61 protein-coding genes and 1 tRNA gene (2 of these 62 cut by a window edge) are annotated in these 55,648 nt (G+C 65.1%); 50 read left to right on the forward strand and 12 right to left on the reverse strand.

Going from position 1 to position 55,648, the window contains the following annotated elements; genetic code table 11:
- From AB4Y80_RS03405 to AB4Y80_RS03420, 4 genes are all read right to left on the reverse strand, one after another.
- On the reverse strand, positions 1 to 463 hold the 5' portion of the coding sequence (locus AB4Y80_RS03405) for an NUDIX hydrolase (RefSeq protein ID WP_442211928.1). 506 nt of this gene lie to the left of the window's left edge; only the first 463 of its 969 coding nucleotides appear in the window; its start codon is at positions 461 to 463; its stop codon lies off the left edge, out of view.
- Positions 463 to 2,706 carry an RNA degradosome polyphosphate kinase gene (locus tag AB4Y80_RS03410; protein WP_442211929.1) on the reverse strand — a complete coding sequence of 748 codons (2,244 nt, stop codon included), beginning with the start codon at positions 2,704 to 2,706 and terminating at the stop codon, positions 463 to 465. The genes AB4Y80_RS03405 and AB4Y80_RS03410 overlap by 1 nt, the downstream gene beginning before the upstream one ends.
- 93 nt (positions 2,707 to 2,799) lie before the next feature.
- Complete coding sequence (gene mshD / locus AB4Y80_RS03415; RefSeq protein WP_442211930.1) at positions 2,800 to 3,771, reverse strand: mycothiol synthase; 972 nt, start codon at positions 3,769 to 3,771, stop codon at positions 2,800 to 2,802.
- 308 nt (positions 3,772 to 4,079) lie between these two features.
- Positions 4,080 to 4,769 (reverse strand): winged helix-turn-helix transcriptional regulator, encoded by a 690-nt coding sequence (locus tag AB4Y80_RS03420; RefSeq protein ID WP_442211931.1) that lies wholly within the window; start codon positions 4,767 to 4,769, stop codon positions 4,080 to 4,082.
- 101 nt (positions 4,770 to 4,870) lie between these two features.
- On the opposite strand from AB4Y80_RS03420, the gene AB4Y80_RS03425 reads away from it, so the two are divergent.
- From AB4Y80_RS03425 to AB4Y80_RS03440, 4 genes are all read left to right on the forward strand, one after another.
- Positions 4,871 to 5,605, forward strand: coding sequence for a permease (locus tag AB4Y80_RS03425; RefSeq protein ID WP_442211932.1), 735 nt, complete (start codon positions 4,871 to 4,873; stop codon positions 5,603 to 5,605).
- Between the two features lie 150 nt (positions 5,606 to 5,755).
- A complete protein-coding gene (locus AB4Y80_RS03430; protein WP_442211934.1) occupies positions 5,756 to 6,358 on the forward strand; it encodes an FABP family protein in 603 nt (200 codons plus the stop codon).
- A 52-nt stretch (positions 6,359 to 6,410) separates the two neighbouring features.
- A complete protein-coding gene (gene ygfZ, locus AB4Y80_RS03435) occupies positions 6,411 to 7,508 on the forward strand; it encodes a CAF17-like 4Fe-4S cluster assembly/insertion protein YgfZ (RefSeq protein ID WP_442211935.1) in 1,098 nt (365 codons plus the stop codon).
- A gap of 29 nt (positions 7,509 to 7,537) precedes the next feature.
- Entirely contained in the window at positions 7,538 to 9,034 is a 1,497-nt protein-coding gene (locus AB4Y80_RS03440; protein WP_442211937.1) for a DHA2 family efflux MFS transporter permease subunit, read from the forward strand.
- Here the strand turns inward: AB4Y80_RS03440 and AB4Y80_RS03445 are convergent.
- The 4 genes from AB4Y80_RS03445 to AB4Y80_RS03460 form a co-directional block, all read right to left on the reverse strand.
- The gene (locus AB4Y80_RS03445) at positions 8,982 to 9,728 is read right to left on the reverse strand and encodes a GNAT family N-acetyltransferase (RefSeq protein WP_442211938.1); all 747 of its coding nucleotides are present in this window, start codon (positions 9,726 to 9,728) and stop codon (positions 8,982 to 8,984) included. The two genes, AB4Y80_RS03440 and AB4Y80_RS03445, sit on opposite strands and share 53 nt — an antisense overlap.
- Before the next feature lie 31 nt (positions 9,729 to 9,759).
- On the reverse strand, positions 9,760 to 10,785 hold the full coding sequence (locus AB4Y80_RS03450; RefSeq protein ID WP_442211939.1) for a 6-phosphofructokinase: 1,026 nt from the start codon (positions 10,783 to 10,785) through the stop codon (positions 9,760 to 9,762).
- Between the two features lie 134 nt (positions 10,786 to 10,919).
- Entirely contained in the window at positions 10,920 to 11,183 is a 264-nt protein-coding gene (locus tag AB4Y80_RS03455; RefSeq protein ID WP_442211940.1) for a hypothetical protein, read from the reverse strand.
- A 49-nt stretch (positions 11,184 to 11,232) separates the two neighbouring features.
- On the reverse strand, positions 11,233 to 12,615 hold the full coding sequence (locus AB4Y80_RS03460) for a PspC domain-containing protein (RefSeq protein WP_442211941.1): 1,383 nt from the start codon (positions 12,613 to 12,615) through the stop codon (positions 11,233 to 11,235).
- A gap of 113 nt (positions 12,616 to 12,728) precedes the next feature.
- On the opposite strand from AB4Y80_RS03460, the gene AB4Y80_RS03465 reads away from it, so the two are divergent.
- Together AB4Y80_RS03465 and AB4Y80_RS03470 are read left to right on the forward strand one after the other, a co-directional pair.
- Entirely contained in the window at positions 12,729 to 14,039 is a 1,311-nt protein-coding gene (locus AB4Y80_RS03465) for an ATP-binding protein (RefSeq protein ID WP_442211942.1), read from the forward strand.
- Positions 14,036 to 14,722 (forward strand): LuxR C-terminal-related transcriptional regulator, encoded by a 687-nt coding sequence (locus AB4Y80_RS03470; RefSeq protein WP_442211943.1) that lies wholly within the window; start codon positions 14,036 to 14,038, stop codon positions 14,720 to 14,722. The genes AB4Y80_RS03465 and AB4Y80_RS03470 overlap by 4 nt, the downstream gene beginning before the upstream one ends.
- 254 nt (positions 14,723 to 14,976) lie before the next feature.
- On the opposite strand, the gene AB4Y80_RS03475 is transcribed toward AB4Y80_RS03470, so the two are convergent.
- Positions 14,977 to 16,197, reverse strand: a complete 1,221-nt coding sequence (locus AB4Y80_RS03475) for a pyridoxal phosphate-dependent aminotransferase (RefSeq protein WP_442212112.1) — start codon at positions 16,195 to 16,197, stop codon at positions 14,977 to 14,979.
- A 235-nt stretch (positions 16,198 to 16,432) separates the two neighbouring features.
- On the opposite strand from AB4Y80_RS03475, the gene AB4Y80_RS03480 reads away from it, so the two are divergent.
- The 8 genes from AB4Y80_RS03480 (at position 16,433) to rplL (ending at position 21,901) form a co-directional block, all read left to right on the forward strand.
- Positions 16,433 to 16,505, forward strand: a tRNA-Trp gene (locus AB4Y80_RS03480).
- Between the two features lie 136 nt (positions 16,506 to 16,641).
- Positions 16,642 to 16,935: a preprotein translocase subunit SecE gene (gene secE / locus AB4Y80_RS03485; RefSeq protein ID WP_442211944.1), complete on the forward strand. Its 294-nt coding sequence runs from the start codon at positions 16,642 to 16,644 to the stop codon at positions 16,933 to 16,935.
- 88 nt (positions 16,936 to 17,023) lie between these two features.
- Positions 17,024 to 17,821, forward strand: coding sequence for a transcription termination/antitermination protein NusG (gene nusG / locus AB4Y80_RS03490; protein ID WP_442211945.1), 798 nt, complete (start codon positions 17,024 to 17,026; stop codon positions 17,819 to 17,821).
- A 130-nt stretch (positions 17,822 to 17,951) separates the two neighbouring features.
- Entirely contained in the window at positions 17,952 to 18,383 is a 432-nt protein-coding gene (rplK, locus tag AB4Y80_RS03495) for a 50S ribosomal protein L11 (RefSeq protein ID WP_442211947.1), read from the forward strand.
- 194 nt (positions 18,384 to 18,577) lie between these two features.
- The gene (gene rplA, locus AB4Y80_RS03500) at positions 18,578 to 19,285 is read left to right on the forward strand and encodes a 50S ribosomal protein L1 (RefSeq protein ID WP_442211948.1); all 708 of its coding nucleotides are present in this window, start codon (positions 18,578 to 18,580) and stop codon (positions 19,283 to 19,285) included.
- A gap of 150 nt (positions 19,286 to 19,435) precedes the next feature.
- Positions 19,436 to 20,509, forward strand: coding sequence for a GNAT family N-acetyltransferase (locus AB4Y80_RS03505; protein ID WP_442211949.1), 1,074 nt, complete (start codon positions 19,436 to 19,438; stop codon positions 20,507 to 20,509).
- Positions 20,510 to 20,841: 332 nt separating this feature from the next.
- Entirely contained in the window at positions 20,842 to 21,426 is a 585-nt protein-coding gene (gene rplJ / locus AB4Y80_RS03510) for a 50S ribosomal protein L10 (RefSeq protein WP_442211951.1), read from the forward strand.
- A 97-nt stretch (positions 21,427 to 21,523) separates the two neighbouring features.
- Positions 21,524 to 21,901 carry a 50S ribosomal protein L7/L12 gene (gene rplL, locus AB4Y80_RS03515; protein ID WP_442211952.1) on the forward strand — a complete coding sequence of 126 codons (378 nt, stop codon included), beginning with the start codon at positions 21,524 to 21,526 and terminating at the stop codon, positions 21,899 to 21,901.
- Positions 21,902 to 22,216: 315 nt separating this feature from the next.
- Here the strand turns inward: rplL and AB4Y80_RS03520 are convergent, their stop codons facing one another.
- The gene (locus AB4Y80_RS03520; protein WP_442211953.1) at positions 22,217 to 22,699 is read right to left on the reverse strand and encodes an aminoacyl-tRNA deacylase; all 483 of its coding nucleotides are present in this window, start codon (positions 22,697 to 22,699) and stop codon (positions 22,217 to 22,219) included.
- Positions 22,696 to 23,895: an acetyl-CoA C-acetyltransferase gene (locus tag AB4Y80_RS03525; RefSeq protein WP_442211954.1), complete on the reverse strand. Its 1,200-nt coding sequence runs from the start codon at positions 23,893 to 23,895 to the stop codon at positions 22,696 to 22,698. The genes AB4Y80_RS03520 and AB4Y80_RS03525 overlap by 4 nt, the downstream gene beginning before the upstream one ends.
- A gap of 409 nt (positions 23,896 to 24,304) precedes the next feature.
- Between AB4Y80_RS03525 and rpoB the strand changes: the two genes are divergently transcribed.
- Both rpoB and AB4Y80_RS03535 read left to right on the forward strand, forming a co-directional pair.
- The gene (gene rpoB / locus AB4Y80_RS03530) at positions 24,305 to 27,838 is read left to right on the forward strand and encodes a DNA-directed RNA polymerase subunit beta (protein ID WP_442211955.1); all 3,534 of its coding nucleotides are present in this window, start codon (positions 24,305 to 24,307) and stop codon (positions 27,836 to 27,838) included.
- Positions 27,839 to 27,941: 103 nt separating this feature from the next.
- Positions 27,942 to 31,844: a DNA-directed RNA polymerase subunit beta' gene (locus tag AB4Y80_RS03535; RefSeq protein ID WP_442211956.1), complete on the forward strand. Its 3,903-nt coding sequence runs from the start codon at positions 27,942 to 27,944 to the stop codon at positions 31,842 to 31,844.
- A gap of 100 nt (positions 31,845 to 31,944) precedes the next feature.
- On the opposite strand, the gene AB4Y80_RS03540 is transcribed toward AB4Y80_RS03535, so the two are convergent.
- The gene (locus AB4Y80_RS03540; RefSeq protein ID WP_442211957.1) at positions 31,945 to 32,937 is read right to left on the reverse strand and encodes a patatin-like phospholipase family protein; all 993 of its coding nucleotides are present in this window, start codon (positions 32,935 to 32,937) and stop codon (positions 31,945 to 31,947) included.
- Between the two features lie 419 nt (positions 32,938 to 33,356).
- Here AB4Y80_RS03540 and rpsL point away from each other — a divergent pair, with 419 nt between their 5' ends.
- From rpsL to rplQ, 34 genes are all read left to right on the forward strand, one after another.
- Positions 33,357 to 33,731: a 30S ribosomal protein S12 gene (gene rpsL, locus AB4Y80_RS03545; protein ID WP_055239341.1), complete on the forward strand. Its 375-nt coding sequence runs from the start codon at positions 33,357 to 33,359 to the stop codon at positions 33,729 to 33,731.
- Position 33,732: 1 nt separating this feature from the next.
- A complete protein-coding gene (gene rpsG, locus AB4Y80_RS03550; RefSeq protein WP_442211958.1) occupies positions 33,733 to 34,203 on the forward strand; it encodes a 30S ribosomal protein S7 in 471 nt (156 codons plus the stop codon).
- A 72-nt stretch (positions 34,204 to 34,275) separates the two neighbouring features.
- Positions 34,276 to 36,390, forward strand: a complete 2,115-nt coding sequence (gene fusA, locus AB4Y80_RS03555; protein ID WP_442211959.1) for an elongation factor G — start codon at positions 34,276 to 34,278, stop codon at positions 36,388 to 36,390.
- A gap of 162 nt (positions 36,391 to 36,552) precedes the next feature.
- Positions 36,553 to 37,743, forward strand: a complete 1,191-nt coding sequence (tuf, locus tag AB4Y80_RS03560) for an elongation factor Tu (RefSeq protein WP_442211960.1) — start codon at positions 36,553 to 36,555, stop codon at positions 37,741 to 37,743.
- A gap of 449 nt (positions 37,744 to 38,192) precedes the next feature.
- On the forward strand, positions 38,193 to 38,501 hold the full coding sequence (rpsJ, locus tag AB4Y80_RS03565; protein WP_003803825.1) for a 30S ribosomal protein S10: 309 nt from the start codon (positions 38,193 to 38,195) through the stop codon (positions 38,499 to 38,501).
- A gap of 17 nt (positions 38,502 to 38,518) precedes the next feature.
- Positions 38,519 to 39,169: a 50S ribosomal protein L3 gene (gene rplC / locus AB4Y80_RS03570; protein WP_442211961.1), complete on the forward strand. Its 651-nt coding sequence runs from the start codon at positions 38,519 to 38,521 to the stop codon at positions 39,167 to 39,169.
- Positions 39,170 to 39,173: 4 nt separating this feature from the next.
- Complete coding sequence (gene rplD, locus AB4Y80_RS03575) at positions 39,174 to 40,013, forward strand: 50S ribosomal protein L4, sunset domain variant (RefSeq protein ID WP_442211962.1); 840 nt, start codon at positions 39,174 to 39,176, stop codon at positions 40,011 to 40,013.
- Positions 40,010 to 40,315 (forward strand): 50S ribosomal protein L23, encoded by a 306-nt coding sequence (rplW, locus tag AB4Y80_RS03580; protein WP_110501053.1) that lies wholly within the window; start codon positions 40,010 to 40,012, stop codon positions 40,313 to 40,315. The genes rplD and rplW overlap by 4 nt, the downstream gene beginning before the upstream one ends.
- A gap of 30 nt (positions 40,316 to 40,345) precedes the next feature.
- On the forward strand, positions 40,346 to 41,185 hold the full coding sequence (rplB, locus tag AB4Y80_RS03585) for a 50S ribosomal protein L2 (protein ID WP_442211963.1): 840 nt from the start codon (positions 40,346 to 40,348) through the stop codon (positions 41,183 to 41,185).
- 12 nt (positions 41,186 to 41,197) lie between these two features.
- Complete coding sequence (gene rpsS, locus AB4Y80_RS03590; protein ID WP_003803803.1) at positions 41,198 to 41,479, forward strand: 30S ribosomal protein S19; 282 nt, start codon at positions 41,198 to 41,200, stop codon at positions 41,477 to 41,479.
- 37 nt (positions 41,480 to 41,516) lie between these two features.
- Positions 41,517 to 41,882 carry a 50S ribosomal protein L22 gene (gene rplV, locus AB4Y80_RS03595; protein WP_044576432.1) on the forward strand — a complete coding sequence of 122 codons (366 nt, stop codon included), beginning with the start codon at positions 41,517 to 41,519 and terminating at the stop codon, positions 41,880 to 41,882.
- Positions 41,883 to 42,731, forward strand: coding sequence for a 30S ribosomal protein S3 (rpsC, locus tag AB4Y80_RS03600; RefSeq protein ID WP_442211964.1), 849 nt, complete (start codon positions 41,883 to 41,885; stop codon positions 42,729 to 42,731).
- Positions 42,732 to 43,148, forward strand: a complete 417-nt coding sequence (gene rplP, locus AB4Y80_RS03605; RefSeq protein WP_165183260.1) for a 50S ribosomal protein L16 — start codon at positions 42,732 to 42,734, stop codon at positions 43,146 to 43,148.
- Positions 43,149 to 43,150: 2 nt separating this feature from the next.
- Positions 43,151 to 43,474, forward strand: a complete 324-nt coding sequence (rpmC, locus tag AB4Y80_RS03610) for a 50S ribosomal protein L29 (protein WP_442211965.1) — start codon at positions 43,151 to 43,153, stop codon at positions 43,472 to 43,474.
- The gene (gene rpsQ / locus AB4Y80_RS03615) at positions 43,471 to 43,770 is read left to right on the forward strand and encodes a 30S ribosomal protein S17 (RefSeq protein WP_442211966.1); all 300 of its coding nucleotides are present in this window, start codon (positions 43,471 to 43,473) and stop codon (positions 43,768 to 43,770) included. The genes rpmC and rpsQ overlap by 4 nt, the downstream gene beginning before the upstream one ends.
- Positions 43,771 to 44,265: 495 nt before the next feature.
- Positions 44,266 to 44,634, forward strand: a complete 369-nt coding sequence (gene rplN / locus AB4Y80_RS03620) for a 50S ribosomal protein L14 (protein WP_054013196.1) — start codon at positions 44,266 to 44,268, stop codon at positions 44,632 to 44,634.
- 3 nt (positions 44,635 to 44,637) lie between these two features.
- Complete coding sequence (gene rplX / locus AB4Y80_RS03625; protein ID WP_442211967.1) at positions 44,638 to 45,000, forward strand: 50S ribosomal protein L24; 363 nt, start codon at positions 44,638 to 44,640, stop codon at positions 44,998 to 45,000.
- Entirely contained in the window at positions 44,997 to 45,581 is a 585-nt protein-coding gene (gene rplE, locus AB4Y80_RS03630; RefSeq protein WP_442211969.1) for a 50S ribosomal protein L5, read from the forward strand. The genes rplX and rplE overlap by 4 nt, the downstream gene beginning before the upstream one ends.
- Before the next feature lie 103 nt (positions 45,582 to 45,684).
- Complete coding sequence (rpsH, locus tag AB4Y80_RS03635; RefSeq protein WP_442211970.1) at positions 45,685 to 46,083, forward strand: 30S ribosomal protein S8; 399 nt, start codon at positions 45,685 to 45,687, stop codon at positions 46,081 to 46,083.
- A gap of 22 nt (positions 46,084 to 46,105) precedes the next feature.
- A complete protein-coding gene (gene rplF, locus AB4Y80_RS03640) occupies positions 46,106 to 46,642 on the forward strand; it encodes a 50S ribosomal protein L6 (RefSeq protein ID WP_442211971.1) in 537 nt (178 codons plus the stop codon).
- A 2-nt stretch (positions 46,643 to 46,644) separates the two neighbouring features.
- Positions 46,645 to 47,016: a 50S ribosomal protein L18 gene (gene rplR / locus AB4Y80_RS03645; protein ID WP_442211972.1), complete on the forward strand. Its 372-nt coding sequence runs from the start codon at positions 46,645 to 46,647 to the stop codon at positions 47,014 to 47,016.
- On the forward strand, positions 47,013 to 47,735 hold the full coding sequence (gene rpsE, locus AB4Y80_RS03650) for a 30S ribosomal protein S5 (RefSeq protein WP_442211974.1): 723 nt from the start codon (positions 47,013 to 47,015) through the stop codon (positions 47,733 to 47,735). The genes rplR and rpsE overlap by 4 nt, the downstream gene beginning before the upstream one ends.
- Positions 47,735 to 47,947 (forward strand): 50S ribosomal protein L30, encoded by a 213-nt coding sequence (gene rpmD, locus AB4Y80_RS03655; protein ID WP_442211975.1) that lies wholly within the window; start codon positions 47,735 to 47,737, stop codon positions 47,945 to 47,947. Before rpsE ends, rpmD begins: the two co-directional genes overlap by 1 nt.
- Positions 47,948 to 48,430, forward strand: coding sequence for a 50S ribosomal protein L15 (rplO, locus tag AB4Y80_RS03660; protein WP_442211976.1), 483 nt, complete (start codon positions 47,948 to 47,950; stop codon positions 48,428 to 48,430). It begins immediately after the preceding gene.
- Between the two features lie 248 nt (positions 48,431 to 48,678).
- Positions 48,679 to 50,007: a preprotein translocase subunit SecY gene (gene secY, locus AB4Y80_RS03665; RefSeq protein ID WP_442211978.1), complete on the forward strand. Its 1,329-nt coding sequence runs from the start codon at positions 48,679 to 48,681 to the stop codon at positions 50,005 to 50,007.
- Between the two features lie 5 nt (positions 50,008 to 50,012).
- On the forward strand, positions 50,013 to 50,573 hold the full coding sequence (locus tag AB4Y80_RS03670; RefSeq protein WP_442212113.1) for an adenylate kinase: 561 nt from the start codon (positions 50,013 to 50,015) through the stop codon (positions 50,571 to 50,573).
- A gap of 115 nt (positions 50,574 to 50,688) precedes the next feature.
- Positions 50,689 to 51,525: a type I methionyl aminopeptidase gene (gene map / locus AB4Y80_RS03675; protein ID WP_442211979.1), complete on the forward strand. Its 837-nt coding sequence runs from the start codon at positions 50,689 to 50,691 to the stop codon at positions 51,523 to 51,525.
- Positions 51,526 to 51,723: 198 nt separating this feature from the next.
- Positions 51,724 to 52,686, forward strand: a complete 963-nt coding sequence (locus AB4Y80_RS03680; protein ID WP_442211980.1) for a P1 family peptidase — start codon at positions 51,724 to 51,726, stop codon at positions 52,684 to 52,686.
- A 235-nt stretch (positions 52,687 to 52,921) separates the two neighbouring features.
- Complete coding sequence (infA, locus tag AB4Y80_RS03685; protein WP_009358723.1) at positions 52,922 to 53,143, forward strand: translation initiation factor IF-1; 222 nt, start codon at positions 52,922 to 52,924, stop codon at positions 53,141 to 53,143.
- Between the two features lie 29 nt (positions 53,144 to 53,172).
- Positions 53,173 to 53,286, forward strand: coding sequence for a 50S ribosomal protein L36 (gene rpmJ / locus AB4Y80_RS03690; protein ID WP_011775570.1), 114 nt, complete (start codon positions 53,173 to 53,175; stop codon positions 53,284 to 53,286).
- Between the two features lie 209 nt (positions 53,287 to 53,495).
- Entirely contained in the window at positions 53,496 to 53,873 is a 378-nt protein-coding gene (gene rpsM / locus AB4Y80_RS03695; protein WP_103464846.1) for a 30S ribosomal protein S13, read from the forward strand.
- A gap of 44 nt (positions 53,874 to 53,917) precedes the next feature.
- The gene (rpsK, locus tag AB4Y80_RS03700; protein ID WP_104086662.1) at positions 53,918 to 54,319 is read left to right on the forward strand and encodes a 30S ribosomal protein S11; all 402 of its coding nucleotides are present in this window, start codon (positions 53,918 to 53,920) and stop codon (positions 54,317 to 54,319) included.
- A gap of 154 nt (positions 54,320 to 54,473) precedes the next feature.
- Complete coding sequence (locus tag AB4Y80_RS03705; protein ID WP_054012278.1) at positions 54,474 to 55,484, forward strand: DNA-directed RNA polymerase subunit alpha; 1,011 nt, start codon at positions 54,474 to 54,476, stop codon at positions 55,482 to 55,484.
- 87 nt (positions 55,485 to 55,571) lie between these two features.
- A protein-coding gene (rplQ, locus tag AB4Y80_RS03710) for a 50S ribosomal protein L17 (protein ID WP_442211981.1) crosses the window boundary here: on the forward strand, positions 55,572 to 55,648 show its start. The gene runs 481 nt beyond the window's last position; 77 of the gene's 558 nt are visible here — the first part of the coding sequence; it begins with the start codon at positions 55,572 to 55,574; its stop codon lies beyond the right edge, outside the window.

Genomic DNA, 55,648 nt, shown 5'->3' on the forward strand with positions numbered 1-55,648 from the left:
AGGTCGCCAGGGCGTCGGAGGCGAAGGCGGACACGAGGGCCTCCAGGGGCTCCTGGTCGGAGGGGTTGGAGAGCAGACCGCGCGCCTTGTTGGGACTGCACCACAGGGCGGTGTCGACCTCCTTGCCGTCGGGAATCRGGGGCATGTCGTCAACGGCCGCGGCCCAGTACCGGACCTCCTTGATCCCCGGCTTGACGGCGTAGCGGATGGTCGGCAGCGGGATGCCCAGGGTGATGGCCAGGCCCACTTCCTCATGGACCTCCCGGACGGCGCATTCGGGCAGCGTTTCGCCGTTGTCGAGCTTGCCCTTGGGCCAGGACCAGTCGTCGTAGCGCTGGCGGTGGATCAGCAGCACCTCAAGTTTTTTCTTCTTCACCCGCCAGCACAGGGCGCCCGCCGCGAGCACGGACGGGCCGGTGCCGCCGGCGTCGGCCGCTTGCGGCAAATGTTCAGCGCTGCGCATTACCGGCGAAGGGCTGTCCGCTGCCGCGACCTGCCGGCCATCAGCCAGGACTGGATGTCGGTGAGCGGGTCGCCGTTTTCATCCCGGTGGTGGCGCCTCCACGCACCATCGCTGTCCAGGTGCCAGCTGGCCGTCCCGGCATCCAAGTACCGGTCCAGAAGGCTGTTGACGTCCGCGATGTCCTCCTTGTTGCGCAGCTGGACCAGCGCCTCCACGCGGCGGTCCAGGTTGCGGTGCATCATGTCCGCGGAGCCGATGTACACCACCGAGTCCCCGCCGTTGGCGAAGGTGAAGACGCGCGAATGCTCCAGGAAGCGGCCCAAGTGGGACCGGACGGTGATGTTCTCACTGAGCCCGGGAACGCCGGGGCGCAGCGAGCAGATGCCCCGGACGATCACCCCGACGTCGACGCCGGCCTGGGATGCCCGGTACAGGGAGTCGATGATGGATTCATCCACCATCGAATTGACCTTGAAACGCACCTGCGCGGGCAGCCCGGCCCGCTTGTTCGCGATCTCCGTGTCGATGCGCTCGATCAGTCCCGAGCGGACCGAGCGCGGCGCCACCAGGAGTCGATCGAAGGTGGACTTTGGGGCGTAGCCGGACAACTGGTTGAACAGCTTGGAGAGGTCCTCACCCACCTGGTTGTCGGCAGTCAGCAGCCCCAGGTCCTCGTAGTAGCGGGCCGTGCGGGGGTGGTAGTTGCCGGTGCCGATGTGGCAGTAGCGCCGCAGCCCGTCCTGTTCCTGGCGCACCACCAGTGAGAGCTTGCAGTGCGTTTTCAGGCCCACGATCCCGTAGACGACGTGGACGCCGGCCTGCTCCAGCTTCCGGGCCCAGGAGATGTTCGCCTGCTCGTCAAAGCGGGCCTTGATCTCCACCAGGGCCAGGACCTGCTTGCCGGCCTCGGCGGCATCCACCAGGGCATCGACGATCGGGGAGTCCCCGGAGGTCCGGTACAGGGTCTGCTTGATGGCGCGGACCTTGGGGTCGGAGGCCGCCTGCTCCAAGAAGGCCTGGACGGAGGTGGAAAAGGAGTCGTACGGGTGGTGCAGGAGGATGTCGCGGCGGCGCATGGCGGCAAACACGTTGGCCGCCTTGGAGGTCTCGGATTCATTGAGGTCCCGGGACGTGTGGGCCACATGCTTGGGGTAGCGCAGGTCGCTGCGGTCGATGTTGCCGATCACGGAGAGGCCGCGCAGGTCCAGCGGGGCCGGCAGCGCGTACACCTCGGTGGGCTCCACGTCGAGTTCGCGGACCAGCAGCGCCAGGATGTTGGGGTTGATGTCCGTGGTCACCTCAAGGCGGACGGGCGGGCCAAACCGGCGCCGGAGCAGTTCCTTCTCCAGCGCCTGCAGCAGGTTCTCGGCGTCGTCCTCCTCGACCTCCAGGTCCTCGTTGCGGGTGACGCGGAAGGTGTGGTGCTCCAGGACCTCCATGCCCGGGAACAGCTGGTCCAGGTGCTGGGCGATGACCTCTTCGAGCGTGATGAACCGGGCCACCCGCCCGGGCACCGTGCCGGCGCGCGGCCCGTCCACCGAGACCAGGCGCGGAAGCAGGTCCGGCACCTTCAGGCGGGCGAACAGCTCCTTGTCGCTGACTGGGTTGCGCACCACCACGGCCAGGTTCAAGGACAGCCCGGAGATGTACGGGAACGGATGGGCGGGGTCCACGGCCAGCGGCGTCAGGATCGGGAACATCTTCTCCGCGAACATGGTGCTCAGCTGGTCCTTGGCGGCGTTGTCCAGTTCATCCCAATGCACCAGGTGGATGTGTTCGTAGGCGAGTGCGGGACGGATCTGGCCGGCAAAAACGTGCGCGTGCCGGGCCTGCAGTTCATGGGCGGCGGCGCTGATCTGCTCCAGCACCTCGATCGGGCTCAGCCCGGCGGGGGAGGGCACGGCCAGGCCGGTGGCGATCCGCCGCTTCAGCCCGGCCACGCGCACCATGAAGAATTCGTCCAGGTTGGAGGCGAAGATGCTCAGGAAGTTCACCCGCTCCAGCAGGTACAGGTCGGGGTCCTCGGCCAGTTCCAGGACGCGGGCGTTGAACGCCAGCCAGCTCAGCTCCCGGTCCAGGAAGCGGTCCGGGCTGATCTCCCCCTCCGGAATCAGGTTCGGAACAAATTCCGGGATATCGATTCGGTCCTGGGTGGCGCGGGCCGCCGGCACCTCGCCGGAGCCAAACCGTTCCCGCCCAAATGACGCCGCGGTCTGCACGGGGCCCGTATATTCGCGTTTCATCGACAGATCCTCATGGTTGACGCTGCTTTCCCCCAACACTACAAGGCGGGCCGGGGAGCGGGGGGACTCGGGCCGGACCGCTTCGGCACACCCCTAGGTGGACATCGGCCCGTACATGACGTCGGAGTCCCATTTTGTGAACCCCAGCGTCCGGTACAGCGAAACCGCCCGGTCGTTGTCGGCGTCCACGTACAGCATGATCGCGTGCAGCCCGGCGCGCTGGAGGTGCTCAATCCCCTGGACCGTGAGGGTCTTGCCCAGTCCCAGGCCTTGCGCGGCGGGGGTGACGCCCACCACGTACACCTCGCCCATCGCCGCCTGGCCGGTGCGGGCGGGGTGGACCTTGGTCCAGTGGAACCCCAGGATCTCCCCGGAGTCGTTGACGGCCAGGAAGAATCCGGCCGGGTCGAACCAGGGCTCGGCCATGCGGGCCTGAAGGTCGGCCAGGGTCATGGCGCCCTGCTCCGGGTGGTGCGCGAAGGCGGAGGCGTTGGCCGCCAGCCACGCGGCCTCGTCCTGGTGCGGCACAAATGTCCGCAAGCTCACGCCGTCGGGCACGGCCAGGGTGCTGGCCGGCGGGGTCGACGCCGGCTGGCGGACCAGGCGCATCCGCCACAGTTCGCGGATGGCCCGGTAGCCGTAGCTGGCCGCGAGGTCGGCGGCGGCCTCATGGTCGCCGTGCGACCACGCCCGGATGCCGCGGAGCCCGCGCACCTCCACCAGCTTGTCCACCAGCATGGAGCCAACGCCCTCGTTGCGGTAGTTGGGGTGCACCACGAGCTCCAGCACGCCCTCGTTGCCGTTGAGCACGACGACGGCGACCCCCGCCAGGTCCTGCCCCTCCGTTGCGGAGTTCTCCTCCGGCGCGTAGGTGACCAGGGTCAGGACGGTGTGCGGGCCGGCGTCGTGGGACTTCAACTCGACCACCGTCTGCTCGGAGAACGGCGGATTGCCGTCGACGTCCTCCGCCGCCTCGACCACGGTGAGGATGTCGCGCAGGGTGTCCGGTTCCGGGGCGCCGGCGATTACCGTTACGGGCCAGCTCTCAGTCATTGCGGGGCTCATGTCCTCAGCCTAGTGGCCCCATGTCGGGGAGCGCGAGCCTCGCCGGAACAAAACCGGAATAAGCCCGGCCGGGACGGACGCCGGTTTGCATGCGCGCAAGAAGCTGTTCTAAGGTTTGAGGGCAGCCTGGCCCGCAACCGGATTCTTGCCGGAGGCACCGGGCCCTCGCGAGGGGGATGCACCAGTGGGGTGTCCTCGATACGTTCGACCCGTATGTCCTCCACGAGAAAAAGGTCCGTCCCCGTCCCGGGGCGGACCTTTTTTCCTGCCTGCCATGTCTGGCGGGAACGGGCGGGAACGGCGGGGGATCAGGCGTCGGCGAGTTCGTCGTCAGAGCGCCGGGAAACGGCGAGCCGGTAGCCCACATTGCGGACGGTGCCAATCAAGTTCTCGTAGTCGGAGCCGAGTTTGGCGCGCAGGCGGCGGATGTGGACGTCCACGGTGCGGGTGCCGCCGTAGTAGTCATAGCCCCAGACCTCGTTGAGCAGCTGGGCCCGGGTGAAAACGCGCCCCGGATGCTGGGCCAGATATTTCAGCAGCTCGAATTCCTTGTAGGTGAGGTTCAGGGCCCGGCCGTGGACGCGGGCGGTGTAGCTGTCCTCGTCAATGACGACGCCGGCCGCCTGGATCTCGTGGTTCTCACTCCCCCCGGCGCGGGTGACGGCCAGGCGGATCCGGGCCTCGACCTCGGCGGGTCCGGCAGTGTCAAGGATGACGTCGTCGGCGGCCCAGGATGCCGTCACGGCCGCCATGCCGCCTTCGGTGAGGATCAGCAGCAGCGGCACGCTGATGCCGGTGGCCCGCAGCAACTGCGTCAGCGACCGGGAGCCGGCGAGGTCCTTGCGGGCGTCCACCAGGATGAGTTCGGACGGCTTGGCGTCAAGCAGGGCGGTCGGCACGGCCGGCAGTATGTGCACGACGTGGCTGAGAAGTTCCAGCGCAGGCAAAACGTCCACGGAACTGCCGTGGTTGTTGGTCAGCATGAGTATCTGCGACATGGCTTCCTCCAAGGTGCGGGTGCGCATCTTTGAGCGACAATCCACCGGCCGGCCAGTGGGTTGTTCCACAGTGTACCGCCGGAGTAAGGCAGGATTGAGCTGTGAAGTCATCAATTACGGGACTGGTCGGAATCCTCGCGCTCGCGGCCCTAGTCGCCGGCCACTACGCCGGACTCGGCGCGGTGGTGGGTGTGGCGATGGCCCTGGCCGTCGTTTTTGGGCTGGGCTGGCCGCAGTATTTGGGCCTTCCCGCCCGAAAAACGCTGGGCACCGTGATTGCGTTGACGGGTGCGGCGTCGGCCCTCACCGCCGGGGTGACCACGAATTCCGGCTTCCTGACGTGGACGCCCATCTATATTGCCGTGGGATTTGGCGCGGTCCTGGTGGTCCAGCTGGTCCGCGGCACGGGGCAGGCGCACCGGCTCGAGTCCACCCTGGGTGCCGGGGCGGGCGTGCTCATGGCCGCCTTCGGCTGCGGCTGGGTTGCCTCGCTCCGGCTGCTGGAGGCGCCCGGGCTGACCCTGGTGGCGGCGAGCAGCGCGGCCGTGGCGCTCCTGGTGGGGATGCTGCCGTGGCCCGACCGGGTGGTCGCCCCGCTGGCGATCGTTTTGGCGGCGCTGGCCGGGCCGCTGGCCGCCCTGGTGTTCACTGATGCCGAAGTCGTGGCCGCGGCCGTGATCGGCGCGCTCCTTGCCGCCGTCATTGCGGGCCTGCGCCGCCTGCGCACCCTAGGCGGGGAACCGCGCAACGCCCTCGGCGCGGTTTCCGCCGCCCTGGCACCGGTCGTGTCAGTGGGTGCGTTGGTATATTTCGTCTCCAAACTGCTCCTCGCCTAGGACCCGCCAAGTTCACGATAGGATGGGCGCATGAGCGTACTTGCCTTGGAAATCTTCTTTATCTGCCTGCTGGCCATCGCCGGTCTCACCATGGCCTGGTTTGCAGCTCTGGTGGTGTGGCGCCTGTTCAAGGGCCAGCAGTAACCTGCCATGGCGTTTGAAATCCCCACGGGCCTGATTCCCGAGCTGGTTCCGCTGTCCTGGCTGCTGGGCACCTGGACCGGGAGCGGGCGCCTGGGTACCGGGGAGGCGGACGCCGAGTACTTCACCCAGACGGCCACGTTCACCGCCAACGGCCTGCCCTACCTGCAATATACGGCCGAATCCTGGCTCACCGACGAACACGGCACCAGGCTGCGGCCGTTGTCGGTGGAGACGGGTTTTTGGCAGCTGGACCGGGTCCAGAACGACGCCGACGGCGGCCCCGGCCTGATCCCCGCGGACATTGTGCCGGCGCTGCGCACGGCCGACGACGTCGAGGCGTTGCGCAACGCCGACGGCGGCTTTGACATCATGGCCACCATCATGCACCCGGGCGGGATCGCCGAACTGTACTACGGCAGCATCAAGGGCCCGCAGATCCAGTTGTCCACGGACGCCGTCATGCGCGGGGCCGGCGCCAAGGACTACACGGCTGCCACCCGCATCTTCGGACTGGTCAACGGCGACCTCTACTGGCGCTGGGACGTGGCGGCCCAGGGCCGCTCGCTGGAGGCCCACGCCTCCGCAGCCCTGCATAAAGTCCAGCCGTAACCCGCTTCGGGCCGGTCGGAATAGGCCACCTTGGGAAGGCGTTGTCACCGTTATGAGCTATTTGAGTCCTTTGCTTAATCGTCATGGTGCCGTGCAGGCCGGCGGCCTCGATGCCGGCGTGGCCGCACACTATGGGGATCCCAACCGGGAGCAACGGCTGCTGGCCGGCTACAACGGCAAGCCGGGGACCGCCGTCGTGGACCTGTCCCACCGCGGCGTGGTCACGGTGACTGGACCGGACCGGCTGAGCTGGCTGAACACCTTGTCATCGCAAAGCCTCACGGCCCTGGAACCCAATGTCGGCACGGAGCTGCTGCTGCTGAGCATCCAGGGCCGGATTGAATATGACGCACACGTGGTGGATGACGGCGAGGTGACCTGGCTGATCGTCGAGACGGAGGAAGCGGCGCCGCTGGCGGCCTGGCTGAACTCCATGCGGTTCATGTTGCGCGTGGAAATCGCCGATGCTTCCTCCGAGTGGGCCGTCCTGGGCTCGGTGGCGGAGGTCCCCGAGTGGACGTCGCACCTTCGGTGGTCCGACCCCTGGCCGCACATCGGCGCCGGCGGCTACAGCTACGCGGCCGTCCCCGAGGACCGCCACCCCGGGCTGGAACGGCCCTGGCACGAGTACCTGGTGCCGATGGCGGACCTCGAAGCCGCCGTGGGGGTGCGCCCGCTGGCGGGCGTGTGGGCGGCCGAGGCGCTGCGCATCGCCGCCTGGCGGCCCCGCCGCGGCGCCGAAACCGACGACAAAACCATCCCGCACGAACTCGACCTGCTGCGCACCGCGGTGCACCTGGCCAAGGGCTGCTACAAAGGCCAGGAGACCGTGGCCCGCGTGCACAACCTGGGGCACCCGCCGCGGCGGCTCGTCTTCTTGCAGCTGGACGGCTCCCAGCACACCATCCCCGCCCCCGGCAGCGACGTGCTGGCCGGGGACCGCAAGGTGGGTGTGGTGACGTCCGTGGCCCAGCACTACGAAATGGGCCCGATCGCCTTGGCCCTCATCAAGCGCAACGTGGACCCGGACCTGCCCCTGGACGTGGACGACGCCGGCGAAAAGTATGTTGCCGCCCAGGAACTGATCGTGGCCACCGACGCCGGCCAGGTGGTCGGGCGCAAGACCGGCTTCCTCCGGGCGCCGCGCTAAAACCAACCCAAACCCAGAAGGAAGAACCCATGGAAACCGTGGCAAAACCGTGGCCGGCGTTATGGGCGCTCGTGTTGGGCTTCTTCATGATCCTGGTCGACTCCACCATCGTCTCGGTGGCCAACCCGAAGATCATGGAGGGGTTGCGCACGGACATCAATTCCGTCATCTGGGTCACCAGCGCCTACCTGCTCGCCTACGCCGTTCCGCTGCTGGTCACCGGGCGCATGGGCGATAAATACGGCCCCAAGAAGCTGTACCTGATCGGGTTGAGCGTCTTCACGCTGGCGTCGCTGTGGTGCGGGTTCTCCGGCAGCATCGGCATGCTCATCCTGGCCCGCGCCGTCCAGGGGTTCGGGGCAGCGATGATGACCCCGCAAACCATGGCCGTGATCACCCGCATCTTTGCCCCCGACAAGCGCGGCCCCGCCATGGGGTTTTGGGGCGCCACGGCCGGTGTGGCCATGCTCGTGGGCCCGATCCTCGGCGGCGTCCTGGTGGACGGCCTGGGCTGGGAATGGATCTTCTTCGTCAACGTGCCGGTGGGCGTGGTGGCGTTCGTCATGGCGTCGCGCCTGGTTCCCGTGCTAAAAACGCACAACCACAAGTTCGACCTCCTGGGCGTGGCCCTGAGCTCGGTGGGCCTGTTCCTGCTGGTCTTCGGCATCCAGGAAGGTGAAAAGTACAAGTGGGGGACCATCGCCGGGCCAATCTCCGTGTGGGGCATGATTGTCGCCGGCATCGTGATCCTGGGCCTCTTCGTAGGCTGGCAGGCCGTCACCAGGGGCGAGGCGCTGGTGCCGCTGCACCTGTTCAAGGTCCGCAACTTCTCCCTGGCCAACCTGGCCATCACCACCATGGGCTTTAGCATCACCGCCATGAGCCTGCCGCTGTTCTTTTACTACCAGCTGGTCCGCGGCATGTCACCGACCCAGTCGGCCCTCATGATGATCCCCATGGCCCTGTTCTCCGGCGTGCTGGCCCCGTTTGTGGGCAAGCTGGTGGACATCGTCAACCCGCGCTTTGTGGCCTTCACCGGGTTCATCCTCATGGCCGTCTCGCTGCTGTGGACGGCGTCGCTGATGAGCCCGGACACCCCCATCTGGCTGTTCCTGCTGCCCAGCGGGCTGCTGGGCATTGCCAGTTCCGGCATCTGGGCGCCCTTGTCGACGACGGCGACCCGCAACCTGGGCCCCCGGGAGGCCGGTGCCGGGGCGGGGATTTACAACACCACCCGCCAGATCGGCGCCGTGCTGGGCAGCGCCGCCATTGCCGCGCTGATTTCCGCCCGGCTGGCGGCCGAGATGCCCGCCGGGGCATCCCAGGGGGCCAACGGCGTCTCCGGGCAACTGCCGGCCTTCCTGCAGGCCGGCTTCTCCACTGCCATGGGGCAGTCCATCATCCTGCCGGCCGCCGGCGTGGTCCTCGGCGCGGCCGTCGCCATCCTGTTCGCCAAGCCGCGCCCCGTCGAGGCTATTTACGCCGAGTACGCAGATCAACCGTCGTCTGCAGACCGGCGACACTAAAGCCCGCACGACTCGCCAGCGCGCGGGCGGAGGCGTTGTTGACATCCGCCCGCCACTGAAGGATCAGGCCGGCCGCCAGGGCCTCGTGGCCGGCGATGCTGGTGGCCAGCAGTCCCAGCCCGCGCCGCCGGAACCCCGGGGCGACCAGGGCGCCCAGATGGGCCAGCAGTCCCTGGTACTCGGCGTAGGCGCCGCAGGCCACGGGCCCGTCGTCCCCGAGGCGCCCATCCGGGCCCGCCGGCTCCCGGACGTCCATGAGCGTGAACCTGTGCGGCCGGGATGCCAGGGCGGCGTCGTTGACGTCATCGGGCGGGCACAGGGACTCCAGCAGGACCGCCTCCGGATTGCCCCGCGAGACCATGGGGGCGTCGCCGGCCTGGTGCAGGGGCAGGTCGTCGGCAAAATACACGGCCTGGGTGCCCCGCCCCCGTCCGCCAAAGTCGCGGGTGAGACGCAACATGGTGGCATGGTCGCCCAGCTCGGCGTCGTCGTAGGCGGCCACGGCCGCCAGCACATGGTCCGGCCCGGTGAGGATCGTTTGCTCCCACAGCCGGATGAAGGTCAGCGCGTCGGTGTCGACGGCGTGGACAATGCGCTTGCGCCCGGCGCCCATCACGAGGGAGTTTGTAGGCAGGCCCAGGCCGCGCTCCCACGCCAGCCGGACAATGGGGGCCGAACTCGGCTCAAAAGTCATGAGTCAACGCTACGCCCCGCACGGGTGCGGGTCAGCCGAACAAGATGGCGGCCTCGTCGTAGCGATGCTGGGGCACGGTCTTGAGGTTGCCCAGCGCCGCCTCAAACGGGACATGCACAATCTCGGTGCCCTTCAGGGCCACCATGGTGCCCCAGCGCTCCTCCACCACCGAATCGACGGCGGCCATGCCCAGGCGGGTGGCCAGGACCCGGTCAAAGCTGGACGGGACGCCGCCGCGCTGGATGTGGCCCAGGATGGTGGCCCGGGTTTCAATGCCGGTGCGCGCCTCGATCTCGGGGGCCAGCTGCTCGGAAATGCCGCCGAGCCGGGGCCGCCCGAACGAGTCCAGGCCCCGTTCGGAGTGGGCCGAATCCTTGTGGTCGGGCACAAAGCCCTCGGCCACCACCACCAGGGGCGCGCGGCCGCGGTCGTGTGCCTCCCGGACCCACTCGACGATCTGGTCCATGCTGGTCTTTTGCTCCGGCACCAAGATGGCGTGCGCGCCGGTGGCCATGCCGGCGTGCAGGGCAATCCAGCCCACGTGCCGGCCCATGACCTCGGCGATCATGCACCGGTGGTGGGACTCGCCGGTGGTGCGGAGGCGGTCGATCGCCTCGGTGGCGATTTGCACGGCCGTGTCGAAGCCGAAGGTGTAGTCGGTGGCGTCCAGATCGTTGTCCACGGTCTTGGGCACGCCCACAATGTTCAGTCCGGCCTCGGTGAGGCGCCGGGCCGCGGCCAGCGTGCCCTCGCCGCCGATGGCGATCATCGCATCGATGCCCAGGCGGGCCATGTGGGCCCTGATGACGTCGGGGCCGCCGTCGCCGTCGAACGGGTTGGTGCGGGAGGTGCCCAAAATGGTGCCGCCCTGCTTGGAGATGCCGCGGACCATGTGGCGGGGCAAATCCATGATGTCGCCCTGCACCACGCCGCGCCAGCCGTCTCGGAAGCCGGCAAACTCGTGGCCGTAGACCTTGATGCCCTTTAATACCGCGCCGCGGATCACCGCGTTCAATCCGGGGCAGTCGCCGCCGCTGGTGAGAATACCGATCTTCATCTGTCATGGTCCTTCGAGGGGAGGGGGTCAATGGGGTTTGAGCGCACCATTGAGCTCCTCGCTCCCGCCATTCTAGACGGTCGGCCAACCGGGGCAAGCTCCGCCCGGGCGCCGGACACGGCAGCCGGGCGGCCCTATTTCTTGCGGGCGATGGTCACCGCTCCGCCGGCCACCATGGCCAGCCCGGCGCCAAACAACAGCCACATGGCGCTCTGGCCGGCGTCGAGGTTGAGCCCGAGCTGGCGGGTGAGGATGATCAGAATGCCGACCGTCACCGCGACGGCGCCCCAGACGATGCCGCCCACCCGCACCGGGTGGCCGCCCGCCTCGGCATAGGCGGCGGGCGGCGGGGTGGGCTCGCCGCCGGGGGTGGGCAGCGGCTGCGTGGGATTGCTCATGATTTGCTCCAACGTGTCAGTGGTGGGTGGGGGATGGAACGGGCGGGGCTCACTGGCCGGCCGCGGGAGTCACCGTGACGTTGGCCGCCGCGCCGCCCAGGGAAATGATGATCCCGTGGCCGGTGGCGCCGGGATTGACCTGTGTTGTCGACTTGCCGCCACCGACATTGTCCTCGGTCACCTCTTGGCCGTTGACCCGCAGGACGGCGGCGGCCAGGTTGCTTTCGATCGTGACCGGAATGCCGGCCGGGACCTTGATGACCACCCTGGAGGCGGCGACGTCGATCGGGACGTTGACGTCCTGCGCCAGGGCGGCGTCGTCGAGCATGGTCAAATCAAGGGTGGCGCTGCCCAACACGATGGAGCGCCCGCTCTCCGCGGCGCTGATGCTGGAGGGCGCCCAGGTCTGGTTTTGGAGCAGGCTCCATTGTCCATGGTGGGGCACCATGCTCAGCAGGCCGGCGATCACCAGGGCGATGACGGCGAAGGTGCCCACGCCGCCGGCTGACCGGCCGAGAATGCCGGYGACGATGATGGCCGCCCCGGCCGTGATGCCCGCCGCGGCGGCGGCCGTCGCCACCTGGTAGCCGCCCAGGTCCAGCACGCCGATGCTGTCCAGGATCAGGACGGAGGCGCCCACCAGGACGGCCAGGCCCAGGGCGAGCAGGCTCGCGGCCGCGCCCAGCCGTGCCTTGGGCCTGCCGGCCAGCGGCCCATTGGGGCCCAGGGGTCCTTGGGGGCCCAGCGGCCCGTTCGGCCCGAGCGGTCCGTTCGGCCCGAGGGGTCCGGTGGGGCCGAGGTTGCGCTGGGTCCACGTGGCGCTGGCGTCGCCCGGCCGGGCGGCGGGCGCTGCGCCGGCGGGCTGGCCGGTCGGCGGGTACGGTTGGTGCTGCGGGTATGCCGCGGCGAAATGCTGCGCCCTGTTCCTGTCCTGACCGCTCTTGTCCCGGTTGACGGCCCAGATGATGACGCCGACGACGCCGGCCACCCAGAGCAGCGGCCACGGGAACCAGCCGTTGTGGTCGCCAAAGACCACCCCCTGCCCGGGTCCGATGAGGCCCAGGAACGTGAATACGGCCGCGCCGGTCATGCCGGTGGACCAATGGCCGCGGCCGACCTGCTCAACGTGGATACGGCCGTCGGGTTCGGGCAAAAGCGCCCAGGCCACGCCGTAGGCCAGCAGCCCGACGCCAAAGAAGATGGCCAGCACCACGGCCAGACCGCGCACGATTACCGGGTCGATGCCCCATTTATTGGCCAGCCCGCTGCACACGCCGCCAATCCAGCGGTTTTGTCCGCGCCGCACGCCCAGGGAACGGATCCACTGGAAGAATCGCGCAGATTCAGGGGGGACCGGGCCAGGTGGCACAGGCGGAAGCGGTTGATCGGCCTGGCCGGCGCCGGGGTCCGGGATGTCATGGGTATTGTTCATGCCTCAATCCTGTCCTGCGGCCGGCGCCGCCACCATCCGGGGTGACCCTGAAAGAACCCTGAAGCGCCCCCGAAGAAACACTCCGGGGCGATCCGCCGTGCTTGGATTGAGGCATGAGCGCAAAGATGTACCGATCCCCGAACCGCATCATAGCGGGGGTGTGCGGCGGGCTGGCCGATCACCTTGGCGTGAGCGTGGCCCTGGTGCGCGGCGTCATGGTCGGTGCCAGCTTCTTCTTCGGGGCCGGGCTGGTCTTTTATGCCTGGCTGTGGCTGCTTGTTCCCATGGCGGGCGACGGCCAGGGGCCGGGGGCCCGAATGCTCGACGTCGACGGAAACCCCCGCCTCGCGCTGTTTCGCCCGGCCCCCGACGCCGTGCCTCCCGCGGAAGCGCCGCCCGGAACCCGGGCGGCAGGGGCGGCCGGGAGCGCCGCCCCCCGGCAGGGATGGTCGCCGGGACTGAAGGAAATCCTGATCGGCGGCGCGTTGATCATAGCGGCGGTGACCCTGCTGGATCGCCAGCTCGGTCTCAATGTCCCCTGGGAGACCGTCATTCCGCTGGCCGTCATCGCCGCCGGCGCCGTCCTGGCCTGGATGCAACTGGACCAGACCCGCCGGGTGGGGCTGATGAACGTGGCCCGGGCGGACACGCCGTTGTCCCTGCTGCGGTTTGGCGGGGGCATCATCCTGGTCATCGCCGGGGTCCTGATCATCGTGACCGGGACGGCGTCGTGGTCCCTGGTGTGGGCGTCGGTGGTCGCCTCCTCGGCCGTGCTGGCGGGCGTCGGGCTGGTCCTGGCACCCTGGGCGCTGAAATTTTGGCGCGAGTTCCAAGACGAACGGGCCGGGCGCATCCGTGAAGCGGAACGGGCCGAGATCGCCGCCCACCTTCATGACTCCGTCCTGCAGACGCTGGCGCTGATCCAGCGCCGCGCCGCCAGCCCCCAGGACGTCACGCGGCTCGCCCGCGCCCAGGAACGGGAACTGCGCGAATGGATCTACCAGGACGCCGGCCAAAACATGGGCCGGCTGGTGGCACGCATCAAGGCCGTCTGCGCCGAAATTGAAGACCAGTACGGGCAGGGCGTGGACGTGGTGACGGTGGGCGACGCCGAGCTGACGGACCGCAGCCAGGCGCTTGTCCAGGCCGCCCGCGAGGCGGTGCTTAACGGGGTTCGCCACGGCGGCACGGCCGTGTCCGTCTATCTGGAGGCCTCGGACCGGGGCACGGACGTGTTCGTCAAAGATCGGGGCGGCGGATTTGATGCCTCCGCCATCCCAACGGACCGGATGGGCGTGCGGGAGTCGGTCATTGGCCGGATGCAGCGCAACGGCGGTTCCGCTGAGATCATTAGCTCGGCGGACGGCACCGAGGTGCGCCTGCACCTGCCCAACCAAGCCCCCAATTACGAGGATGCGAAATGACGGAGCCAACCACTCCCATGCCCGGGCCATCCGGGCCCAGGGAGCCCATTCGCGTGGTGGTCGTGGACGACCACGCCATCTTCCGGTCCGGACTCAAGGCCGACCTGGACGCCGACATCCGCGTGCTGGCCGAGGCCGCCACGGTGGAGGAGGCGATCGCGCAGGTCACTGCGCACAGGCCCGACGTGGTACTGCTGGACGTGCACCTGCCCGGCGGACGCGGCCAGGGCGGCCGTGAGGTCATCGCCGGGTGCACGGCGCTGCTGGCCGACACCCGCTTCCTGGCGCTCAGCGTCTCGGACGCCGCCGAGGACGTGGTCTCCGTGATCCGGGCCGGGGCGCGCGGCTACGTCACGAAGTCGATCTCCGGGGCGGAAATATCCGACGCCGTCCGCCGGGTGGCCGGCGGGGACGCCGTCTTCTCCCCGCGGCTGGCCGGCTTTGTGCTGGACGCGTTTGGCACCGGCGAGGTGGCGGTGGAGGACGAATTGGACAAGCTCTCCGCCCGGGAACTTGAAGTCATGCGCCTGATCGCCCGCGGCTACTCCTACAAGGAGGTCGCCAAGGCGTTGTTCATCTCCATCAAGACCGTGGAAACGCACGTCTCCGCCGTCCTGCGCAAGCTCCAGCTGTCCTCCCGCCACGAGCTCACCCGCTGGGCCGCCGACCGCCGCCTGCTGTAGCTGGGTCCCGGCGTCTGCTGTTGGCGGGTGCCGGCGCCGGGACCGGYATTTYCTCGGCGACTTTCCGGCCCTCGGCCGCGRGCGGCCTCCGGCCTCCCTGACGTCGCCTACGRAAACACCGCACCCGCCGCCGGGACCGGCATTTTCTCGGCGACTTTCCAGCCCTCGGCCGCGGGCGGCCTCCGGCCTCCCTGACGTCGCCTGCGAAAACACCGCACCCGCCGTCGGCTGTTGGCGGGTGCCGGGCCCGATGACTACTTGGCGGTGCCCAGGAACTCCTGGAGCCTGCCCACGCCGACGGCGAGGTCGTCGTCGCCCAGCGCGTAGGAGAGGCGGATGAAGCCGCTGGGGCCGAACGCCTCCCCGGGAACCACGGCCACCTCGACCTTGTCCAGGATCAAGGCCGCCAGCTCCGCGGACGTGGTGGGCCGGGCGCCGGCCAGTTCACGCCCGAGCAGCCCGTGCACGTCGGCGTAGGCATAAAACGCGCCGTGGGGGGTGGGGCACTCGACTCCGTCGATGGCGTTCAGCCCGGCCACCATCGCCTTGCGGCGGCGGTCAAAGGCAACCTTCATCTCCGCCACGGCCGTGAGCGGGCCGGACACGGCCGCCAGCGCCGCCATCTGGGAGACGTTGGCCACGTTGGAGGTGGCGTGCGACTGCATGTTCGTGGCGGCCTTGATTACGTCCAGGGGGGCGATCATCCAGCCCACGCGCCAGCCGGTCATGGCATAGGTCTTGGCGACTCCGTTGAGCACCACCACCTTCTCGCCGAGTTCCGGCACGGCCGTGGCGATGGAGGTAAACGGCACGCCGTCGTAGGTGAGGTGTTCATAAATCTCGTCCGTGATCACCCACAGGCCCTTGGCTGCGGCCCAGAGACCGATTTCCCGGGTCTGTTCCGGGGTGTAAACGGCGCCGGTGGGGTTGGACGGGGAGACAAACAGCAAGATCTTGGTGCGCGGGGTAAGCGCGGCTTCCAGCTGGTCCACCGTGACCAGGTAGCCCTGCTCGGGGCCGGCAAAAACCTCCACCGGGACGCCGCCGGCCAGCCGGATGGCCTCCGGGTAGGTGGTCCAATACGGGGTGGGAAGGATGACCTCGTCGCCCGGGTCAAGCAGCGTGGCAAAGGACTCATACACGGCCTGCTTGCCGCCGTTGGTGACTAGGACCCGGGCCGCGTCCACTTCGTAGCCGGAATCCCGCAGCGTCTTGGCGGCAATGGCCGCCTTCAACTCGGGCAGGCCGCCGGCGGGGGAGTAGCGGTGGAAACGCGGCTGGCGGGCGGCCTCGATGGCCGCCTGGACGATGTAGTCCGGCGTCGGGAAATCAGGTTCGCCGGCGCCAAATCCGATGACCGGTCGGCCCGCGGCCTTCAGGGCCTTGGCCTTGGCGTCCACGGCCAAGGTGGCGGATTCGGCAATCGCGGCGATTCGGGCGGAAACGCGGCGGCCGGCGGCATTCGCAGCAGTCATTTCGGCGGGCATCAGGAATCTTTCGTCAGGAGTGGGCCTCATGGTGGTTGTCTCCTTCCACAATAGGGGCATCCCGGCGCCGGTTCGACGTAGCGCAAGGTATTGCGTAGAATGGATCACCGGTGCAAAAACGCCCATGGTGAAGCACGCCTTCAGGCCGGTTTGGTGAACGGTTCTTCCTGACGGTAGGTTATTCATGGCAATCCGCATCGCACGGGACTGTCAGCAGTTCCAAAGGGTAGTGGCGCAATTGGTAGCGCAGCGGTCTCCAAAACCGCAGGTTGCAGGTTCGAGTCCTGTCTGCCCTGCGCTTGGGCGTAGCGGGTTTGCTGCACGAAGTCTGTGCGGGCAGCCCCCATCCGTCCGGCGAACGATCAGCACCAGACACGGCTCGATCCCGGGTGCAGTGTTTATGAAGTTTGGCCAAGTTGGACCAACGATTTGATGAGCGAGGCACTGGTGACCGAAACTGCGGCAAGCCGCTCCAAGGGTACCCCTGCCAGGAAATCCTCCAAGCCCGGCGGCCCCGGGTTCTTTGGCCGGATTGCACTTTTCCTCCGCCAAGTCATTGGCGAGATGAAGAAGGTTGTCACACCCACTCGCAAAGAGTTGCTCAACTACACCGCTGTCGTGTTGGTATTCGTCGTCATCGTGATGGGTATTGTTACCGTCTTGGATTTGGGGTTCGGCAAGGCCGTGCTGTGGATCTTCGGCGGATCGGCAAACTTGGAGCAGTAGGCGCTCACCATCGGCCGACCCCGCTGCAGTCATGGCATGGGGTCGGTTTGAGCCATTTAAGAAACGCAAAAAGGAAAGCAGGAAATTCGTGTCTGAGCAGGAGCCCGAGGCAACTTACAGTGAGCAGGACCAGGACACTGTGGTTGCTGACGCTGCCATCAGTGCCGACCTTGATGCAGCCCTCCCCGCGAACGGCGCCGTAGCCGACGCAGCCGACGGCGATGCCGCCCTGGACGGCGAAGAGGCGGACGCAGCGGATGCCGCTGCCGACGTCGAACCCGCCGTTGACCCGGCCGAGGAATTCAAGGCCAAACTGCGCCGCCAGGAGGGTGACTGGTACGTCATCCACTCCTACGCCGGCTACGAGAACCGCGTCAAGGTCAATCTCGAGTCCCGCAGCCTGTCGCTGAACATGGAAGATTACATCTTCGAAATCCAGGTCCCGATGGAAGAAGTCGTCGAGATCAAGAACGCCCAGCGCAAGGTCGTCAACCGCGTCCGCATCCCCGGCTACGTCCTGGTGCGCATGGACCTGACCGACGCCTCCTGGGGCGTTGTGCGCCACACCCCCGGCGTCACCGGCTTTGTCGGCAACGCCCACAATCCGGTGCCGCTGCGCCTGGATGAGGTCTTCTCCATGCTGGCCCCCATTTTCGAGGAGCAGCAGGCCGAGGAAACCGGCATCCCGCTGCGCCACAATCCCGCGGACGCGGACATCGACTTCGAGGTCGGCGAGGCCGTCATCGTCAAGGACGGCCCCTTCGAGACCCTCTCCGCCACGATCTCCGAGATCAAGCCGGAAACCCAGCAGCTGGTGGTGCTGGTTTCCATCTTCGAACGCGAAACCCCCGTCACGCTTGCCTTCAACCAGGTCACCAAGATCTAGTTGACCCACTGATTTCGCTGCACGAGGAATTTGCTTAGTCCCCGCGCAGCGTTCGGCCGGACGCCATTCGGCCACCCACCGTGGACGCGCTCCGTCGTCCAGGGAAAGTTATTGAGAGAAGGACCCTACATTGGCTCCCAAGAAAAAGGTCACCGGCCTTATCAAGCTGCAGATCCAGGCAGGCGCCGCCAACCCGGCCCCGCCCATCGGTCCGGCACTTGGTCAGCACGGCGTGAACATCATGGAATTCTGCAAGGCGTACAACGCCGCCACGGAATCCCAACGTGGAAACGTCATCCCCGTTGAAATCACGGTCTACGAAGACCGTTCCTTCACCTTCATCACCAAGACCCCGCCGGCTGCAGAGCTCATCAAGAAGGCTGCAGGCGTCGCCAAGGGTTCAGCGACCCCGCACACCGTCAAGGTTGCCCAGCTGACCAAGGCGCAGGTCACCGAGATCGCCACCCAGAAGCTGGTGGACCTCAACGCCAACAACGTCGAGGCTGCCGAGAAGATCATCGCCGGCACCGCCCGCTCCATGGGCATCACCGTCGAGGCGTAGTTCCGCTTCCCGTTGGTCGAGCCTGTCGAGACCAACACCCGCCACACCGGCCGCCCTCCGGCGGAATCGCAGTGGCACCAACACAACATTAAGAACGGACGACGCTCAGCTCACCCAAGGTGTCTGGCGGCGTACGTAGTGGCAGGGCCCAGCGCGGTCCTAACGACCACAACTGCACAAGGAGAACAAGCAGCATGGCAAAGCGCAGTAAAGCATACGAGGCAGCACTGGCCAAGATCGATGCGGAGAAGGCATACGCACCGTTCGAGGCCATCCAGCTCGCCAAGGACACCAACCCGTCCAAGTTCGACGCCACCGTTGAGGTTGCCTTCCGCTTGGGTGTAGATCCTCGCAAGGCCGACCAGATGATCCGTGGCACGGTCATCCTGCCCCACGGCACCGGCAAGACCGCCCGCGTCCTCGTTTTCGCAACGGGTGAGCGCGCCGAGGCCGCCATCGCCGCCGGCGCCGACTTCGTTGGCACCGACGACCTGATCGAAAAGATCCAGGGCGGCTGGACCGACTTCGACGCCGCCGTTGCCACCCCGGACCTCATGGGCAAGGTGGGTCGCCTGGGCAAGGTCCTCGGTCCGCGCAACCTGATGCCGAACCCGAAGACCGGCACGGTGACCAACGATGTTGCCAAGGCCGTCAATGACATCAAGGGTGGCAAGATCGACTTCCGCGTCGACAAGCACGCCAACTTGCACTTCATCATCGGCAAGGTGTCCTTCGACGCCGTCAAGCTGGCGGAGAACTACGCGGCAGCGCTGGAAGAGGTGCTTCGCCTGAAGCCGTCCGCTTCCAAGGGCCGCTACCTGCAGAAGGCCACCGTGACCACCACGTTCGGCCCCGGCATCTCCGTGGACCCCGCCGTGACCAAGGTTCTCACCGAGGTCTAGGACCTCCGTCCCCAATGATTGACATGAGAGGGCCGGTGCAGCGAAACGCTGCGCCGGCCCTATTATTTTGTAAGGTTGACGGACAGCCGCACCGCCGCGGGCAACGGAAGTTCCCCGGGGCGGCGGCTCGAGAGTCGGGAACACGGAACAATGACTGACATTCGGATTGAACAACTGCGCGTCCCCGACTCCCTGGGGTCCAGTGCCTCCGCGGACTTCCTCCGGGCGGTGGAAGTCTCCCGCCAGGTGCGGATCCACACGTGGGGCAACGACGATCTCGCCTACACGGCCGAGGAGATGCTGGCCGCGTGCCACGACCCCTACGAGTGGTACGCCATTCTCGTCGCCCGCCTGGACGGAGTGATCGTAGGCCGGGCGGGCATGGCCATGCCGCTGGATGACCACACCGAGCTGGCCCACGTCACCCTGGACATCCTGCCCGAGGCCCAGGGGCACGGGCTGGGCCGGCGACTCTTGGAGGCCGCCGAGACGTTTGTGCGCGGCGAGAACCGAAAAGTGGTGATGGTCGAGACCAACCACGCTGCCGCCACCGTTGACGGTGCCGGCGTCGAACACCTGCCGGCGGCCAACGGAGTAGGCGGGTTGCCGCTGGACAATAGGGAAGCCCGGTTTGCGTACAGCGCCGGCTACCGGCTGGAGCAGGTGGAACAGTTCAGCTCCTGCCCGCTCCCGCTGGACCCGGCCGTGGCGGCCGCCTTGTCCGGCCGGGCCAGGGACGCACACGGCGGGGCCTACGCCGTGCACCAGTGGACGGACCGGTGCCCGGAGAAGTGGGCCGCCGACGTCGTCCGGCTGGAGGAGGGCGACGCAGCGACCGCAGACGGGTCTTGGGATGTGGCGCGCCTGCGCCAGACCGAGAAACTCGCGCAGCAAACCGGGCGGCATACCCTGGTCACGGCGGCCGAGTTCCTAGCCACCGGCACCCTGGTGGGCCTGACCTCGATTTCGGTTCTGGGCCACCGCGACGACGTCGTCTTCCAGGACGACACCCTCGTGGCGCCCGACCACCGCGGCCGCGAGCTGGAACTTCAAATCAAGGCGGCCAACCTGGAGCTGCTGGCCGCACAGTACCCGCAGTCCCGCACCGCCTACACCTGGAATGCGGCGGACAACACCGAGCTGCTCGACGTCAACAAGAGCCTGGGCTTTGTCGCCGCCGGCGTGACCGGGCAGTGGCAAAAGGAGTTCGACGCCGAGTCGTGACGCCGCGATTTGGAATCAACGCCGCCGATCTTGTACCCTAGAAGAACCAAAGACCGTTGGTCGATGGAAATCACCCCCTACGCAATCAGGTTCATCATGTCCTTGATCTCGTGGGGCCCGGGCGGTTTTCATCCGAAAGTCCTTCACGGGGCGGCCGGCGCAGGTGCACAAAGCTTATGAACAGTGTTGAACGTGGGTTGAAAACCCCGTGGGTCCGCTGTGAACTTACGCCCCGTACATCTGTGCGGGGCGTTTTGTTTGTCCTTAGCTTCCGCCCCGGCGGGACGTGGGAGGGACCGGAACGACCGGCATTAATTCCCGGAAGGAGGGTTATGGCAACGCCAACAAAGGTGGCCGCAGTTGCTGAAATCAAGCAAGATTTCGCTGACTCCACTGCAGCAGTCCTAACCGAATACCGTGGGCTCACCGTTGCCCAGCTCAAGGAGCTGCGCGTTTCTCTCGGCCAGGACACCAAGTTCTCGGTCGTCAAGAACACCCTGACTGCCATTGCGGCCAAGGAAGCCGGTGTTGACGCTTTCGAAGGGCAGCTCACCGGTCCCACYGCCATCGCGTTCATCAAGGGTGACGCTGTTGCGGCAGCCAAGAGCCTGACGGATTTTGCAAAAGCCAACAAGCAGCTGGTCATCAAGACCGGTCTGTTCGAAGGCAAGTCCCTGGATGCTTCCGAGGTTGCCGCCCTGGCAGCCCTCGAGTCGCGTGAATTCCAGCTGGCCAAGGTCGCCGGCATCCTCAAGGCTCCGATGGCCGCCGCTGCGCGCACCCTCGATGCCCTGCGTTTGAAGCTGGCCGAAGGCGCCCCTGCCGAAGAGGCTCCGGCCGCCGAGGCAGCCCCCGCTGAAGAGGCTCCGGCCGCCGAGGCAGCCCCCGCTGAAGAGGCTCCGGCCGCCGAGGCCTAGTCCTCATGGGGAAACCCTAGTTTCATCCTGGGTCCACGAGGACTTTAGGTTATTTGACCCGGCCTTTCGGCCAAGAACCAGAGAAGGAGCGCCACTCATGGCTAAGCTCTCCAACGACGAGCTCATTGAAGCTTTCAAGGAATTGACCATCATCGAGCTCTCCGAGTTCGTGAAGAAGTTTGAAGAGGTCTTCGAAGTTACCGCTGCTGCTGTTGCAGTTGCCGGCCCCGCCGGTGGCGGCGCCGCTGAAGCCGAGGAAGAGCAGACCGAATTCGACGTCATCCTCGAAGCTGCCGGCGAGAAGAAGATTGCAGTCATCAAGGAGGTGCGCTCCCTGACCTCCCTCGGACTGAAGGAAGCCAAGGACGTCGTTGACTCCGCCCCCAAGGCCGTCCTCGAAGGCGTCACCAAGGAAGCTGCCGAGAAGGCCAAGGAGGCCCTCGAGGCCGCCGGCGCCACCGTTACCCTCAAGTAACAACTCGCGTTTCACGGATTGCCCCGCACCGATACGGTGCGGGGCTTTCATGTGCCCGGAGCAGGAACGCTGCGGCCCCGCTTGTACGCTGCAGACCAACAGCGCTCAAGCGGCCCAACAGCGCTCAAGCGGCCCAACAGCGCTCAAGCGGCCGGGCAGCGCTCAAACCGCACAAAGGGGGGTACTCCGGTACCGAAATGTCGGCCACGGTGCGGGGCTTTCGTGTGTCCGGACCAGGAACGCTGCGGCCCCGCTTAAACGCTGCGGCCCAACAGCGCTCAAGCGGCCGGGCAGCGTCCAAGCCGGGCAACGCGGCTACTCCGGTACCGAAATGTCGGCCACGGTCCCGTCCAGCGCCGCGATGAGCGCATCCGCGGCCACGAACAGGGAGTAGCCGTGCTCGCCCGCCCCCATGGCGACCCGGCGCCCCACGATCGTGGAGTCCACGAACACGGGCCACGGCGTCGTGCTGCCCAGCGGCGTGATGGTGCCGCGCTCATAGCCGGTGGCGGCCAGGGCCACGTCCGCGGCCGGCAGCTGGAGCTTGTTCACGCCCACCGCGGCGCGCAGTTTGGGCCAGGAGATGGAGCGTCCGCCGGGGATCAGGGCGAACAGAAAGGTGTCGTCGCTGCGCTTGACCACCAGCGACTTGACGATGTCGGAGGGCTCGATGCCCATCAGCGCCGCCGCCTCCGCCAGGGAGTGCGCCGCAGGGCGGGCAAAGACGTCAATGGCGAGGCCGCGGGCGGCGGCGTCAGCCGCCACCCGCGCATGCCCGGTCGGCGCCGGTGCGCTCACTCGGCGTCCCGGAACAGCAGCAGCGCCTCACCCTGTCCGCCGCCGCCGCACAGTGAGACGGCGGCCTTGCCGCTGCCGCGCCGGTCGAGTTCGAACGCCGCGTGCAGGGCCAGCCGGGCCCCGGAGGTGCCGATGGGGTGGCCCAGGGCGATCGCGCCGCCGTGGATGTTGCACTTCTGAAGCGGATAGCCCAAGTCCCGCAGCGACTGGACCGCCACCGAGCCGAAGGCCTCGTTGATCTCGATGAAGTCCAACTCCTCGGTGCTCCACCCGGCCCTCTTCACGGCGCTTTGGATGGCGTGGGACGGCTGGGAGTGCAGGGAGTTGTCGGGTCCGGCGACCTGGCCGGGCGCCCCCACGACGGCCAGCCAGGGAAGGCCGTGCTTGTCCGCGTACGCGCGGCTGGTCAGCACCATGGCGGCGGCGCCGTCGGACAAGGGCGAGGAATTCCCGGCCGTGATGGCGCCGTCGGCCGAAAATGCCGGGCGCAGCGGGGCCAGGGTCTCCAGCGTGGTCTGGCCGCGCACTCCCTCGTCCTGCGTGAGGACCACCGGATCGCCCTTGCGCTGGGGCACCGCGACGGGGACGATTTCGCGGTCAAAGACCCCGGCCTCCATGGCCGCGGCCGCTCGCTGGTGCGACGCCGCGGCCACCTCGTCCTGGGCGGTGCGGCTGATGCTCAGGCGGAGGTTGCCGCGCTCGGTGGACAAGCCCATGGATTCGCCGTCAAAGGCGTCCGTCAAGCCGTCATGGGCGGCAACGTCCAGGGCCTGCACGGCCCCGTAGGTCCAGCCCTGGCGGGAGCCCGGGAGGATGTGGGGGGCGCGGGTCATGGACTCCTGGCCGCCGGCCACCACCACCTCGGCATCGCCGCTGCGGATCATCCGGGCGGCGTCGATGACGGCGGTCAACCCGGACAGGCACACCTTGTTGATGGTCACGGCCGGCACGTTCCAGCTGATCCCGGCGGCCACGGCACTCTGCCGGGCCGGGTTTTGGCCGGCGCCCGCCTGCAGGACGTGCCCCATGATGACGTAGTCGATGTCCGCGGCCGTGACGCCGGAGCGCTCCACGGCGGCGGCGATGGCCTTCCCTCCCAGTTCGACGGCGGTCAGGCTCGCCAACTGCCCGTTGAGCCGCCCCTGCGGGGTGCGCGCCCCTGTGAGGATTACCACATCATTCGCTTGAGTCGTCATGGCCGGGTGCTCCTTGCATCTTGGCACTGTCGGACACCGTTGACCGGCAGCGTTTCTATAAAACCTAACAGTAAAACCGGCCCGAAAAATTCCTGTCCGGGACGGGCCCCGGGCCCCGGGTGTGAGCGGGGCAACATTGGTACTTGCGCATTTGGGCGACGTGGGGTAGACACGCGCCCACTTCTACCTGTAGTGTAGTTCTTTGCGTATCCCTCTTAACCTTCAGCCTTCATATAGCGGTGGGCTTTGTCCGGAACAAGGGTTGGAACAGCGTGGGGAGTGGCGGCTTGGTTGCCGCGGATCCGCGCTTGACAGCAGCTTGACCGGCGTTCTTCCTGGTTTGATGACCAGCGGCGAATCGGGTGGGGGTTCGTAAGAACAAGCCTGCAGGTCTGTGGAAGGATCCCTCTTGGTCGCCTCGAGCACCTCTAATGTAACCAGCGCTAATGCAAACAGTGCTACAACCGCTATCGATTCCAACAGCACGGACGGTGCTAAGAGTCGCCTCTCATTCGCCAAGATTCACGAGCCGCTTGACGTGCCGAATCTGCTTGCCCTCCAAACCGAGAGCTTTGACTGGCTTGTCGGCAACGAGCGCTGGCAGGACCGCATGCAGGCCGCCGTGAGCGTTGGCGATGACAGCGTGGCCGTCACCTCCGGACTTTCCGACATCTTCGAAGAGATCTCCCCGATTGAGGACTTCCAGGGCACCATGTCCCTGTCCTTCACCGAGCCGGAGTTCGCCGACCCCAAGTTCACCGTGGACGAGTGCAAGGACCGCGACGCCACGTACGCCGCGCCGCTGTACGTCAAGGCGGAGTTCATGAACAACCTCACGGGTGAAATCAAGCAGCAGACCGTCTTCATGGGCGACTTCCCGCTGATGACGGACAAGGGCACGTTCGTCATCAACGGCACCGAGCGCGTCGTCGTGTCCCAGCTGGTCCGCTCCCCGGGCGCCTACTTTGAGCGCACCGCGGACAAGACCAGTGACAAGGAAATCTTCACCGCCAAGATCATCCCCTCCCGCGGGGCCTGGTTCGAGCTCGAGATCGACAAGCGCGACCAGGTCGGCGTCCGCCTTGACCGTAAGCGCAAGCAGTCGGTCACCGTCCTGCTCAAGGCCCTGGGCTGGACCGAAGGCCAGATCCTGGAGGAGTTCGGCGAGTTCGACTCCATCCGTGCCACGCTGGAAAAGGATGCCACCACCGGCCGCGAAGATGCCCTGCTGGACATCTACCGCAAGCTGCGCCCGGGCGAGCCGCCCACGGTCGACGCCGCCGACGCCCTGCTGCACAACCTGTACTTCAACTCCAAGCGCTACGACCTGGCCAAGGTTGGCCGGTACAAGATCAACCGCAAGCTCGGCATCGACCTGCCGCTGAGCAGCCCCGAGGCCTCCGTGCTCAGCGTCGATGACATCGTCGCCATGATCAAGTACCTGGTGACCCTGCACGCCGGCGGCAAGACCACCAAGGGCAAGCGCGACGGCGCCGAGGTCGACTTGCGCGTGGACGTGGACGACATCGACCACTTCGGCAACCGCCGCATCCGCGCCGTGGGCGAGCTCATCGAGAACCAGGTCCGCACCGGCCTCTCCCGCATGGAGCGCGTGGTCCGTGAGCGGATGACCACCCAGGACGTCGAGGCCATCACGCCGCAGACGCTGATCAACATCCGCCCCGTCGTGGCCGCGATCAAGGAGTTCTTCGGAACGTCCCAGCTGAGCCAGTTCATGGACCAGAACAACCCGCTGGCCGGCCTGACGCACAAGCGCCGCCTCTCCGCGCTGGGCCCGGGCGGTTTGTCCCGTGACCGCGCCGGCATGGAAGTTCGTGACGTTCACCCGTCCCACTACGGGCGCATGTGCCCCATTGAGACCCCTGAAGGCCCGAATATCGGCCTGATCGGTTCGCTGGCCTCCTACGGGCGCATCAACCCGTTTGGTTTCATCGAGACCCCGTACCGTCGCGTCAAGGACGGCGTTGTCTCCGACGACGTCGACTACCTGACCGCCGACGACGAGGTGGACGTGGTGATCGCCCAGGCCAACGCGCCGCTGGACGACGCCAGCCGCTTCATCGAGGAAATGGTGCTGGTGCGTGAGCGTGGCGGTACCGGCGAGCCGGTGCTGATCCCGGCCGCCGAGGTCGAGTACATGGACGTCTCCCCGCGCCAGATGGTGTCCGTGGCCACCGCCCTGATCCCGTTCCTTGAGCACGACGACGCCAACCGCGCCCTGATGGGTGCGAACATGCAGCGCCAGGCCGTGCCGCTGGTCCAGTCCGAGGCCCCGTTTGTGGGCACCGGCATGGAGCGCGCAACGGCCGTTGACGCCGGTGACGTGGTCATCGCCAAGAAGGCCGGCGTTGTCTCGGAGGTTTCGGCGGACATCGTGGTGATGTTGAACGACGACGGCACCGAGACCAACTACCCGATCGCCAAGTACCAGCGCTCCAACCAGGGCACCGCGTACAACCAGCGCGTCCTGGCCTCCGAGGGCCAGCGCCTGGAAGTCGGCGGCATCATCGCCGACGGTCCGGCAACGGACATGGGCGAGCTTGCCCTGGGCAAGAACCTGCTGGTGGCCTTCATGTCCTGGGAAGGGCACAACTACGAGGACGCGATCATCCTCTCGCAGCGCATCGTTGCCGAGGACGTCCTCTCCTCCATCCACATCGAAGAGCATGAGATTGACGCCCGCGACACCAAGCTCGGTGCCGAGGAGATCACCCGGGACATCCCGAACGTCTCCGAGGAAATCCTGGCCGGCCTGGACGAGCGCGGCATCATCCACATCGGCGCCGAGGTTGAGGCCGGGGACATCCTGGTCGGCAAGGTCACCCCGAAGGGTGAAACCGAGCTGACCCCGGAGGAGCGCCTGCTGCGGGCCATCTTCGGGGAGAAGAGCCGCGAAGTTCGCGACACCTCCTTGAAGGTTCCCCACGGCGAGTCCGGCACCGTCATCGGCGTGCGCGTCTTTGATCGCGACTCCGACGACGACCTGCCCCCCGGCGTGAACCAGCTGGTTCGCGTGTACGTGGCCAACAAGCGCAAGATCACCGACGGCGACAAGCTGGCCGGGCGCCACGGCAACAAGGGCGTCATCTCCAAGATCCTCCCGATCGAGGACATGCCGTTTTTGGCCGACGGAACCCCCGTCGACATCGTCCTGAACCCGCTGGGCGTGCCGGGGCGCATGAACGTGGGCCAGGTGCTCGAAACCCACCTGGGCTGGGTCGCCAAGACCGGCTGGAAGATCGAGGGCGAACCCGAATGGGTGGCGAAGCTGCCGAACCTGCCGCGTGAAATCGGCCAGACCAAGGTTGCCACCCCCGTGTTCGACGGCGCCCTGGAGGCCGAGATCACCGGCCTGCTGGACTCCACGAACCTCACCCGCGACGGTGAGCGCCTGATCGACTCCTCCGGCAAGACGCGCCTCTTCGACGGCCGCTCCGGCGAGCCGTTCCCGGACCCGGTCTCGGTGGGCTACATGTACATCTTGAAGCTTCACCACCTGGTGGACGACAAGATTCACGCCCGCTCCACGGGCCCGTACTCCATGATCACCCAGCAGCCCTTGGGCGGTAAGGCCCAGTTCGGTGGCCAGCGCTTTGGTGAGATGGAAGTCTGGGCCCTGGAGGCCTATGGTGCCGCGTACACGCTGCAGGAGCTGCTGACCATAAAGTCCGATGACATCCACGGCCGCGTGAAGGTCTACGAGGCCATTGTCAAGGGCGAGAACATCCCGGAGCCGGGCATCCCCGAATCCTTCAAGGTGCTCATCAAGGAAATGCAGTCGCTGTGCCTGAACGTGGAAGTGCTTTCCACCGATGGGACCACGATTGAGATGCGTGACTCGGATGAAGAAGTCTTCCGGGCCGCGGAGGAGCTGGGCATCGACCTCTCACGAGCCGAGCCGAACTCCGTCGAAGAAGTTTAGCGAGCCTTTCGGCGGCACCTCGCCGTGCCGCCGAAAGTCCCTTCTTCTTTCCGTACCCGCCTAGACATTCAGACTTTAGAGAATTAGAGAGAACAGGACCCATATGTCCAGCGAATCCTCCTTCGGCCTCATGCAGATCGGCCTGGCCACCGCGGCCGACATCCGCGACTGGTCTCACGGCGAAGTCAAGAAGCCGGAAACCATCAACTACCGCACGCTCAAGCCCGAAAAGGACGGCCTCTTCTGCGAGAAGATCTTCGGCCCGTCCCGCGACTGGGAATGCTACTGCGGCAAATACAAGCGCGTGCGCTTCAAGGGCATCATCTGCGAGCGGTGCGGCGTGGAGGTCACCCGCGCCAAGGTCCGCCGCGAGCGGATGGGCCACATCGAGCTCGCCGCCCCCGTCACGCACATCTGGTACTTCAAGGGCGTTCCGTCGCGCTTGGGCTACCTGCTGGACCTGGCGCCGAAGGACCTCGAGAAGGTCATCTACTTCGCCGCCTACATGATCACCAGCGTTGACGACGAGGCCCGCCACGCCGAGCTGCCGAACCTCCAGATCGAGCACGACCTGGAGAAGAAGCGCATGGTTGACACGCGCGACTCCGACATTGCCACGATCGCCCGCGACCTGGAAAACGAGATCGCGCGCCTCGAAGGCGAAGGCGCCAAGGCGGCCGACAAGAAGAAGGCCCGCGACTCCGCGGACCGCCAGATGGCCAATGTGCGCAAGCGCGCCGACGCCGACATCGACCGCCTCGAGCAGGTTTGGGACCGTTTCAAGGGTCTGAAGGTTGCCGACCTCGAGGGCGATGAGGCGCTGTACCGTGAACTGCGTGACCGTTACGGCATGTTCTTTGAGGGCTCCATGGGTGCCGAGGCGATCAAGAAGCGCCTGGAAACCTTTGACATGGCCGGTGAAGCGGAGATCCTGCGCGACATCATCCAAAACGGCAAGGGCCAGCGCAAGACGCGTGCCCTCAAGCGCCTGAAGGTTGTCAACGCGTTCCTGACCACCAACAACAGCCCGCTGGGCATGGTCCTGGATGCCGTCCCGGTGATCCCGCCGGAACTGCGCCCGATGGTCCAGCTCGACGGCGGCCGTTTCGCCACGTCCGACCTCAACGACCTGTACCGCCGGGTGATCAACCGCAACAACCGGCTCAAGCGCCTGCTTGACCTGGGTGCCCCGGAGATCATCGTCAACAACGAAAAGCGGATGCTCCAGGAGGCCGTTGACTCGCTGTTCGACAACGGCCGCCGCGGCCGTCCCGTCACCGGGCCGGGCAACCGTCCCTTGAAGTCGCTCTCGGACATGCTCAAGGGCAAGCAGGGCCGGTTCCGCCAGAACCTGCTCGGAAAGCGTGTTGACTACTCGGGCCGTTCGGTCATCGTGGTTGGCCCGCAGCTGAAGCTGCACCAGTGTGGCCTGCCCAAGCAGATGGCCCTGGAGCTCTTCAAGCCGTTCGTGATGAAGCGCCTGGTGGACCTCAACCACGCCCAGAACATCAAGAGCGCCAAGCGGATGGTCGAGCGTTTCCGTCCGCAGGTGTGGGACGTGCTCGAAGAGATCATCACCGAACACCCGGTGCTGCTCAACCGTGCACCAACCCTGCACCGTTTGGGCATCCAGGCGTTCGAGCCGCAGCTCGTTGAAGGCAAGGCCATCCAGCTTCACCCGCTGGTTTGTGGCGCCTTCAACGCCGACTTCGACGGCGACCAGATGGCAGTGCACCTGCCGCTGAGCCCCGAGGCCCAGGCTGAAGCCCGCATCCTGATGCTGTCCTCGAACAACATCTTGAAGCCTTCCGACGGCCGCCCGGTCACCCTGCCCTCGCAGGATATGATCATCGGCCTGTACCACTTGACCACCAAGCGCGTTGGCGCCATCGGTGAGGGCCGGATCTTCTCCACCCCCGCCGAGGCGATCATGGCGCACGACGCCGGTGCGCTGCACCTGAACTCGCAGGTCAAGATCCGCTTGACGGGCTTTGTGCCGAACGCCGAGTGGGAGGCCCCCGAGGGTTGGGAGCCCGGCCAGCCGGCCATCGTGGCCACGTCCCTGGGACAGGTCATCTTCAATGAGACCCTGCCCGCGGACTACCCGTGGGTGGAAAAGGTAGCCGACAAGGGCCAGCTCTCCGAGATTGTCAACGACCTCGCCGAGCGGTACCCGAAGGTTGTGGTGGCGGCAACGCTGGACAACTTGAAGGATGCCGGTTTCTACTGGGCCACCCGCTCCGGGATCACCGTGGCCATCTCGGACATCAAGGTGCCCGACGCCAAGCCGGCCATCCTGGAAGGCTACGAGAAGAAGGCCGCCAAGGTGCAGTCCCAGTTCGACATGGGCATGATGGCGGACGAGGAACGCCGCCAGGACCTGATCGACATCTGGAACCAGGCCACGAACGAGATCGCCGAGGCCATGCGCGCCTCCTTCTCCGCCTCCAACACCATTAACCGGATGGTTTCCTCCGGTGCCCGTGGTAACTGGATGCAGGTTCGCCAGATTGCCGGTATCCGCGGCCTGGTGGCGAACCCGAAGGGTGAAATCATTCCCCGTCCGATCAAGTCCTCCTACCGCGAGGGCCTGTCGGTGCTGGAATACTTCATCGCCACGCACGGCGCCCGCAAGGGCCTGGCCGACACCGCGCTGCGTACCGCCAACTCGGGTTATTTGACCCGTCGCCTGGTGGACGTCTCGCAGGACGTGATCGTCCGCGAGGACGACTGCGGCACCGAGCGGGGCCTGACCCTGCCGATCGCCGTCGTCGACTCCATGGGCGAGCTGCACCTGCACGAGGAGGTCGAGAACAGCGTGTACGCGCGCACCCTGGCCACCGAGGTGCTCGACGCCAACGGCAAGGTGCTGGCCGAGGCCGGCGCCGACGTCGGGGACGTGCTCATTGCCGAACTGTTTGCGGCCGGCATTGCCGAGATCAAGGTCCGCTCCGTGCTCACCTGTGAGTCCACGGTGGGAACCTGCGCCCTGTGCTACGGCCGTTCGCTGGCCACCGGCAAGACCGTGGACATTGGTGAGGCCGTGGGCATCATCGCCGCACAGTCCATTGGTGAGCCCGGCACGCAGCTGACCATGCGTACCTTCCACACCGGTGGTGCCGTTTCGGCGAGCCGCGGCGAGGACATCACCCAGGGTCTGCCCCGTATCCAGGAGCTCTTTGAGGCCCGTACGCCCAAGGGTGTCGCACCGATCGCGGAAGCGGCCGGACGCATCAACATTGATGAGTCCGAGCGCACGCTGCGGTTGATCCTGACCCCGGACGACGGAACCGAGGAGATCGCCTACCCGGTCCTGCGCCGTGCGCGTCTGCTGGTGGTTGACGGCGAACACGTTGAGGTTGGCCAGAAGCTGGTGGTGGGTGCCGTCGATCCGAAGCAGGTGCTGCGCATCCTGGGCCCGCGTGCCGCCCAGAAGCACCTCGTTGAGGAAGTCCAGGGCGTCTACCGCAGCCAGGGCGTGGGCATCCACGACAAGCACGTGGAGGTCATCGTCCGCCAGATGCTCCGGCGCGTGACGGTCATCGAGTCCGGCGACTCGAACCTGTTGCCCGGCGAGCTGGCCGAGCGCGGCCGCTTCGAGACGGAAAACCGTCGCGTTGTGTCCGAGGGCAAGAAGCCGGCCTCGGGCCGCAACGAGCTCATGGGCATCACCAAGGCCTCCCTGGCCACCGAGTCCTGGCTCTCCGCCGCGTCCTTCCAGGAGACCACCCGCGTGCTGACGCAGGCGGCCATGGAAGGCAAGTCGGACCCCCTGTTGGGCCTGAAGGAGAACGTGATCATCGGTAAGCTGATCCCGGCGGGCACGGGTCTGCCGCGCTACACCAACGTCACGGTCGAGCCGACCGAGGAAGCCAAGGCGAACCTGTTCACGGGTCCGAGCGCGTTCAGCGACTTTGACTACGTGGGCGGCGTGGGCGACCTGGGGGCCGAGTTCCGGGCCATCCCCTTGGATGACTACGACCTGGGCAACAACTTCAGCAACTGATCCCCACGCCCCCGGGCGTAGGGAACGGTTCGACGGCGGTGACGCACCTCTCCAGGGTGCGTCACCGCCGTCGGGCGTTAACCCCAAAAAGGGGCAGCCGCTAGCCGGAGTAGTCCCCGCGCTTCCACTTCTCCCAGTCCCACGTGGCCAGGAACTTCCGGCCGCTGCTCATGCCCCGGGTGTACATGTCCGTCTTGGCCGCCGGGCTGAGCCGGAAGTCGGTGGAGCGGTAGGGGGAGGTGTCCACGAAGATGGTGCGCGAGGCCGCCTGGGGATCGTTGACGTAGGCCCTGTCGTGGGCGCCCATCATGGTGCTCAGCAGTGACTTGGCCAGCTCAAGGTTGGAGTTGTCCGGCCGCCAGTCCTCGCTGCGGATCATCGACTGGCCGGAGAGCTTCACCCCGAGGGTCGGCCAGCGGGAGGGCAGGCCGTCGTGCCGGTCGAAGATGGACATGGGGTAGTTGGAGAGCAGCCCGCCGTCGGCGCACACGATGTGGTCGTGGCCGGTCGCGGCGGAATCGGTGGAGATTTTCCAGGGCCGGAAGAAGAACGGGATGGACGCGGAGGCCCGGATGGCGTCCGCGACGTCCACGGTGTCCGGGTCCACGCCCAGCAGCGTCTCATAGTCCCAGGGCAGGCGCAGCATCAGGCCCCGGGAGATGTCCGAGACGATCACCACCAGCCTGTAGCGCTGGGCTGGGGGCAGGGCGCTGTCGGGATCATCGTCGCGCAGGTCCGCCCACGTGTGGACACCCTGTGCGGCGAGGGTCTCCTTGAGCCACTCATGGAGGAAGCCGCCGGCATACAGGCCCTCGTGCAGGAGCAGCCCGGCCGCCCGGCCGAGGCCGGGGACGTGGGCCAGGAACCCGGCCTCGTCCTCAAAATTGGAAAAGTCGAGGTCGTCCATGATGCCCTTCACCTGGTCCGTGGACATGCCCGCGGCCAGGAAGCCGGCAACGATGGCCCCCGCCGAGGTCCCCGCTATCCGGTGAAAGGTGTACGGGTCGCCGTGGCCGGCCAGTGCGCTCACGGCACCCACCAGGCTGGATCCCTTGACCCCGCCGCCCTCAAGCACCAAATCAGCATCAGCCATGATGAATCCCGTCCGTGCCGCGCGTGCGGGTGGCTGGGGACCGCCCGCACGCGGGACTAGATTGAGCGTGCGCCCGCCGGGCGGCGGTGTCAAGGGGCCCGGCCGCGGCCGGATGCTTTGATTCGTGGTCCGGGTCGCGGCCGTGATAGAGTCGAGAGTAATTGTTAGTGTGGCAGTGGATAAGAGTGTGCGCTTCACCCCAATCGGGCGGGAAGTGGATGCGGGTCCGGGTTGTACGGTTCTTGTACAGCGAATGCCACATTTTTGCATGCCTAGGCGCTGTGAAGTCGCCCAGTCTGCGACTACCAGTAAACGGCCTGTCCCCATGGCCGGCGACGTGACGCCCAGGCGCCCCGGACGGCGGCGGCGGGGAGAAGCAACACGAGAATCCTCTCGAGAAAATAACGGAGAACACGAAAGTGCCTACGATTCAGCAGCTGGTCCGGAAGGGCCGCTCACCCAAGGTCTCGAAGACCAAGGCTCCCGCATTGAAGGGCAGCCCCATGCGTCGCGGCGTTTGCACGCGCGTTTACACGACCACCCCGAAGAAGCCGAACTCGGCCCTGCGCAAGGTTGCCCGCGTGCGCCTCAACGGCGGCGTGGAAGTGACCGCTTACATCCCCGGTGTTGGCCACAACCTTCAGGAGCACTCCATCGTGCTCGTTCGCGGAGGCCGTGTGAAGGACCTTCCCGGCGTTCGGTACAAGATTGTCCGCGGCGCATTGGATACCCAGGGCGTTAAGAACCGCAAGCAGGCTCGCAGCCGCTACGGTGCGAAGATGGAGAAGAAGTAATATGCCTCGCAAGGGTCCGGCCCCGAAGCGGCCGCTAGTTGTAGATCCCGTTTACGGCTCCCCGTTGGTCACGCAGCTGATCAACAAGGTGCTGGTGGACGGCAAGAAGTCCACCGCGGAGCGCATCGTCTACGGCGCACTCGAGGGTGTGCGTGAGAAGACCGGCGGCGATCCCGTTGCCGCCCTGAAGAAGGCCATGGATAACATCAAGCCGAGCCTTGAGGTGAAGTCCCGCCGTGTTGGTGGCGCCACCTACCAGGTTCCGGTTGAGGTCAAGCCGGGTCGCCAGACTGCACTGGCCCTGCGCTGGTTGGTTGGTTACTCCAAGGCCCGCCGCGAGAAGACCATGACCGAGCGCCTTCGGAACGAGGTACTGGATGCGTCCAACGGTCTCGGTGCCGCTGTCAAGCGTCGCGAAGACACCCACAAGATGGCCGAGTCCAACAAGGCCTTCGCCCATTACCGTTGGTAACAAGAGCTTGATGGGGCTTTCGGCGGCAAAACCGCCGAAAGTCCCCCAGCTCTCCTTAGATAGGGAGTAACCGTGGCACAGGACGTGCTTACCGACCTTAACAAGGTCCGCAACATCGGCATCATGGCCCACATTGATGCCGGCAAGACCACTACTACTGAGCGCATCCTCTTCTACACGGGTGTGAACCACAAGCTCGGCGAAACGCACGACGGTGCCTCGACGACCGACTGGATGGACCAGGAAAAAGAACGCGGCATCACGATCACCTCTGCCGCCGTGACCTGTTTCTGGGACAAGAACCAGATCAACATCATTGACACCCCCGGCCACGTTGACTTCACGGTGGAAGTTGAGCGCTCCTTGCGTGTGCTCGACGGCGCCGTTGCCGTCTTTGACGGCAAGGAAGGCGTGGAGCCGCAGTCCGAGACCGTCTGGCGCCAGGCCGACAAGTACAACGTTCCGCGCATCTGCTTTGTCAACAAGATGGACAAGCTCGGCGCCGACTTCTACTTCACCGTGGACACCATCATCAACCGCCTCGGCGCCAAGCCGCTGGTCATGCAGCTGCCGATCGGTTCCGAGAGCGAGTTCATCGGCGTCGTGGACCTGATGACCATGAAGGCGTTTGTCTGGGCCGGCGACTCCAAGGGTGATGTCACCATGGGCGCCAACTACGAGGTCCAGGAAATCCCCGCGGAGCTGGCGGCCAAGGCCGAAGAGTACCGTGCCGCCATGGTGGAAGCCGCGGCGGAGGCTTCCGAAGAGCTCATGGAGAAGTACCTCGAAGGCATCGAGCCTTCCGTTGCCGAGCTCAAGGCCGGCATCCGCAAGCTGACCGTCAACTCCGAGATCTACCCGGTGTTCTGTGGTTCCGCGTTCAAGAACCGCGGCGTTCAGCCGATGCTTGACGCCGTCATCGACTACCTGCCCTCGCCGCTGGACGTCGAGGCCATGATTGGTCACGACCCCAAGGACGAGACCGTTGAGCTCACGCGCAAGCCTTCCGAGGACGAGCCGTTCTCGGCCCTGGCCTTCAAGATCGCCGCGCACCCGTTCTTTGGCCAGTTGAACTTCATCCGCGTGTACTCCGGCAAGGCATCTTCGGGTACGCAGCTGCTGAACTCGACGAAGCAGAAGAAGGAGCGCATTGGCAAGCTCTTCCAGATGCACGCCAACAAGGAAAYGCCCGTCGATGAGATCCACGCCGGTCACATCTACGCGGTCATTGGCCTCAAGGACACCACTACCGGTGACACCCTGTGCGACCCGGCCAACCCGATCGTCCTTGAATCGATGACCTTCCCCGAGCCCGTGATCTTCGTCGCCATTGAGCCCAAGACCAAGGGTGACCAGGAGAAGCTCTCAACGGCCATCCAGAAACTCTCCGCTGAGGACCCGACGTTCACCGTCAACCTCAACGAAGACACCGGCCAGACGGAAATTGGCGGCATGGGCGAGCTTCACCTGGACATCCTGGTGGACCGCATGCGCCGCGAATTCAACGTTGAAGCCAACGTTGGCAAGCCGCAGGTCGCATACCGCGAGACCATCAAGCGCGCGGTTGCCAAGCACGACTACACGCACAAGAAGCAGACCGGTGGTTCGGGTCAGTTCGCAAAGATCCAGATTGCGATCGAACCGCTGGACACGCATGAAGGTGCAATGTACGAGTTCGAAAACAAGGTCACCGGTGGCCGTGTTCCGCGCGAATACATCCCCAGCGTTGACCAGGGCATCCAGTCCGCACTGCCCGACGGCGTGCTGGCCGGCTACCCGATGGTCGGCATCAAGGCGACGCTCCTTGACGGCGCGTCCCACGACGTTGACTCCTCCGAGATGGCCTTCAAGATCGCCGGTCGCATGGCGTTCAAGGAAGCCGCCCGGATGGCGAACCCGGTTCTGCTGGAACCGCTGATGGATGTTGAGGTCCGCACCCCTGAGGAATACATGGGTGAGGTTATTGGCGACATCAACTCCCGTCGCGGCCAGATGCAGTCCATGGAGGATGCCAGCGGTGTCAAGGTCATTCGTGCCCTTGTGCCCCTGTCCGGCATGTTCGGCTACATTGGTGACCTGCGGTCCAAGACCCAGGGTCGTGCCGTGTACTCGATGAAGTTCGACAGCTACGCTGAGGTCCCGAAGGCTGTTGCCGACGAGATCATCCAGAAGGCCCGCGGCGAATAGTCGCACCTGTGCCGCAGCCTGTCCCGGCTCCCTGCCGGGCCAGGCTGCGAACATATTGCAATTTCTTAAATATCAAAAGCCCCCAGTAGACTTACTTTGAATTTCGGCCACGAAAAGCGTTGMTGAAAGTAAGTCATCTGAAAAACGTTCTAGGAGGAACCCGTGGCGAAGGCAAAGTTCGAGCGGACTAAGCCGCACGTTAACATCGGCACCATCGGTCACGTAGACCATGGCAAGACGACGTTGACGGCTGCCATTTCCAAGGTACTGTACGACAAGTACCCGACACTCAATGAGCAGCGTGATTTCAGCTCCATCGACTCGGCTCCCGAGGAGAAGCAGCGCGGTATCACGATCAACATCTCCCACGTTGAGTACCAGACCGAGAAGCGCCACTACGCACACGTAGACGCCCCCGGTCACGCTGACTACATCAAGAACATGATCACCGGTGCCGCGCAGATGGACGGTGCCATCCTGGTGGTTGCCGCCACTGACGGTCCGATGGCCCAGACGCGCGAGCACGTTCTGCTGGCCCGCCAGGTTGGTGTTCCCTACCTGCTGGTCGCCCTGAACAAGTCCGACATGGTGGAGGACGAAGAGCTCCTGGACCTGGTGGAAATGGAAGTTCGTGAACTTCTCTCCTCCCAGGGCTTTGACGGTGACAACGCTCCCGTCGTGCGCGTTTCCGGCCTGAAGGCCCTGGAAGGCGATCCCGTATGGGTCAAGTCCGTTGAGGACCTGATGGATGCTGTGGACAACAACGTTCCGGACCCGATCCGCGACAAGGACAAGCCGTTCCTGATGCCGGTTGAAGATGTCTTCACCATCACCGGTCGCGGCACCGTTGTGACGGGCCGCGCCGAGCGTGGAACCCTGTCCATCAACTCCGAGGTCGAGATCGTCGGCATCCGTCCGGTCCAGAAGACCACGGTTACCGGTATCGAGATGTTCCACAAGCAGCTCGACGAGGCATGGGCCGGCGAGAACTGTGGTCTGCTGCTGCGCGGTATCAAGCGCGAAGACGTAGAGCGTGGCCAGGTCATCGTGAAGCCGGGTTCCATTACCCCGCACACGAACTTCGAGGCCAACGTCTACATCCTGGCGAAGGATGAGGGTGGGCGTCACAACCCGTTCTACTCCAACTACCGCCCGCAGTTCTACTTCCGCACCACGGATGTCACCGGCGTCATCACCCTGCCCGAGGGCACGGAAATGGTTATGCCTGGCGACAACACCGAAATGACCGTCGAGCTGATTCAGCCGATCGCCATGGAAGAGGGCCTCGGCTTCGCCATCCGCGAAGGCGGCCGCACCGTCGGTTCAGGTCGCGTTACCAAGATCATCAAGTAGCACACACGCTTGAGGTGAATCTGTAGGGAAGGTCCCCGGCTTCGGCCGGGGGCCTTCCTTTTTGGTTGCGCGGTGGGTGACATTGCTCACGGCCGGCCCCCGCCCCCGGGGCCGGTTGGCGTTTGCGCCCATAGTCGGGCATACTAGATGAGTTGTTCAAGTGCTTTTTCGTGTCCCGGTCGAGATAATGCTCGATGCAGGGTCCAAGCCAAAGCCCAAACATAACCCACCCTCGCAAATATGCGGGTACGTGCGCGACTTGTTCGCGACACGCCCGACCGCGGGGGTCGGAGCCTCGGCGGATTGAGGAACCCGGAACTATCCGGATTCAGTTCGTTGGAAGCGTGGCTGGAAGTGCCACATGGAACTGCCGAAAAGTAAACAGTGTTTACGTCAACAGCATTGCTCCCCTTAGGATGCTTCGTTACAGGAAAGAGAGTCACGACGCCATGGCGGGACAAAAAATCCGCATCCGGCTGAAGTCATATGACCACGAGGTCATTGATGTTTCAGCTCGGAAGATCGTTGAGACGGTCACGCGCGCAGGCGCAACGGTAGTCGGCCCGGTGCCGCTGCCCACCGAGAAGAACGTTTACTGTGTCATTCGTTCCCCTCACAAGTACAAGGACAGCCGCGAGCACTTTGAAATGCGCACGCACAAGCGTCTGATCGACATCATCGACCCCACGCCCAAGGCGGTGGATTCGCTCATGCGTCTCGACCTGCCGGCCGACGTGAACATCGAAATCAAACTGTAGGGAGGTGCTGAGAAACTATGACCGAGACCCGAAACACTAAGGGCATCCTGGGCACGAAGCTCGGCATGACCCAGGTCTGGGATGAGAACAACAAGCTTGTTCCCGTCACCGTCGTCCAGGCTGACTCCAACGTCATCACCCAGCTGCGCAACGCAGAGGTGGATGGCTACGTCGCCGTACAAATCGGCTACGGTGCGATCGACCCGCGCAAGGTCACCAAGCCGCTGGCTGGTCACTTCGCGAAGGCCGGCGTCACGCCCCGCCGCCACGTCGTGGAACTGCGCACCGCAGACGCCGCAAGCTACACCCTCGGCCAGGAGCTCTCCGTTGAGATCTTCGAAGCCGGCCAGAAGGTCGACGTCGTCGGCACTTCCAAGGGCAAGGGCTTCGCCGGTGTCATGAAGCGTCACGGCTTCCACGGCGCCCCGGCATCCCACGGTGCCCACAAGAACCACCGCAAGCCCGGTTCCATCGGTGGCGCGTCCACCCCAGGCCGCGTTTTCAAGGGTGTCCGTATGGCTGGCCGTATGGGCGCCGAGCGCGTCACGACCATGAACCTCACGGTTCACGGGGTCGACGCCGAGAAGTCGCTGCTGCTGATCAAGGGTGCCGTCCCCGGCGCCCGCGGCACGGTCGTCCTGGTACGCACCGCCGTGAAGGGAGCATAAGTAAATGGCTACTGTAAACGTTGACCTGCCTGCAGAGATCTTCGACGTCCAGACCAACGTGCCGCTGTTGCACCAGGTCGTCGTCGCCCAGCTCGCTGCCGCACGCCAAGGCACGCACAAGACCAAGACCCGCGCCGAAGTTTCCGGTGCCGGCCGCAAGCCGTTCAAGCAGAAGGGCACCGGCCGCGCCCGTCAGGGTTCCATCCGCGCCCCCCACATGACCGGCGGTGGCGTTGTCCACGGGCCGACCCCGCGCGACTACAGCCAGCGGACCCCCAAGAAGATGAAGGCAGCGGCCCTGCGCGGCGCCTTGTCCGACCGGGCCCGCAACGGCCGCATCCACGTGGTGGCAGAACTGGTTGCCGGCACCACGCCGTCCACCAAGGCCGCCAAGGCCGTCCTGTCCTCGATCTCCGAGCGCAAGAACCTGCTCGTGGTCATCGAGCGGGCCAACGACGTCGCCGCGCTGAGCGTGCGCAACATCACCGACATCCACGTCCTGTATGTTGACCAGCTCAACACCTACGACGTGCTGGTTGCCGATGACGTCGTCTTCACGCAGGCTGCCTACGAAGTTTTCGTCGCCGGCCGGGCAGCTGCCGAGGCCTTCGCCTCCAGCATGCTGCTGGTTGAGGACGAGCTGTCCGCCGATGCCGCCGTCGAAGGTGACATCAAGGGCAACAAGGGCTCCATGAAGTACCACGTGCCTGGTTCACGCTGGTATGACGCCACGGTGGCCGAGGTCTGGTTCGCAACGGTTGAGGAGGCCAAGGCCGCAGGCTTTGTTCCCGCCGGCGGCGAAGCGGCGCAAGCCATCTCAGACACGCAGGAGGACGCCAAGTGAGCGCCGTCACCATCAAGGATCCGCGCGACGTCGTGCTTGCACCCGTCGTCTCGGAAAAGAGCTACGGCTTGATCGACGAAGGCAAATACACCTTCCTGGTCGACCCCCGCTCGAACAAGACCGAGATCAAGCTGGCCGTGGAGAAAATCTTCTCCGTCAAGGTCGACTCGATCAACACCATCAACCGTGCCGGTAAGCGCAAGCGCACCAAGTTCGGATGGGGACAGCGCAAGAACACCAAGCGCGCGATCGTCTCCCTCAAAGAAGGCACAATCGACATCTTCGGCGGTCCGCTTTCCTAAGCGGAGACCACTTTAACGAGGAAATAAACTATGGGAATCCGTAAATACAAGCCGACAACCCCGGGCCGTCGCGGCTCGAGCGTTGCCGACTTCACTGAAATCACGCGGTCGACGCCGGAGAAGTCTCTGGTCCGTCCCCTGCCCAAAAAGGGTGGCCGCAATAACACCGGTCGTATCACGACTCGTCACAAGGGTGGTGGCCACAAGCGCCAGTACCGCCTGATTGACTTCCGTCGTCACGACAAGGATGGCGTCAACGCCCGCGTTGCTGAGATCGAATACGATCCCAACCGCACGGCGCGCATCGCCCTCCTGCACTACGTTGATGGCACCAAGCGTTACATCATTGCCCCGAACAAGCTCAAGCAGGGCGACTTCGTTGAAGCCGGTCCCGCCGCGGACATCAAGCCCGGCAACAACCTGCCGCTGCGCAACATCCCGGTGGGTACTGTTATCCACGCCGTGGAGCTGCGTCCCGGCGGCGGGGCCAAGATGGCCCGCTCCGCCGGAGCCTCCGTTCAGCTCGTCGCCAAGGAAGGGCGCTTCGCACAGCTGCGCCTGCCCTCCGGCGAAATCCGCAATGTTGATGCGCGCTGCCGCGCCACCATCGGCGAAGTGGGCAACGCTGAGCAGTCCAACATCAACTGGGGCAAGGCAGGGCGCATGCGCTGGAAGGGCGTTCGCCCGACCGTCCGTGGTGTCGTGATGAACCCGGTTGACCACCCGCACGGTGGTGGTGAAGGCAAGACCTCCGGTGGACGTCACCCGGTCAACCCGAACGGTAAGCCGGAAGGCCGTACCCGCCGTCCCAACAAAGAGAGCGACAAACTCATTGTGCGTCGCCGTCGTACTGGCAAGAACAAGCGATAGGAGCCTGGAGACATGCCACGTAGCCTGAAGAAGGGTCCCTTCGTAGACCAGCACCTCTTTGTCAAGGTCGCTAGGGAAAACGAAAAGGGCACCAAGAACGTCATCAAGACCTGGTCCCGCCGCTCGATGATCATCCCGGACATGCTGGGTCACACGATCGCCGTGCACGATGGTCGCAAGCACATCCCCGTGTTTGTCACCGAGTCGATGGTCGGGCACAAGCTCGGCGAATTCGCCCCCACGCGGACATTCCGCGGCCATGTCAAGGACGACCGTAAGGGCAAGCGCCGCTAGGCGCTTCCCTGACGGCTAAGACGAGAGAAGGAAAGCAATGGAAGCCAAGGCAAGTGCGCGTCATCTGCGCGTCACGCCTATGAAGGCCCGGCGCGTCGTCAACCTGATTCGTGGCAAGCAGGCGAATGAGGCATTGGCGATTTTGAAGTTTGCCCCCCAGGCAGCTTCGGAGCCGGTATTCAAGGTAGTCCAGTCCGCAGTGGCCAACGCCCGCGTTCTGGCTGATCGCGACAGCATCGCGTTCAATGAAAACGACCTGTACATCAGCGAGATCTTCGTTGACGAGGGCCCGACCATGAAGCGGTTCCAGCCGCGAGCACAGGGTCGCGCGTTCCAGATCAAGAAGCGCACCAGCCACGTCACCGTGGTTGTCGCTACCCCCGAGAAAGAGGAGGCTCGCTAAGTGGGACAGAAAGTAAACCCGCACGGGTTCCGTCTCGGGATCACCACGGACCACCGTTCACACTGGTTCGCGGACAGCACCAAGCCCGGACAGCGTTACAAGGACTTCGTAAAAGAAGACATCCGCATCCGCGAACTCATGTCCACGGGCATGGATCGCGCCGGCATTTCCAAGGTTGAGATCGAGCGCACCCGTGACCGTGTTCGTGTGGATATCCACACCGCACGCCCGGGCATCGTCATCGGTCGTCGTGGAGCCGAGGCGGACCGCATTCGCGGCGAGCTCGAAAAGCTCACCGGCAAGCAGGTTCAGCTGAACATCCTGGAAGTGAAGAACCCGGAAGCGGACGCTCAGCTCGTTGCCCAGGGCATCGCCGAGCAGCTGACCTCACGCGTGGCCTTCCGCCGCGCGATGAAGAAGGCCATGCAGTCCGCACAGCGCACCGGCAGCGTCAAGGGCATTCGTGTCGCTTGCGCCGGTCGCCTGGGCGGGGCGGAAATGTCCCGCACCGAGTTCTACCGCGAAGGTCGCGTGCCCCTGCACACCCTGCGCGCCAACATTGACTACGGCTTCTTTGAAGCCAAGACCGTGTTCGGGCGCATCGGTGTCAAGGTCTGGATCTACAAGGGTGACGTCACGAGCAAGGAACTGGCCGCCCAGGCGGCCGCAGCTCCTTCCCGTGGCCGCGGCCCGCGTCGTGACGGCGATGACCGCGGTCCCCGCGGCCCCCGCGCCGGTGGCGACCGTCGTCGCACCGACCGTCCCGAGCGCACCGAGGCCCCGGCCGCGGTGGAGGCTCCTGTAGCCGGCGAAAGCGCGGCTCCGGCAGTAGAAGGAGGGCAGGCTTAAATGCTTATCCCACGTCGAGTAAAGTTCCGCAAGCAGCACCACCCGGGTCGCTCCGGGCAGGCTACCGGCGGCACCACGGTCACGTTTGGCGAATGGGGCATTCAGGCCCTGACGCCTGCCTACGTCACCAACCGCCAGATCGAGTCCGCTCGTATCGCCATGACGCGTCACATCAAGCGTGGCGGAAAGGTGTGGATCAACATCTACCCCGACCGTCCGTTGACGAAGAAGCCGGCCGAAACCCGCATGGGTTCCGGTAAGGGTTCACCCGAGTGGTGGATTGCGAATGTCAAGCCCGGCCGCGTTCTCTTTGAACTCTCCGGTGTATCAGAAGAGGTAGCTCGCGAGGCCCTGCGCCTGGCGATCCACAAGCTGCCGTTGAAAGCACGCATCGTGCGTCGCGAAGGTGGTGAGTAGAGATGTCAGTTGGATCTAAGGATCTTGCACCCGCTCAGCTGGACGGGTTCGACAACGAGCGTCTTGTTGAAGAACTCCGCAAGGCCAAGGAGGAGCTGTTCAACCTGCGTTTCCAGTCCGCCACCGGTCAGCTGGAAAACCACGGTCGTTTGCGCGTTGTGAAGCGCGACATCGCCCGCATCTACACGGTGCTGCGCGAGCGCGAGCTGGGCATTCGCCCGGACGTCGTTGCCGCCGCACCGGTGGAGAAGGCCTCCAAGAAGGCTGACAAGGAAGCCAAGAAGGTCTCCAAGAAGGCTGAAGAATCTGAGGAGGACGCCAAGTGAGCGATTCTGTAAACAACAATGAAGCTGGCACGGAGACTGCGGTGGTCCGCGGCGAGCGTAAGAAGCTGCGCGGCTACGTCGTCTCCGACAAGATGGAAAAGACCATTGTCGTTGAGGTCGAAGACCGTGTGAAGCACGCGCTGTACGGCAAGGTGCTTCGACGCACCTCGAAGGTCAAGGCTCACGATGAAGAGAACAGCGCCGGCATCGGCGACCTGGTCCTCATCAGTGAAACCCGGCCGCTCTCCGCTACCAAGCGGTGGCGCCTGGTCGAGATCATCGAAAAGGCCAAGTAAACACTTCAGTGTTGCCTTGAGCAAGGGCCCGTCACCGCATGCGGTGGCGGGCCCTTCGCCGTCCATTGCGCGCCGCCGGCCCGCCCCCGCGGAGCCGGAACGCCCCCGAACCGCTTGAACGCTGTCGGCCCACAGCGTTCATGCGGCCCCCCAGCGTTCAAGCGGGCAAGCAGCGCCCGTGGCCCGCCCACGTAACGGGAGGGTACGCCGTCGTGCTAGGATTATCTATTGCTGCGCCATTTCCGTGCCACCGTTTTCGGTAGCGGCAGTTGGCGTGCAATTACCTCGTAAATGCTCGTGCCACTACAAACTGCCGTCCGAAGCGCGGAGTCATCCGCAGCGGGTTTGGAACGGAAAGTGCAGTTGGCATGAGGTATTTAGGCGTGTTGTGGCAAAATCCAGGCACGTCGAGAGACATCCCGAACAATACGTTCCGCAAGGCTCGTCCACAGATGGTTTGTGGCCAAGAACCGGCGCGACGAACAGGAGACACTAGTGATTCAGCAGGAGTCGCGGCTTAAGGTCGCCGACAACACGGGTGCCAAGGAAATCTTGACAATCCGCGTTCTCGGTGGATCCGGGCGCCGCTACGCAGGCATTGGCGACACCATTGTCGCTACCGTCAAGGATGCAATTCCCGGCGGAAACGTAAAGAAGGGTGACGTCGTCAAGGCTGTCATCGTTCGCACCAAGAAGGAACGCCGCCGTGCGGATGGTTCCTACATCAAGTTTGATGAGAACGCCGCCGTGCTTCTCAAGAACGACGGGGACCCCCGCGGTACCCGTATCTTCGGCCCGGTTGGTCGCGAACTTCGGGACAAGAAGTTCATGAAGATCATCTCGYTGGCTCCGGAGGTGCTCTAACTTATGGCAAAGATCAAGAAGGGTGACCTGGTTCAGGTCATCACCGGCGCCAAGGCCGAGCGTGGCGGCGACCGTGGCAAGCAGGGCAAGGTCCTGAAGGTTTACGCCGAGACCAACCGCGTGTTGGTCGAGGGCGTCAACCGCGTCACCAAGCACACCAAGGCAGGCCAGACGGAACGTGGCACCAACACCGGTGGCATTGAAATCGTCGAGGCACCCATTCACATCTCAAACGTTGCCGTGGTGGACCCGTCCACCAAGAAGCCGACCCGCGTCGGCTACCGCATCGAGACCGTAGAGCGCGATGGCCGCAAGCGCGAAGTGCGCATCCGCGTTGCCAAGGGCTCTGGGAAGGATCTGGCATGAGCGCCGTAGCTGCAGAGAGCACCCCGACGATCACGCCCCGGCTGAAGACCCGCTACGCAGCGGAGATCAAGTCGGCGCTGATCGAGGAATTCAAGTACGCGAACGTGAACCAGGTTCCCCGCCTGGTGAAGGTTGTTGTCAACATGGGTGTTGGAGAAGCCGCCAAGGACTCCAAGATCATCGACGGCGCCGTCCGCGACCTGACCGCCATCACCGGCCAGAAGCCCCAGGTTTCCAAGGCCCGCAAGTCGATCGCCCAGTTCAAGCTGCGCGAAGGCATGCCGATCGGTTGCCACACCACGCTGCGCGGAGACCGCATGTGGGAATTCCTGGACCGCCTCGTCACGCTGGCCCTGCCCCGTATCCGCGACTTCCGCGGCCTCAGCGGCAAGCAGTTCGACGGCAACGGCAACTACACCTTCGGTCTGACCGAGCAGGTTATGTTCCACGAGATCGACCAGGATTCCATTGACCGCGTTCGCGGCATGGACATCACCGTCGTGACCACCGCCAAGACAGATGACGAAGGCCGCGCGCTGCTGAAGGCGCTTGGCTTCCCGTTCAAATCCGAAGATAACTAATCTACGTAAAAGGTCCGGGCCGTTGGTCGAGCCTGTCGAGAGCTGATCTCGACACGGCCGCACCGCGCAAGGGAAACCGTTACGAGGAAGGGCAAGCGCCCAAATGACAATGACAGATCCTGTCGCAGACATGCTTACGCGTCTGCGCAACGCAAACTCGGCACACCACGACACCGTGTCCATGCCGTTTAGCAAGCTCAAGGGCCACATCGCCGACATCCTCAAGGCGCAGGGCTACATTGCCGCCTGGCAGGTTGAAGACGCCGAGGTCGGCAAGAAGATGACCATCGAGCTGAAGTACGGCCCCAGCCGGGAGCGTTCAATCGCCGGTCTACGCCGCATTTCCAAGCCCGGACTGCGCGTTTACGCAAAGTCGACGAACCTCCCCAACGTGTTGGGCGGTTTGGGTGTCGCCATCCTGTCGACGTCGTCCGGTCTGCTGACCGACCGCCAGGCTGCCAAGAAGGGCGTGGGTGGGGAAGTCCTCGCCTACGTCTGGTAGTAGAGAGAGAAGGGAAAGAATAATGTCACGTATTGGACGTCTCCCCATCTCCGTGCCTGCCGGCGTCGAGGTCAAGGTTGAGGACAACCTGGTTTCCGTCAAGGGCCCCAAGGGATCGCTGGCACACACGGTGGCCAGCCCCATCACGGTCGCCCTCGAGGACAACACCCTCACGGTCAGCCGCCCCAACGATGAGCGCACCTCGCGTTCACTCCACGGTTTGACCCGTACCCTCATCGACAACCTGATCATCGGTGTCACGAAGGGCTACGAGAAGAAGCTGGAAATCGTTGGTACCGGTTACCGCGTAGTCGCCAAGGGCGCCGACCTGGAGTTCGCTCTGGGCTTTAGCCACCCGGTTGTCGTTTCGGCACCGGCCGGCATCACTTTGACGGTTGAGAGCCCCACCAAGCTCGCCGTCTCTGGTATTGACAAGCAGCAGGTGGGCGAAGTTGCTGCCAACATCCGCAAGCTGCGCAAGCCCGACCCCTACAAGGGCAAGGGCGTTCGCTACGCCGGCGAGATCATCCGCCGCAAGGTCGGAAAGGCTGGTAAGTAACCATGGCACTATCCGTACGAGGAAAGTCCAAGGCCGCAGCACGCGGCCGTCGCCACCTGCGCGTTCGCAAGCGCGTCAGCGGCACCACGGTGCGTCCGCGCCTGGTCGTCAACCGCTCCGCCCGCCACGTATTCGTGCAGGTCATCGATGACACCCAGGGCCTGACCCTGGCGTCGGCATCGACCCTGGAAGCGGACCTTCGCTCCTTCGAAGGTGACAAGTCCGCCAAGGCCAAGCGCGTCGGCGAGCTCATCGCCGAGCGTGCGAAGGCTGCCGGCATTGAAGCTGTCGTGTTCGACCGTGGCGGCAACCGCTACCACGGCCGTGTTGCAGCTGTTGCCGACGGCGCGCGTGAAGGCGGTCTGGCACTGTGACCGAAAACATTAACAAGGAGAACACTGTGTCGCAAGCAACTGCAGCTGACGGCGCGGCAGCTAAGACCGGCGCCGAGACTGCTCCGGCAGCCACCGACGGCGGCCGTGGCGGCCGTGACGGCGGCCGTGGCGGCCGTGACGGCGGTCGTGGCGGCCGTGACGGCGGCCGTGGCCGTGGTCGCGATGGTGGCCGCGAGGCCGAGAAGAACCAGTACATCGAACGTGTCGTGAACATCAACCGTGTGGCCAAGGTCGTCAAGGGTGGTCGTCGCTTCAGCTTCACCGCCCTGGTGATCGTCGGCGACGGCAACGGCCTCGTTGGCGTCGGCTACGGCAAGGCCAAGGAAGTTCCCGCGGCCATCGCCAAGGGTGTGGAAGAGGCCAAGAAGTCCTTCTTCCGCGTTCCCCTGGTCGGCAAGACGGTTCCGCACCGCGTACAGGGTGAGGCCGCTGCCGGCGTCGTCCTGTTGCGTCCGGCCGCCGCCGGTACCGGTGTTATCGCCGGTGGTCCGGTGCGCGCCGTGCTCGAATGCGTTGGTATCCACGACGTTCTGTCYAAGTCCCTCGGGTCTTCGAACGCCATCAACATTGTTCACGCAACGGTTGATGCACTCAAGCGCCTGGAAGACCCCAAGGCTGTTGCGGCTCGCCGCGGCCTGCCCTTGGACGAGGTCGCCCCGGCCGTGCTGTTGCGCAATATGCAAAAGGCAGGTGCGTAATGACTACACCGAAGAATATCCAGCCTTCCGAGGCGAAGCTGGAAATCACGCAGATCAGGTCCGTCATTGGCGGCAAGCAGAACCAAAAAGACACCCTTCGTTCACTGGGTCTCAAGCACATCGGCGACTCCGTCGTCCGTACGGCTGACGTAGTGACCGCCGGCATGATCAACACGGTTTCGCACCTGCTAAAGGTTGAGGAGGCGAAGTAAGTGGCTGCTGAGAAGAAGTCTGTAGAAACTGCCGAGAAGCAGAACGCACTGAAGGTTCACCACCTGCGTCCGGCACCCGGCGCCAAGACGGCCAAGACCCGTGTCGGCCGTGGTGAAGGTTCCAAGGGTAAGACCGCCGGCCGTGGTACCAAGGGCACCAAGGCCCGCTACCAGGTCAAGGCCGGATTTGCCGGCGGCCAGCTGCCGCTGCACATGCGCCTGCCGAAGCTGCGCGGCTTCAAGAACCCATTCCGCGTCGAGTTCCAGGTGGTCAACCTGGACAAGCTGAACGAGCTCTTCCCCGAAGGTGGCGTTGTCACCGTCGAGACCCTGGTTGAGAAGGGTGCCGTTCGCAAGAACCAGCCCGTGAAGGTGTTGGGCACCGGGGAGATCACCGTCAAGGTTGATGTCACCGCCCACGCGTTCTCCACCAGCGCTGCAGAGAAGATTGCTGCTGCCGGCGGAACCACCACCGAACTCTAAGAAGTTCACGGATGCACTCATCCAGCGATTAGACTCTTGGTGGGCGGAGCTTACGTTCCGCCCGCCAGGGGTCTTCTTGCATCTCTGCGGCCCTAGTGTCTTAGGGGCGCCGCAGTGTCTTAGGGGCGCCGCAGTGTCTTAGGGGCGCCGCGCGGCCGCGGTTTCAGTGCGAGCCGGATCACCCACTAGAATCTTTCCTTGGGCAGCAAACCTGGGCCCACCTTTATCACTACAAATCAGGAGGACGCTTGCTTACCGCATTTGGCCGCGCCTTTCGCACGCCTGATCTGCGACGCAAGTTGTTGTTCACGCTGGGAATCCTCGCCATCTTCCGCCTGGGTGCATTCATCCCCTCGCCCGGAGTTGACTATCGCAACGTCCAGCAGTGTGTGAATGCCGCTGACACCAGCCAGGGCATCTACCAGCTGGTGAACTTGTTCAGCGGCGGCGCCTTGCTGCAGGTTTCCATCTTTGCGCTGGGAATCATGCCCTACATCACCGCGAGCATCATCGTTCAGTTGCTGCGCGTGGTCATTCCCCGTTTCCAGGAGCTGCACCTCGAAGGTGCGCAGGGCCAGGGCCAGCTGACGCAGTACACGCGCTACCTGACCATCGCCCTGGGCCTGCTCAATGCCACCACGCTGGTGACCCTGGCCCGATCCGGGCAGTTGTTCGCCGGGTGTGGGGCGGCCGGCAGCGCCACGCCGCTGATCCCGCAGGACAATCTGGTCACCATCTTGTTGCTGATCATCACGCTGACCGCCGGATCCGGGCTGATCATGTGGATGGGCGAGCTCGTCACCGAGCATGGTGTCGGCAACGGCATGTCCCTGCTGATCTTCGTGGCCATCGCGGCCATGTTCCCCACGTCCCTCGGCGCCATCTTGAAGACGCAGGGCTGGGGCACGTTCCTGCTGGTCATGGTCGTGGGCCTGGTGGTCGTGGCGCTGGTGGTGTTCGTTGAACAGTCCCAACGCCGCGTTCCGGTCCAGTACGCCAAGCGCATGATTGGCCGGCGCACCATGGGCGGAACCAGCACCTACATCCCGATCAAGGTCAACATGGCCGGGGTGATCCCCGTGATCTTCTCCTCGTCGATGCTCTACCTGCCGGCGCTGCTGGCCCAGTTCGCCACCCCGCGCAACTCCACGGCGAACCTGCCGTTCTGGATTGAGTGGATCAACAACTACCTCACGCGCGGAGATCATCCGATCTACATGGCGTTGTACTTCTTCATGACGGTGTTCTTTACGTACTTCTATGTCGCGATCACTTTCGACCCTGAAGAAGTTTCTGACAATATGAAGAAGTACGGTGGGTTCATTCCCGGCATTCGTGCCGGCAAACCCACGCAGGATTACCTGCAGTATGTAATTTCACGCATCACCTTGCCGGGATCGCTGTACTTGGGCATCGTTGCCCTGATCCCGCTCATTGCCTTGGTCCTGATTGGGGCAAACCAGAACTTCCCGTTCGGTGGCACGTCGCTGTTGATTGTCGTTGGTGTCGGGTTGGAGACGGTCAAGCAGATTGATGCACAGCTTCAACAGCGCCACTATGAAGGGTTATTGCGATGACAAGAATGCTGATCATTGGGCCTCCCGGATCGGGTAAGGGCACGCAGGCGGAACGAATTAGTGCCAAGTTGGGCATTGTCGCGATCTCCACGGGCGATATCTTCCGCGCCAACGTCAAGGGTGAAACGCCGCTGGGCGTGGAAGCGAAGAAGTTCATGGACAATGGCGACTTTGTTCCGGACAGTGTGACCAACCGGATGGTGCGGGACCGGCTTGCCCAGGACGACGTCGCCGCGGGCTTCCTGCTCGACGGCTACCCGCGCACCACGGCCCAGGTCGATGAGCTCGATGACATCCTCGGTGCCGCCAACGCGAAACTGGACGTGGTGGTGCAGTTGACCGCCGACGACGAGGAACTCGTCACCCGCCTGCTCGGCCGGGCCCGGGAGACCGGCCGCAGCGATGACACGGAGACGGTCATCCGGCACCGGCTGGACCTGTACCGCGAGCAGACGGAGGTGGTGGTGTCCCGCTATGCGGAGCGCGGCATCCTGGCCAAGGTCGACGGACTCGGGGACATGGACGAGGTCACCGTGCGCATTCTGGACGCCATCAACAACAGCTAGCATGTCAACGCGTTCGCCACCTTGTTGGGCAGTATCGACGGGGCGGCCGGGCGACGGGCTCCTTTCCCGCACCGGGGAAGGGGCCCGCATCATTTTCAACTGAAGGGATCCCGGCATGGCATTTGGCCAGCAAAGGATTGAGTACAAAACCATTGACCAGATGCGCATCATGCATCGCAGCGGACTTATCCTCGACGACGCGTTGAACCAGACCATCGCCGCCGTGTCCCCCGGGGTGACCACCGCCGAGCTCGACGCGCTCTTCGCCTCGCTGCTGAAAAAGGCCGGCGCCACCTCCAACTTCCTCGGCTACTACGACTACCCGGCGTCCATCTGCACCTCCGTCAATGAGGAAGTGGTGCACGGCATTCCCGGCCCCCGGGTGCTCGAACGCGGGGACGTGCTGTCCATCGACGGCGGCGCCATTGTGGAGGGCTGGCACTCCGACTCCGCCCGGACCGTCATTGTCGGGGCCCCGTCGGATGCGGATCCGGCGGACCGCAGGCTCAGCGACATTACCGAGGAGAGCATGTGGCGAGGCATCGCGGCCATGGCGTCGGCGAAGTACGTCGGGGATATCGGCGACGCCATTGACGACTACGTTTCCGCGCAGCCGGGCAAGTCGCTGGGCATCCTGGAGGACTACGTCGGGCACGGTATCGGCTCGGCCATGCACATGGCCCCGGACGTCCTGAACTACCGTTCCAAGCACCGCGGTCCGAAGCTGAAGCCGGGCATGTGCCTGGCCCTGGAGCCCATGCTGGTCCGCGGCGGGCTGGCGACCATCACCCTGGCCGACGATTGGACGGTGGTCACCGCGGACAAGGCGCGTGCCGCACATTGGGAACATTCGGTGGCCGTGCACGCCAAGGGCATTTGGGTGCTGACGGCGGCCGACGGCGGAGCGGAGCAGCTCGCGCCGCTGGGCGTCACGCCCGTGCCCCTCGGCTGAGCCCCGGTGAAGTGACCCGCAATAGATGTCGAAAAATCGCGAAAATCGCGTCGTTTTCGACATCTATTGCGGGTCACTTTCGATTCGGGGGGCGGGTTCGGGAGCGGGGGAGTGGCCTTGGGGGCGCTTCCCGGTCATAATCAAGCTGGCGGGGCCGTTGCCAGCGGAGCCCCGGACCGGGACGTGAAGGAGCGGCACATGAGAGCGGCGGCGAGCGGTTCCAGCGGATCCATCACCGACGTGCCCGGCATCCGGGTGGGGCAGGCACAACGCCGCGACGCCGGTTGGCTGACGGGGGTCAGCGTGGTGCTGCCGCCGCCGGGAACCATCGGCGCCGTCGACGTCCGCGGCGGCGGGCCCGGAACCCATGAAACCGACGCGCTGGACCCCACCACCCTGGTGCCCACGGTCGACGCCGTGGTGCTCACCGGCGGCAGCGCCTACGGCCTGGCCGCCGCCGGGGGAGTGCAGCGCTGGTGCGAGGAGAACGGCCGCGGCTTCCCCGTCCCCGGAGGGGTGGTCCCCATCGTTCCCGCCGCCGCCATCTTCGATTTGGGCCGCGGCGGCGACTTCTCCGCCCGCCCCACCCCCTCCATGGGGTACGAGGCGGCACTGGACGCCGGCCGCGCCCCGGAGGGCGCCGGCATTGCCCGGGGGAACTCAGGCGCCGGCACAGGGGCGGCCATGGGTGGCGGAAAGTTCAAGGGCGGGGTGGGCACCGCCTCCGTGCGTCTGACCGGCGACAACACTGCCGTGGTGGTGGGCGCTCTTGCCGTGGTCAACGCGGCCGGCCTCCCGTGGCGGCCGGGTGCGGCGCCGCCGGCGGTCGGGGAAGGGCTGAACACCACGCTTGCGGTCGTGGCCACCAACGCCGTCCTGACCGGCGCCCAGGCCCGGCGGACCGCCACGGCCGCCCACGCCGGGATGGCCCGGGCGCTGAACCCGGTGCACACACTGGCCGACGGCGACACCGTCTTCGCCCTGGCCACCTGCGCCGTGCCCCTGGCCGTCGACCCGCGGATGCCCATAGGCGCCCTGATTGAACTGCAAAGCGCGGCCGCGGAGGCGCTCCGGCTTGCCATCCTGGACGGCGTGGCCTGTGCCGCGCCGGTGGAAACCGCCGCCGGGACCTGGCTGCCGTATCCGCCGGCGGGAGCTTGATCTCACAGCGGGGCGCGCCCCCGGCAATTTAACTTAATGACCGCCATGCCGTAGAGTTGGTTGTTGGTTGCCTGTGCCCGGAATCTCTGGGATGCCCTGCAGGATGCGGCTGTGACGCCAAATCCTGGTTCGGGGACATGCGGGCGAGCAACAAATCAGTAGTAAAACCGTAGCTGATCCTGTTGTGTCCGTTTCGGGCTCAACGCGGGTTGGCGCAACAAAGTTAGCGGAGGATATGGCCAAGAAAGACGGGGTCATTGAGATCGAGGGCGTTGTGACGGAAGCGTTGCCCAACGCGATGTTTCGAGTTGAGCTGACGAACAAGCACATCGTTCTTGCCCATATCTCAGGAAAAATGCGCCAGCACTATATTCGTATCCTTCCTGAGGACCGAGTTGTGGTGGAGCTGAGCCCATACGACCTCACCCGTGGTCGCATCGTCTACCGCTACAAATAACCACAACTGCAATCACGCAAAGGAATGCCATGAAGGTCAAGCCGAGCGTCAAGCAGATCTGCGACAAGTGCAAGGTGATTCGCCGTAACGGTCGAGTCATGGTGATCTGCGAGAACCCGCGCCACAAGCAGCGCCAGGGCTGATCCTGCCTCTCTTTGAGGCAGGGTACCCGGGCAGCCGCTCACGCTAGTAAATTAATAAGGCAGCACAAGTTGGACGAAGGCGGAGCGATCCGCAACCGGTCAACGGACCCCCGGTCGGAGGCCGGGGCCGCATCGAATGCACACGAATCGAGTGCAAAAGATGCGGGTGTACTGTCTACGACCTCCGGTTTACACAAGGAGCAGCCACCATGGCACGTCTCGCTGGCGTAGACCTTCCCCGCGAAAAGCGGTTGGAAGTAGCGCTTACTTACATCTATGGCGTGGGCAAGACCCGTGCAAAGAAGGTCCTGGCCGAGACGGGGATCTCCCCGGACGTTCGTGTCAAGGACCTTTCGGACGCTGAACTCGTTCAGTTGCGTGACAACATCGAGGGTAACTACAAGGTTGAGGGTGACCTTCGCCGCGAGGTGGCAGCCGATATCCGCCGCAAGGTTGAAATTGGCAGCTACCAGGGTATCCGCCACCGTCGCGGAATGCCTGTGCATGGCCAGCGCACGAAGACCAACGCTCGCACCCGCAAGGGCCCGAAGCGCACCGTCGCAGGCAAGAAGAAGGCCGGCCGCTGACATTCGTCAGTACCGTCCCCTCATAACTTTCGTAGGAGAATAAAATGCCCCCAAAGACTCGTGGAGCGGTTCGTAAGCCGCGTCGCAAGGATAAAAAGAATATTGCGCTGGGCCAGGCCCACATCAAGAGCACCTTTAACAACACCATCGTTTCCATCACGGATCCCTCTGGTGCAGTCATCTCGTGGGCTTCCGCCGGTGAGGTTGGCTTCAAGGGCTCGCGCAAGTCCACTCCGTACGCCGCACAGATGGCTGCTGAAGCCGCTGCCAAGCGCGCACAGGAGCACGGCATGCGCAAGGTTGACGTTTTTGTAAAGGGTCCGGGCTCGGGCCGCGAAACGGCTATCCGTTCGCTGCAGGCTGCTGGTCTTGAGGTTGGCTCCATTCAGGATGTCACCCCCAGCGCCCACAACGGCTGCCGTCCGCCCAAGCGCCGTCGCGTCTAACGACCCCGGCATCAGAGTTGGCCCTCCCCAGGACCGCGGCACCTTAGCCGTTGCCCGCCTGGTGGGGGCCAACTCCGCCGCCGTTAAGTCGTCGAGACCATTTCCACTACCTGTGTTGCGTCATATAGCGGATGCTGCCTGAAAGGAAACCCCAGTGCTCATTGCACAGCGCCCCACCCTATCTGAAGAAGTAGTTTCCGAAAACCGGTCCCGGTTCGTCATTGAACCGTTGGAGCCCGGCTTCGGCTACACCCTGGGAAACTCCCTCCGTCGGACCCTGTTGTCCTCCATTCCCGGCGCTGCTGTCACCAGCATCCGCCTCGATGGCGTGCTGCATGAGTTCACCACGGTTCCCGGTGTGAAGGAAGATGTCACCGAGATCATCCTGAACATCAAGGGCCTGTCCGTGTCCTCCGAGCACGACGAACCAGTTGTCGCCTACCTGCGCAAGCAGGGCCCCGGCGTCGTGACGGCCGCGGACATCGCACCGCCGGCCGGGGTGGAATTCCACAATCCGGACATGCATATCGCCACACTGAACTCGAAGGGCAAGTTCGAACTCGAACTGACCATCGAGCGCGGCCGCGGCTATGTTTCGGCAGCACAGAACAAGAGCGCGGATTCCGAGATCGGCCGCATCCCGGTCGACTCTATCTACTCGCCCGTTCTGAAGGTGACCTTCCGCGTCGAGGCCACCCGTGTTGAGCAGCGCACCGACTTCGACAAGCTGATCGTGGATGTCGAGACCAAGCAGGCCATCTCCCCGCGGGATGCCATCGCCTCTGCCGGCACCACGCTGGTTGAACTCTTCGGGCTGGCCCGTGAGTTGAACACCGCCGCTGAAGGCATTGAGATCGGCCCGTCCCCGACGGACGCCGCTCTTGCCGCCGACATGGCGCTGCCGATCGAGGATCTGGATCTGACGGTTCGCTCCTACAACTGCCTCAAGCGTGAGGGCATCCACTCCGTGGGTGAACTCGTTGCTCGCTCCGAGGCCGACCTGATGGACATCCGCAACTTTGGTGCGAAGTCCATCGACGAGGTCAAGGCCAAGCTGGTTGAACTGGGTCTGTCCCTGAAGGATTCCCCTCCAGGATTTGACCTGGCCGCCCGTGCCGCAGCCATTGACGAGAACGACGACGCCTACGGCGACGACGAGCTCTAAGTTCGAACAACAAATTTTCTTGGCCGTCCGCGGCGGGCACAATTGATGTGTCTGGTGCGTGCCGGCTGACACTTGAGGAGAAACACCATGCCTACCCCCGCTAAGGGTCCCCGCCTCGGAGGCGGAGCGGCTCACGAGCGCTTGATGCTCGCGAACCTGTCCGC

The sequence above is a fragment of the Specibacter sp. RAF43 genome (assembly GCF_052114065.1).
Classification (GTDB): domain Bacteria; phylum Actinomycetota; class Actinomycetes; order Actinomycetales; family Micrococcaceae; genus Specibacter.

Excerpts from the sequence above, each read along its gene's own strand:
- AB4Y80_RS03525 (WP_442211954.1), bottom strand. The coding sequence starts at position 23,895 with ATGACGACTCAAGCGAATGATGTGGTAATCCTCACAGGGGCGCGCACC.
- AB4Y80_RS03670 (WP_442212113.1), top strand. The coding sequence starts at position 50,013 with ATGCTGATCATTGGGCCTCCCGGATCGGGTAAGGGCACGCAGGCGGAA.
- rplD (WP_442211962.1), top strand. The coding sequence starts at position 39,174 with ATGGCTACTGTAAACGTTGACCTGCCTGCAGAGATCTTCGACGTCCAG.
- mshD (WP_442211930.1), bottom strand. The coding sequence starts at position 3,771 with ATGAGCCCCGCAATGACTGAGAGCTGGCCCGTAACGGTAATCGCCGGC.
- AB4Y80_RS03470 (WP_442211943.1), top strand. The coding sequence starts at position 14,036 with ATGACGGAGCCAACCACTCCCATGCCCGGGCCATCCGGGCCCAGGGAG.
- AB4Y80_RS03445 (WP_442211938.1), bottom strand. The coding sequence starts at position 9,728 with ATGACTTTTGAGCCGAGTTCGGCCCCCATTGTCCGGCTGGCGTGGGAG.
- secE (WP_442211944.1), top strand. The coding sequence starts at position 16,642 with ATGAGCGAGGCACTGGTGACCGAAACTGCGGCAAGCCGCTCCAAGGGT.
- rpmD (WP_442211975.1), top strand. The coding sequence starts at position 47,735 with ATGACTACACCGAAGAATATCCAGCCTTCCGAGGCGAAGCTGGAAATC.
- AB4Y80_RS03535 (WP_442211956.1), top strand. The coding sequence starts at position 27,942 with ATGTCCAGCGAATCCTCCTTCGGCCTCATGCAGATCGGCCTGGCCACC.
- AB4Y80_RS03540 (WP_442211957.1), bottom strand. The coding sequence starts at position 32,937 with ATGGCTGATGCTGATTTGGTGCTTGAGGGCGGCGGGGTCAAGGGATCC.
- AB4Y80_RS03465 (WP_442211942.1), top strand. The coding sequence starts at position 12,729 with ATGAGCGCAAAGATGTACCGATCCCCGAACCGCATCATAGCGGGGGTG.
- rpsK (WP_104086662.1), top strand. The coding sequence starts at position 53,918 with ATGCCCCCAAAGACTCGTGGAGCGGTTCGTAAGCCGCGTCGCAAGGAT.
- AB4Y80_RS03475 (WP_442212112.1), bottom strand. The coding sequence starts at position 16,197 with ATGACTGCTGCGAATGCCGCCGGCCGCCGCGTTTCCGCCCGAATCGCC.
- rplL (WP_442211952.1), top strand. The coding sequence starts at position 21,524 with ATGGCTAAGCTCTCCAACGACGAGCTCATTGAAGCTTTCAAGGAATTG.
- AB4Y80_RS03430 (WP_442211934.1), top strand. The coding sequence starts at position 5,756 with ATGGCGTTTGAAATCCCCACGGGCCTGATTCCCGAGCTGGTTCCGCTG.
- AB4Y80_RS03450 (WP_442211939.1), bottom strand. The coding sequence starts at position 10,785 with ATGAAGATCGGTATTCTCACCAGCGGCGGCGACTGCCCCGGATTGAAC.
- rpsH (WP_442211970.1), top strand. The coding sequence starts at position 45,685 with ATGACAATGACAGATCCTGTCGCAGACATGCTTACGCGTCTGCGCAAC.
- AB4Y80_RS03410 (WP_442211929.1), bottom strand. The coding sequence starts at position 2,706 with ATGAAACGCGAATATACGGGCCCCGTGCAGACCGCGGCGTCATTTGGG.
- AB4Y80_RS03505 (WP_442211949.1), top strand. The coding sequence starts at position 19,436 with ATGACTGACATTCGGATTGAACAACTGCGCGTCCCCGACTCCCTGGGG.
- ygfZ (WP_442211935.1), top strand. The coding sequence starts at position 6,411 with ATGAGCTATTTGAGTCCTTTGCTTAATCGTCATGGTGCCGTGCAGGCC.
- rplX (WP_442211967.1), top strand. The coding sequence starts at position 44,638 with ATGGCAAAGATCAAGAAGGGTGACCTGGTTCAGGTCATCACCGGCGCC.
- AB4Y80_RS03455 (WP_442211940.1), bottom strand. The coding sequence starts at position 11,183 with ATGAGCAATCCCACGCAGCCGCTGCCCACCCCCGGCGGCGAGCCCACC.
- AB4Y80_RS03420 (WP_442211931.1), bottom strand. The coding sequence starts at position 4,769 with ATGTCGCAGATACTCATGCTGACCAACAACCACGGCAGTTCCGTGGAC.
- map (WP_442211979.1), top strand. The coding sequence starts at position 50,689 with ATGGCATTTGGCCAGCAAAGGATTGAGTACAAAACCATTGACCAGATG.
- rplP (WP_165183260.1), top strand. The coding sequence starts at position 42,732 with ATGCTTATCCCACGTCGAGTAAAGTTCCGCAAGCAGCACCACCCGGGT.
- rpmJ (WP_011775570.1), top strand. The coding sequence starts at position 53,173 with ATGAAGGTCAAGCCGAGCGTCAAGCAGATCTGCGACAAGTGCAAGGTG.
- rpsG (WP_442211958.1), top strand. The coding sequence starts at position 33,733 with ATGCCTCGCAAGGGTCCGGCCCCGAAGCGGCCGCTAGTTGTAGATCCC.
- infA (WP_009358723.1), top strand. The coding sequence starts at position 52,922 with ATGGCCAAGAAAGACGGGGTCATTGAGATCGAGGGCGTTGTGACGGAA.
- AB4Y80_RS03680 (WP_442211980.1), top strand. The coding sequence starts at position 51,724 with ATGAGAGCGGCGGCGAGCGGTTCCAGCGGATCCATCACCGACGTGCCC.
- rpmC (WP_442211965.1), top strand. The coding sequence starts at position 43,151 with ATGTCAGTTGGATCTAAGGATCTTGCACCCGCTCAGCTGGACGGGTTC.
- AB4Y80_RS03440 (WP_442211937.1), top strand. The coding sequence starts at position 7,538 with ATGGAAACCGTGGCAAAACCGTGGCCGGCGTTATGGGCGCTCGTGTTG.
- rplR (WP_442211972.1), top strand. The coding sequence starts at position 46,645 with ATGGCACTATCCGTACGAGGAAAGTCCAAGGCCGCAGCACGCGGCCGT.
- rplE (WP_442211969.1), top strand. The coding sequence starts at position 44,997 with ATGAGCGCCGTAGCTGCAGAGAGCACCCCGACGATCACGCCCCGGCTG.
- rplV (WP_044576432.1), top strand. The coding sequence starts at position 41,517 with ATGGAAGCCAAGGCAAGTGCGCGTCATCTGCGCGTCACGCCTATGAAG.
- rplF (WP_442211971.1), top strand. The coding sequence starts at position 46,106 with ATGTCACGTATTGGACGTCTCCCCATCTCCGTGCCTGCCGGCGTCGAG.
- rpsM (WP_103464846.1), top strand. The coding sequence starts at position 53,496 with ATGGCACGTCTCGCTGGCGTAGACCTTCCCCGCGAAAAGCGGTTGGAA.
- rpsS (WP_003803803.1), top strand. The coding sequence starts at position 41,198 with ATGCCACGTAGCCTGAAGAAGGGTCCCTTCGTAGACCAGCACCTCTTT.
- rplA (WP_442211948.1), top strand. The coding sequence starts at position 18,578 with ATGGCAAAGCGCAGTAAAGCATACGAGGCAGCACTGGCCAAGATCGAT.
- rplC (WP_442211961.1), top strand. The coding sequence starts at position 38,519 with ATGACCGAGACCCGAAACACTAAGGGCATCCTGGGCACGAAGCTCGGC.
- rplB (WP_442211963.1), top strand. The coding sequence starts at position 40,346 with ATGGGAATCCGTAAATACAAGCCGACAACCCCGGGCCGTCGCGGCTCG.
- rpsJ (WP_003803825.1), top strand. The coding sequence starts at position 38,193 with ATGGCGGGACAAAAAATCCGCATCCGGCTGAAGTCATATGACCACGAG.